Here is a 45951-nt window from a genome sequence, read left to right on the forward strand (position 1 = left end):
GTTTAATTGATTATATAATTTAAATATTATAATAACATCAGGAGGGTTAATAAAAAAGCAAAGCAGCTTCAGTTTTTAATGTTACATAACACTTGTTTCATGACTAAAAAACCCATCCTGCTGGAATGGGCTTCTTTTTACTTAGGCTGTTTTCGTAAACTTTGTTGCTATTAGAAAAGAGCCTTTACTTAGTTATTGATATATTTCTCGAAAATTTCTCCATAATCCTTGATATGATATTGTTCATGGACACTTGTCATCCAGGTAAAGCCAAAATCAGTCAGGTCTCTATATGTATCTGCCAATTTAAGATCCTCCGTTCTTGAGTTTTGAAGGATGTTCACAGCTTTGTCCAGGCTTTGGGAGGCCATATCAATAAATAGACTGTTTTCATATGATAATTCAGAAATACGGAGCAGTGATTTATAGAGATCCTTTAATTGTTCAATCTGGTCTTTGCGGACGTCTATGTCGAATTGTTCATTGCCGGCCATGAACTTAATTTCAACATCCATATCAATCTTGCCTGCAGTTTCAAGAAACACATTAGAAATTTTGTGCTGGAAATAAGGATACCGCTTCAGCACTCTTTTGGATGACACAGCGTTCGCACCATCTACATGGATGATTGCAAGATTGGTAAAACAGTATTCATCCGCCTTAGTTTTGATTAAGAAGTATATTTTCTCGTTGTCTTCATGCATAACATAATCGTCAGCATCTGTTTTATCGTAATCCGCAGGGGCAATGATTGTTCCTATATCCGATAATCCCAGTGCATCGGCAGCTAATTTCTTAAACATCGTATCATCCTCTCAACATTTAATTATCTAATTTTATCACATTACAATTCCATTTTTATACCAATTTTTACTTTTGCGGCATCTAATGATTGGTGAAAAACAAGCTCCTCTCCGGACTCTCCAGCGAATTTTATTCCTTTATCCTTAAATCCGCACTTTTTATATAAATTCCGGGCCGGCACATTCGTATGATGTACTGTCAGCAGAATTTCGTTTTTATAAGGAATAGCCCTTTTTATAAATTCAGGTAATAAATTCAGCGCCTGCACGGCCACTTTCCTTCCCTGATAGCGCTGATCAATGGAAAAGGATTTGAAAATTACCGCTTCTTCATTCCCTGTATAAATATTCGACTCTGATCCATAATCTAAAACAAAAAAACCAGCTGGCCTTTCATCCTCAGTAATAAGTACAGCCAGTTTATCTTCACCTTCCCTACAAGCTTCTACAGCAACAGCGGGCATAGTTGTGTATATAGCCTGTTCCTCCGGGAGGACATACTGAAGGAGCGCCGGAAAGTCACTCCGCTCATATACCTTTAATTTCACCATTCCGCTTCCATCCCCTTTCATCTAATCGCCTCCGTTTATTTTTTGTTTGGCCCGGCCACAAATTCTGGGCGGCACCCATTTACTAATCGGACAAAAAAAGGAATCAAGCCCTTTATTCGAGAACTATCTTAATGTCGCAAAATACAGAAGAGGTGATGTAATGGAGCAAAACACACTGGATAAAATCACAAAATGCATGCTCACAAAATCAGATATACAGAAAGTCCAGACAGAGCACCGTATTAAACTGGCTCAGTTTTGGGGAATAAAAGAAGGCAGCCGGTTGCTCGAAATTGGCTGCGGTCAGGGAGATACCACAGCAGTACTTGCCTATCTTGCCGGGGAAACAGGCTTTGTGCACGCAATTGACATCGCTTCCCCTGATTACGGGGCGCCGGCCACACTTGGGGCCTCTGCTGATTTTCTGAAAAAGTCATTTCTTGGGGACCGGATCGCATTCGACTTTGAAACAAATGTATTATCACCCGGCATCGATTTTCCGGATAACTATTTTGATTTTATCATCCTGTCACACTGCTCCTGGTATTTCAAGACATCCCGGGAGTTTTCGAGTGTACTTGAACGGACAAGAAAGTGGGGAAAACAACTATGCTTTGCAGAGTGGGATGCAAGAATTACCTCGATAGAGCAATACCCCCATCTTCTGGCGATTCTCATACAAGCACAGTATGAAAGCTTTAAGAATGATAGTGAATCTAATGTGCGGACACTATTTACACCTGAGGATATTAAGAATATTGCCGGGAAAGCCGGCTTTCGCATTCAAAAAGAAACCTCCATACTTTCAAGCCTGCTGCAGGATGCCAAATGGGAAATTGAGGGTCTCTTACAAACATATAACGAAGAGATATCCTTAATCGATGATATGCCGGACAAGCTTAAATCACTCATACATTCGGAAGTGAATCTGCTGAAAGAGTCCATTAAACACCAGCAAGTTAAACCGATGCCCATATATGCATGCACTGCTGAATAGCCTTCGTGATTATCACGAACGGCTTTTTTTGGTTAATAATAACCTCGCCATCCATATTTGGTTCAATAAAAATTATTCAAAATAAGAAAGAATGGCCGATACTACTAGATAAGTAATAAAGTGAACCAAAAATAGGAAAATAGTATGTCATACCACTTAAATTATGTAATTTATATATTCTTCATTTTATTGCTTTGTTAAACTTGCCCGCTGATGTCCGCTCCAGAAGGCTCAAGCGGCGTTAACCAAGCGTTCACGCCGCCCAAACGTCTTGCACTCCAAAAACCATCAACGTACGTTAACAAAGCCTATTTTATAGGACCCACTAACAACAAGCTTTCAATACCGGGTAAACACATTGAAATACTGTAAAGGATGCGACCACATGACTGCTAACGATTCAATGCCATCAGATCATTTATTTGATGTTTATCAATCTCTTTTTAATTATAATCCTGAAGCGGGCTACGTGCTCGATATGGAAGGGAAGTTTTTACTTGTTAATGATTCAGCTGTTAACCTCGTTGGTTATTCGAGGGAAGAAATACTTTCTATGTCCTTTGTTTCGATATTACCGAAAAATCAGATTGATCATACCCTTCAGTATTTTAAAAGTGCCTTAAAGGGAAATCAGGAAAGATTTTACACGTCCATTCAAACAAAAAACAAGCAATATAAAGAACTATGCGTGATTGCTTTACCTATTTTTAACAACTCCAGAATCACTGGAGTAATCGGAATAGCTAAGGATATTACAGAAATAAAAAAGACCAGGCTGGAATTAATAAAATCCCGCAGCCAAATGGAAAGCATATTTAATAGTGTGGATATTTGCTTATGGTCATTTGACCTCGGCATGAAAAGGCTATTAAATATTTCTCCTGCCTGCTTAAAAATATTCGGGCTCTCTCAAGAGAAATTCATAAAGAATCCTATTCTGTGGAGGGAATTCATTCATCCTGAGGATATGGGTATGGTTACCCGGAAACAAGCTGCGCTTTATGAGGGAACTTCACTTGAATACGAATATCGGATCATTCATCAGGATGGAACTGTCAAATGGATAAGTGAACATACTATTCCCATGCGTGATCACATTGGCCGAATTGTCCGTTTTGAAGGTGTGGTCATTGATATAACACAGCGTAAGATGGCTGAAGAACACCTGCATCATATGGCGTACCACGATACATTGACTGGACTTCCAAACAGGCGGCTGCTCAGCGAGCGAATCGAATCAAGCCTTGCAAAGGCGAAGCTGAAGCAGGAAAAAGTTGTTTTTATGTACCTTGACCTGGATCATTTTAAATTTATTAATGATTCGCTTGGCCATGACCTTGGTGATGAGCTGCTCCAAGTCATAGCCGGACGGGTAAAAGGCTGTTTACGGAAACAAGATACGCTATCACGCCAGGGCGGTGACGAGTTCGCTATAATTCTCGATGATATCGATTTAAAAGAAGCCTATGAAATTGCCGATATGTGCCTCAGTGTCATTTCAAAACCCGTTTTGCTTCGTGACCAGGAATTTTTGTTGACTGCCAGCATTGGAATCAGTCTTTTCCCTGATCACGGCCAGACGGCTGAACATCTTATCAAGCGGGCTGATCAGGCTATGTACCAGGCAAAGGGCAATGGCAGGAATAACTTCAAGCTATATACGGAGGAAATGGAAACTGGCCTGACAAGAAGAGTTTTAATCGGCCAGAGCTTTCATAGAGCTTTAACTAATCACGAATTCTCTTTGCACTATCAGCCAATCGTGAATGTTGAGGAACGCAGGATTGTAGGATTTGAAGCGCTGATCCGGTGGCAGCATCCTTCTCTTGGTTTCATTCCGCCATCTGAATTCATCGAATTATCAGAAGAAACGGGTATGATTCTCCACATTGGAGCATGGGTTCTCCAGACAGCATGCCGGCAAATCAAGGAATTGGAACTAAAAGGATACAGCAATCTATATGTCTCTGTTAATGTATCGGCACGGCAATTTGAAGAAGCCTCCTTCGTAAAGCAATTAATGGACTTGCTTCAGGAAAACCGTCTGAATCCGAGCCAGCTGAAAATAGAGATTACTGAAAGCACCGCCATGACAAATGTGCTGGATATCATTCATAAAATGAATGAACTGCGGTCAATCGGCGTCGAGATTTCCATTGATGATTTTGGCACCGGATATTCCTCCCTAAGTTATTTGAAGAGCTTTCATATCCATACACTGAAAATTGACCAATCGTTTATAGCGGATATCCTGCTTGATTCCAACCAGGAAGCCATTGTCAAGGCCATAACCGCGATGGCTGCCAGCTTGGGAATCAAAACCGTGGCAGAAGGCGTCGAACAACTCGATCAGCTAATATTCTTGTATTCTATAGGCTGTACCCAAATGCAGGGTTATTTTTTCAGCAAACCCCTTCCCTTTGCCCAGGCAGAAAAACTGCTCGCATCGGGCAGAGATTTATTTAATGGTTTTCCCGCTTAACTAATGTGCAAAGCAGGATACAAACTTAGTAAAAACGCAGCACGATTGAGATCCAGTGTACGGCAAAAATGGGCAGCATGAGGGAGCGGATTATTTCCGCTCCTTTTTAATTTGCTGGTTTGTCACTAAAAATGGAAAGGCAGTAAAATATATTGTCCATCAACAAAGCCCTTTAAATTTTTTTAAAAGTAACTCTTGCAGATCATTCATTTAAAATTGACTAAAGTTTGAGCTGCTAAATTTGATAAAAACACCTATGCCTTTTTAGCGAAAATGTATTGACAATCACCACTATTCGGTAATACTATATACTAGTAGTAAGTAATACAGAATATCAGTGTCACAAAATACCTGTGCTGCTTAGTACTAAAAAAATACTAAGTGAACTACAAATGGAGGAAGAAATTTGGAAAATATTACAGAAATGCTGAAAGGGGTGCTTGAGGGCTGTGTGCTTGAAATCATAAGCCGTGGTGAAACTTACGGCTACGAAATCACTCAGCAGCTGCGGGAACTTGGCTTCACTGACGTGGTTGAAGGTACAGTTTATACGATTACCATGCGGCTTGAGAAAAACAATCTGGTGAACATAGAGAAAAAGCCATCCCCCATGGGACCGCCCAGAAAATTTTACACACTCAACACAGCAGGTCGAGAGCAGCTTGAATTATTTTGGAAAAAATGGGATTTTGTATCGAGTAAAATAAACGAACTCAAAACTAAAATAAAATTAAAAGGAGAACTAAAATGAGTATTATTAAAAAAATTATCGGAAGTCTGGATGACAAGCGTGAATGGAAACAGCTAGAGGCTCGGGGGAAGGCACTTCCAAGTGAGTACCGCAACGCTTACAACGCTATCAAAAAATATATGTGGACCGCTGGAGGCCCAACCGACTGGAGTGACGTCACCCGTATCTTTGGAGGCATTCTCGATCTCTTCGAAGAAGGTGCAGCGGAAGGCAAGAAAGTCACTGACCTCACAGGTGAGGACGTGGCGGCATTCTGTGACGAACTAGTGAAGGACACGAAAACCTGGAAGGACAAATACCGCTCGAAGCTGAATGATACTATTGACCGCGGCTAACGGCGAGAAACTGGCGGATTTTCACCTGGCACCGGCACTAACGGAGCAAACCCTATATCCCCCCGAGTTTGCTCTGTATCAAAGGGCAGAAAGGAATATGATAAATGACTGAAAATATTATTGAAGTCAAAGGTCTTATCAAATCTTTCAAGGATAAAGAAGTCCTCAAAAGTTTGGACTTTGAAATAAAAAATGGAGAAATCTTCGCTCTCCTCGGTGAAAACGGAGCAGGAAAAACAACCACAATCAAAATTCTTGCCACTCTATCGGAAATGACAGCAGGGACAGCAATTGTAAATGGCTTTGATGTGCTAAAAAGTCCGAATAATGTGAGAAAATCAATCTCGCTCACAGGTCAATTTACTGCAATTGATGAAATATTGACCGGCCGTGAAAATCTCATCATGATGGCGAGGCTCCGTCATCTGTCACATCCTAAAGTTATTGCTCAAGAAATGTTAGAGAAGTTTGACTTGACAGAAGCTGCAGATCGTAAGGCTGCCACTTATTCTGGGGGTATGAAGCGCCGCTTGGATTTGGCCATGAGCTTTATCGGGGAACCAGCTGTGATATTCCTTGATGAGCCAACTACAGGCCTTGACCCGAAAGTCCGTCGCGAAGTCTGGGAATTGGTGAGTGCTCTTAATAAAAAGGGGGCAGCTATTTTCCTGACAACACAATATTTAGAAGAAGCAGAAGCACTGGCAGATCGCATTGCAGTTCTTCACAAAGGGAAACTTATCGCTAATGCTCCTCTTGCTGAGCTGAAAGCTATGCTGCCTGAGGCAGAAGTCGAATACGTCAGAAAAGAACCTACACTCGAAAAAATCTACCTGTACTTGACCGGTGAGAAAGGAGAAACAAACAATGACTAATTACTTTTTTCATGATATTGCAACCATGGCGAGTCGCTCGATGAAGCATATTTTCCGCAGTGCAGATACTATTATCACGATGGCTGTGACGCCGATTGCCTTAATGCTCATGTTTGTCTATGTTTTTGGCGGAGCTATGCATACAGGCACAAGTGCTTCCTACGTAAAATACCTGCTGCCAGGAATCTTGCTCCAGGCGATTGCGAGCGGGGTCGCCTACACATCATACCGTCTCTTCATTGATGTATCTAAAGGGATCTTTGAACGCTTCCACTCTATGCCGATTTCACAAAGTGCTGTACTTTGGGGGCATATTTTGACTTCGCTAGTGTCTAATGCTATCTCAATTGTTGTGATTGTACTGGTTGCCTGGGTGATGGGCTTCCGATCATCTGCTGATATCCTTGATTGGCTGGGAGTTGCTGGAATTCTCTTAGTCGTTGTTCTTGCATTGACTTGGCTTGCTGTCCTTGCAGGCCTATCTGCCAAGACGGTGGACGGAGCGTCAGCCTTCTCTTATCCTCTAATTTTCTTACCCTTTGTCAGCTCGGCTTTTGTCCCAACTTCCTCTATGCCTGCAGCTGTACGTATTTTCGCTGAAAATCAGCCCGTCACAGCTATTGTCAACACTATCCGTGCCCTGCTCAATAATCAATCTGCCGGAAACAATATCTGGATTGCCCTCGCATGGTGTTTAGGCATTACCATTGTTGCTTATCTCCTTGCCAAGCGGACATATAAAAAACGCATCTTGAATTAAACTAAATCACAAATAGGAGAGATAAAAAGGGATAGAATCTGCCAATCCAATAATGAGAAAAAATCAAGAAAAATAACTAACCCGTGGGTTCGTGGAATTAGCGTAGCGGCAGCGTCCGCCTTTGCGAACGTCTAAGGAAATAGTCTCCATAGGTGTCGATGACAGCAAGTCGGCGAGTTCCTTCTCCTCGGTGCGCCATAGTTTCTCGCCAAAAGCATTGAGGGTACGGGTGATGGTAAACTCCGATTGGGATGCGGCATGTTCCATTTTCCTCCCTTGTGTTCATGTCAAATATCTTTACAATAGAAATAAAAATCTGATTAACAATTCTTCTCCGTTTTGAACAACCTCTAAATAAAAGGCTGTTTTCGTAAACTTTGTTGCTATGGAACAAGGGGTTGATTTCCGCTCCAGGATGCTCGCTTTCCGCGGGGCGGGCGGTGAGCCCCTCAGCTGCGCTTGCGGGGTCTCACCTTCCCGCTAATCCCACAGGAGTCTCGCACCTTACACTCCAATCAACTCGGTTTAACAACGGGGTCGCTTCACAGAATAAAAAAAGAAATGCTCAGAGCCATAAAACTCTGAGCATTTTTGCATATCATTAAACATAAAATTGTCAAAGAGTTTTGAAGCACGAATATTCCGCAGTGCTGAAAATTATTTAAAACAAAAAACCACCAAATATGTATTTGGTGGAGACGGTGGGAGTCGAACCCACGTCCAGACATAACGGCACTTAAGCTTCTACGAGTGTAGTCGGCATATTGATGTTTCGCTGAATCTTATGCCTGCCAACAGGCGTCAGAGCAGCTAGTCTGGTTGTTCTCTTCCTTCATCCTCAGACGGTGGAATCCGGCGTAGCCCACTTAGAGTGAGTCCCTTACCCTACCACATGGGCAATGGAGGGAGGAACCGCTATCGACTGTTATTAAGCAGCGAAAGCGAAGTTGTTGTTTTGTTTGCCAGTTATAGGCGTTGACGTTTTAACGAGGCCGATCCCCTCGACTCGCAACCTAAGCTCGAACTATCCCTGTCGAATCCGTAACGTCCCCATAATAGAAATGGAGCGTACGAGAAAGTGAATAGTCAGCTGGTGTGCTGATATTCAGTTGTCATCGGTACATAACTTATTATAACAGATTCGCTGAGAAATTCAATTGTAAGGTCTTGCTAATCCCTACATCTTCTGCCTGTCGCGGAAAGCGCGTTCGATATCTCTTTTAGCTTCCTTCTTCTTCAGGTCCTCTCGCTTGTCATATTGCTTTTTACCTCTGCCCAGGCCAATTAAAACCTTCGCAAAGCCATTTTTTAAATAAATTTTTAATGGGACAATGGTATACCCGGTTTCCTTGGTATCCCCAATCAGCTTACTGATTTGCTTTTTGTGCAGCAGCAGCTTTCTTGTTCTTAACGGATCATGGTTAAACCTGTTTCCCTGCTCGTATGGGCTGATATGCATATTGTGGAGATAAATTTCTCCTCTTTCAATTTTAGCAAAAGAATCTTTCAGATTAACCTTCCCTGCACGGATGGACTTGATTTCAGTGCCCTGCAGGACAATCCCGGATTCAAACGTTTCTTCTATGAAATAATCATGATACGCTTTTTTGTTTTGTGCTAATTGCTTGCCAGTACCTTTTGGCATCTCTTGTCTCCCCCTCATCAAAAAACAGAAGCAGATAAATTGGTTTTAACAGAAGCAAGGCCCGCGCTTTGATCGCAAAAGCCTGACTGCCGTAAAAACCCATTTTGTTCACCAAGCCATCAATGAAGAAAGAACTCCATTGATGGCTGTTTCACTTTACCCGCTTTTTTATCTCTTTCTTGGTCTCTTCTTTTTGCGTTTTGCTGCAGGTGCATTTTCGTAAAACTTTCTCTTTTTCTTGGACTTTCTTTCTGAAGAAGAACTATCCCCGCTCTTTTCATTCCTTCCCCTGCTGCTTCCTCCGCTTTTCCGGTCATCATTACGCCCGTTTCTGCGTTTTCTGTCGCTTGGAGCAGCCTTGAAAATCCTTTTTTCACCTGTTGAACGCGGCCGGATATTTTTCATCCCGATGATTTCAAAATCAATGGCACGCTCATCTTTATTCACATTGGACACCCGGATGGAAATTTCATCGCCAATCCGGTATACCTTAGCAGTCCGCTCCCCGATCATGGCAAGCTGGCGCTCATCAAAACGGTAATAATCATCACTCATCGCGCTGACATGCACAAGGCCTTCTATCGTATTAGGAAGCTCGACGAACATTCCGAAATTAGTTACAGAACCGATGATTCCATCGTATTCCTCGCCAATCTTATCCAGCATGTATTCTGCTTTTTTCAGGTCATCCGTTTCGCGCTCAGCATCGACAGCACGGCGCTCGCGCTTGGAAGTATGGTCAGCAATGCCCGGCAACAGATCATTCCACTTTGCTTTTGTCGCTTCATTCATTTTTCCTTCTATTAGATAAGTCCTGATTAACCGGTGAACGATTAAATCCGGATACCTTCGGATAGGTGAAGTAAAATGAGTGTAATATTCCGTGGAAAGTCCAAAGTGACCCAAGCATTCAGGATCATATTTCGCCTGCTGCATCGAGCGGAGCATGACAGTGGATATTACCATTTCCTCCGGCTTTCCTGAAACAGCTTCTATGATATCCTGGAGCGCCCTTGGATGTACGGAGCTTGCAGAACCGCGGACAATGTAACCGAAGTTGGTGATGAACTCGAAGAAACGCTGAAGCTTCTCTTCTTTCGGGTCTTCATGTATCCGGTACAGAAACGGAACTTTGAGTTTCTGGAAATGTTCTGCAACCGTTTCGTTTGCGGCAAGCATGAACTCTTCAATCAAATGCTCCGCAACAGAACGCTCGCGAAGAACTACATCCTTTGGATGCCCATCTTCATCTACAACTACTCTCGCTTCCTTAAAGTCGAAGTCAATCGCTCCGCGTTCCATCCGTTTTTTCCGGAGAATCTGTGCAAGCTTCTCCATATCCTGGAACATTGGAACAAGGGGCTCATAGCGGTCCATCAGGTCCTGATCTTTATCGACAAGTATTTTATTCACATCTCCATATGTCATCCGTTCCTTAGTCTTAATGACACTCTCAAAGATATCATGGCTGACAACCTGCCCTGAAGACGTAATTTCCATTTCACAGGATAAGGTAAAACGGTCTACCTTTGGATTAAGGGAGCAAATGCCATTTGATAAACGATGAGGAATCATGGGAATAACACGGTCAACAAGGTATACACTTGTTCCTCTATCCAATGCTTCCTTATCAATCGGCGAGTTTTCCGTCACATAATGGCTCACATCGGCAATATGGACACCAAGCTTATAATTTCCGTTATCAAGCACGGTAACAGTGACGGCATCGTCCAGGTCCTTTGCATCTGCCCCGTCAATCGTAACAAGGGATTCATTCCGGAGATCCCGTCTGTTTCCGATTTCGCTTTCTTCAATGGTATCCGGCACTTCATTCGCCTGCTTCATGACATCTGCAGGGAACTCCAGAGGCAAGCCATGTTTATGGATAACTGAAAGTATGTCGACCCCTGGATCATTTTTATGGCCCAGGATTTGAATGACTTCACCCTCGGCACTTGTCCGGCCCTCGGGGTAGGAAGTCAGCTTCACCACAACCTTGTGTCCTTCAACAGCTCCGGCTGAAGCATTTTTCGGAATGAATATGTCATTGGCGATTTTCTTATCATCTGGAATGACGAACCCAAAATGCTTGCTTTCTGAATATGTACCCACGACTTCTTTAATTCCGCGCTCTACAATTTTTTCAACAGCGCCTTCTCTTCTTGATCCGGAACTCTCCGAGGAAACCCTCACAAGCACGATATCTCCATGCATGGCATTCTTTGTTTCTGTCGGCGGGATAAATATATCATCCGCTCCAGGCTGGTCTTCAGGGGTTACAAAGGCAAATCCCTTTGCATGCCCGGACAGCTTGCCGCGGACCAGGTTCATTTTTTGGGGAAGGCCGTATCGATTGCTTCGTGTTCTGATCACAAGGCCTTTTTCCTCCATTTTAACTAACGCTTTAACAAAATCCTTGAAATCGGCAGAATCCTCAATCCCAAGCGCCTCTTCAAGCTCCTGGACCGTCAAAGGCTTATACGCTTCCTCTTTCATGTAAGAGAGGAGCTTATCCATATGTTTACGGATGCTTTCTTCCATTGATTAAAACCTCCTTTGCTGAAAAAACAATCTATTCTATTATTTTTACCCATGTACATGTTTTATACGTCACTCAGACCAATCCAGTTCCTCAAGAAATCCGTAGATATCCTCATGCAGCATGTCCCGCTCCTTATCAAGGGTAATGACATGCCCTGACTCTTCATACCATTTAATGCGCTTTAAATCAGACTCTGCCCCATTATAGATAATGTTGGCGCTGTCTGTATTGATCATCTCGTCAAGCCTTGCCTGTGCCACAAAAACGGGAGCATATATATGATCCACATGACCGCGGACATCTGAGATCAATTCCTGAAGCGCCTTCAATGTTTTCATCGGTGTTCCGGCAAACCGCGCCATTTCTGTTTCGATTTCTTCAGCTGTTTTTCCTTCCCGCCTTTTAAATTCTCTGGCGTAAGCTAAAACTCCTTTATACATGGTCTCTTCACTTTTGATATACATAGGCGCACACATGGGTACGATACCCTTTATAGGTACAGTGTAACCTAATTTGAGGGAAAATACGCCTCCAAGCGATAAGCCTGCTACAGCAATTTCCTGATGTCCCTTTGCCTTCAGGAAATCATACGCCCTCATCACATCTTTCCACCAGTCGGCAGGTCCGGTTTCTACCAGCTCCTCTGCCGGTACACCGTGCCCCTTGTATTGAGGAGCATGGCAGGTATACCCCCTCTTTTCCAAAAAGCGTCCCAGCATGCGGACATCTGAAGAATTACCGGTAAAACCATGAAGCAAAAGGACAGCCCGTTTTCCTCCTTCAAAGGTAAACGGCTGAGGCAATTTAATTTTCATTATATAAAACCCCTTTATTCCGGAATCAGGATGAAATTTGTCAGCAAGGAAAAACCAAATTTAATCAAACGTTTGATTAAATCCCCTAAAGCCCTGCGGCAACGCGCTTCCCTCGTTTTTATGAAGCAGCCGGGTGCTTTCTGGATGTATACTTTTATGGTCTCCATGTATCCAGCCATTTAACATCTCATTTCCTATTAAACCAAAAAAACCGCATGCATGCTATTTGAAGGCATTAAAGAGAATGTCTTTCTCCATAATAGCTCATCACTCTTCCTTTACAGGTGCTATTTGTCGCTCCATTAACAACCATAGACCTGAGGCTGCATTTGATTTAATGAGGATTAGCGCGGGCAAGGAATGGGTAATGGAGACCACAGAGGCGTAAAGCGGACCCGAGAGCGGGAATCCTGCCGGGCAGCCAAAGACGGTAAGAAAAAAAGCCTGGCTGAACATCAGCCAGGCATCTTCACTACATTATACTCGGAAATAGGTCACTAACAATGCTAAAGCAAAGAACAATACAGCAAGAACGACTGTTGCTCTGTGAAGAACCAAGTCAAGTCCGCGGGCTTTTTGCTTGCCGAATAACTGTTCTGCGCCACCGGCTATTGCACCTGACAATCCCGCGCTTTTTCCGGATTGCAGAAGTACACAAATGATAAGGGCGATACTAACAATAACTAAAAGTGTTACTATTAATGCATGCATGCATGACACCTCCTGATAACCATTAAACATTACCTTTAATGTACCACAATATGTCACTTTCCACAATGCCGGCTGAACAACTAACTTTACTGACACTTAAATTATTAGAAGACATGCATTTTTCAAAAATTTCGGGGCCTAAGTACTTTCCATTTAATTCCCCGAAGATATATGATATAAAAGCATGTAACCTATTTTATCTAGTGTATAATTCATAAAGGACAAGCATTTTGTCCTTCAAAAAGTTTCAAGTGGGGGCTTATTTACATGTTTAGAAACGTATTAACCGCAACAGCATTATCCTCAGTCATCCTTTTTTCTGCAGGATGCTCTGCAAATGACAAAAACCAGGATGCCAAGGACACACCTAAGGAACATCAATCCCACAATTCAGGGAAAACAGCTTCCAATGACAGTACAAAACAAAATAACAGCAGCTCAGATGATCAGCACAAAGCCGTTACTGCTTCTGCACATCCCAGCAGCATTGAGGTCTTAGTGAATAAAAGCAATTTATTGCCTGACAATTATGAGCCAGCCGATCTCGTGTATCCTAATGTACCATTCATTTTTAAAGAAAAAATCGAAAAACGCATGATGCGCAAAGAAGCCGCCCAAGCCCTTGAAAAAATGTTTAAGGCTGCAAAAGCCGATGGCATGAATCTTGCAGGCGTTTCAGCTTATCGTTCTCATACCAGACAGGTTGCCGTATTTAACAGCTATGTAAAAAAAGACGGCATCGCGAAAGCTAAGACTTACAGTGCAGTGCCCGGAACAAGCGAGCACGAAACAGGGCTTGCTATTGATGTAGGAACTCTTGACGGCAAATGCGCTGCCCAGGACTGCTTCGGCCAGACGCCCGAATCCGCATGGCTTGCCAAACATGCCGGCGATTACGGATTCATCATCAGGTACCCTCAGGGGAAACAGAATATAACGGGCTACAAATACGAAGCCTGGCACATCCGATACGTTGGCGTGAAGATAAGCAAAGAAATCGCGGCCCGCGGAATTACACTGGAAGAATACTATAATGCTGCACCTGTATCCAAATAAGCCAGGCGCACCTTGGACATTTGGGATATGGCCCGCAGCTATATACAAAAAATCTGCTCCCCGCAAAAGGGAGCAGATTTTTTTAATAGTATTTGCCTAACTTTGATTAACTGAATCTCCAGGAATCATGGATACATAGATGCGTTCATTCTCCACTGTTTCTCCGGCTAGTAATTTAAGAAGGTGTTCAGCCGCTAAAGCCCCCCACTTTCGTTCTGAATAATCAATAGTCGCAAGCCGCGGCCTTATATACTGTGCAACTTCAATATTATCAAACCCAATAATGTGGATGTCTTTTCCTACATTGAGATCTGTTTTAGCTAAATAGTTATACATGCCTACTGCCATTTCATCATTAAGACAAAATACTGCTGCCGGTCCGGTATACTCCATAGCAATTTGTTCCGCAGCTTTTTCTCCGCTTAGTTTATTAAAATCACCTTCGAGTTCAGTGAATTGTATATGATCATAACGCTTTACCGCCTGTCTTGCAGCTTGAAGGCGCTGATTGGAATCATATGTGTAGTTCGGTCCTGTAACAGCATAAATTTTCCGATGGCCATTTTCTATCAAATAATCAATTGCAAGAGTAGCACCGGCTTTGTTATCTAGGAGCACTTGATTTATATTAGGGTGATTTAATTCCCGGTCCATCACAACTAACTTATGTCCCCGTTCGGCATAGGAAATCAGTTCTTCGCTTAAAAAGGTTGCATCCAGGATGATAGCCCCGTCAATCATCCTCTCCGGCAAAAAGCGGTGTGATTCTAAGCCGGTGCAGACAATCAGCTCGTACCCTTTTAAACTCAAGGCTTCCTGCATCCCCTGCAATAGCTCTCCATAGAAAGCGCCTCCATAATTTGTAAGGAAAACACCGATAATTTTCGTTTCCTGCTTTTTTAGGGATCGGGCGGCTGCGTTCGGAATATAGTTCAACTCATCCGCAATCGCTATAATTCTTGCCGCCGTTTCTTCTGTTACTTTGGGATTTCCATTTAGTGCATATGAAACAGTTGAGATCGATACACCAGCCTTTTTTGCGATATCCTTTATACTAACCAATTCCCTCTCTCCTATCAGCTCTTCATATAATTATTATACATGGTTGAAATTCAATATTTATAGCTATTATATATATCGTCGTCCTACAGATGAAATACATCAGTCCAGAGAATACGTATACGAAAATAAGAAAAGCCACGGTCAATAAGTGACCGCCGGCCTTTCTCACATATATATTTCAATTGTATTTTCTCTATCTGCCAACAACAGCTGCTGAAGCACTTGCTTTGCAATTTTGACTCCAGTTTGGCGGTAACGGTTCCCAATCACTTCAATTGCTGCATCACGGCCATTTATTACAACACGCCTCACAGGCTTCCCTTCGACATGATAGATGAACTTTACATGCTGATTAGCTATAGCAAAACAGAATGCAAGCCCGTCATGTTCTTGGGAAAGTACTGGATCAATTATTAAATCTTCTCCGGCCAGGCGTACACCTAAACAATGTGAAATCAGCTGATTCATGTAAATTCCTGGTCCGCTCGAATAAATGCGCCAGCCTCCCTTTACAGGAACACTTCCTTGACGAAGCTGTTCAAACTGCTCTTGTGCCTCATAGCGTGTATTAAACTTGCCATCAGAGCTGCTGAAGTAAGTGTTGCTTTGTCTCCGTTCTGCGTTCGGCACGGCCTCCTGGATTCCTACTGGGTTAATGATCTCCAGCCCCCTCCAGACCTCTTCGGGTTTCCCCAGCTTAGCCATTGCTTCAATAAATCTGATATGTGCGTGCACATACTGAAGACCGACTTCACGCCCAAAATTGGATGCCTGCTCTGCCCGTTTAAAATGCGTGCTGACTCCTCCTGCATAATTAGCAGGGCGGTCCATCAGGCGGACCCCATCGGGATGGTACAGTTTTTCCTTTATTATCCGATAATGAGCTTCTGCACTCTCCGGGGATAAAAGCTCAGAAATAATACCCCGATTCATAGGCAGGAGGCGATACTGAATGCCTGTCTTCTCATCACTTGGATGAAGCATCAGTTCGGCTTCTCCGGGCTTCTCCATATAAACAAAACCAGGAAGGACATCAGTACTTAGCATATATTTATTAAAATCAGCTTCAATGCCTTTAACTAACTCCTGCAGATTCAGTGCTTCAGACGCTTCTGTATCTGCCAGAAGCTGTGACAGCTGATTCAGTACCTGGTATGTAAGGGCAACGGTCCAGCCGCTCACCATATACTTTTTCAGGTTGGCATTCGCTGGCTGCAAGGTATCGTCCCAATCTCCGTCCCCATAGGAAGACAAGAACGTATCATGAATAAAATGGTCCTTGATATAGGCAATTTCCTTTTTCACATGTTCAAGGATGGAAACTGGTTCTTCGGTAAAGTCGAAACTCCCTTTCTTTGTATATGGAACCGTTTCGCCGAGAATGGAAAAATCTCTTGTAGTCTCGAGATAATCACTCAAAGCTTTTAACGGCCAGACGATAATATCCCCGTGGCTGTCTTCCTGCTGGATCCGGTAATATTGATCAAACATGAACCATTGCGGCCAATTCCCATCATCTTCATATTGATGAGAATAAACAGTCTTAATGATTTCACGCACAGATTCATATTTTTGCGTTGAAAGGAAATATTCAGATGGCCCCTGGCACACATCCCTTGTACCCCAGGCTGCTCCGCCATATTGCTCGAGTCCGTGCGGAACAGAGTAATGGACTAGCATATTATGTGTGTACCACCAGGCAAGATCATTGAATTTCTCCATTTTTTCATTGAGCGTTATCTGGAATCCATTCATTAAATCTCTGTAAAATTCCCGGTACTTTTTAATTTCCTCATCCATATCAATTAGTGTAGTAAAGAGCTGTTTTTCTCCATGCAGGTTTCCCTGGATCGACAGTGCCCATTCTGAAGCCGGTCCTAATTCGAGAATTAATAGGGATGCATCGTCCCGATAAGCTTGTTCAGCAGCTAGTGGCTGATCATTTATAACCTTGGCGTCAGCGCCCGTTATCTCCAAGTGGTAACATAGATTTTGATAAGTTTTCGAGCTATCAGAATGTTCGTCTGCGCGCAGTGTAATGACCTGGCCATCCGTTGTATAACTGAACCCAGTTTCATACTCGTTATTATTCATAGAAACCTGATTGGTTATCATAAACCGGTAAGACCTGCCGCTTGCAGAACGAACGGTTAATTTCAGCTCAGGTGAATCAAGTGCAGTCATGTTAGTGATTACAAACATGTCATCAGACGTTTTGTAATACCAGCGGGCATAGTTAAAGCCCAGCTCAAACATGGACGGCATGGCCAAAAGATGGAAAACTCCATCTATTTCTGCATAGATGCGCTGGCCGGAAGTTTTTACAACGTTTAAAGCATTCCTTGCATTCGTCAGCATTTTATTAAAGGAGGTATTTCCAATGACGACCTGAGAGTTAAAAATGCCATACATATAAGAGGTAGTGGTTAAGACATCTTCCTTCATCTGTGCATTATTCCCCGTCATAAGGATATGGCCATGCGGACGTTCCACCATCAATTCCTTTTCTTTTAGGACAACATGTTCATGAGTCTCCGTAAAGAAAGATAGCATTGTTTCGCCATCACGTTCCTCTTGATGGCGGTTTGGGAACAGCCCATCTATGTCCTCAGCGGTCATGGAGACAGTTTTTAATGGGGCACCAAAGGATGGTGCCAGATTTACCTGTTCAAAGGCTGTTATTTCTTCCTGTTTCTGTGCTTTAACAGCTTCCCAGGCCTCTTTGACCTCAGATTCGAATTCCAATTCAGTAATAGCCTGAGCATGATTTTCCTTAAACAAACCATAGAAAACAAACTGAGTTTCCCCGGCTAATGTAATAGGTTCTGACTGTAAGGCTGTATAAGCAAATTCATATTGATAGACCTCATTCGCAAGCTTTGGCTTTGTTAATGCCTCAGGCTCATTTGTTTCTTTGTAAGAAAGTCCGAAAAACTGAAAACCATCTGTGGAATAACCAGCTGACTTTGTTAAAGCTCCCTGCTGCAAATATGGAAAGATTCCATTCTGCGGCTGGTTCTGCCTTGAACAAACGATGAAGCCTTTGTCGGCATGATTGAATATCTTATGGTCTATATATTGGGATAAGAAGGCCTCATTTGCACGTACGGCACCCTTATCAGCTAAGCCCAGATCCTGTACGCAGATAACATCTGCTTGTACATCCTGTCCCTTCAGTGTTACGTCCCAGAACCAAATTCCCTTTGCTGTCAGCGAAAAGACAACTTTATACTCGATTTCCTTCACTTTCCCCTGGAAGATTGCCCCATAATCGGTGCAGCTCACTTTGCTGTTTGAGCGTACTCCAAGCAGCGGAAAGGCTTCAATCTTATGATCTGAGTGAATGCGCAAATAAAGATTATTCAGTGAACCATCGATAGGATTCGCCAGCAGCTGGTTGAGCATGATATTTTTATAGCCGGCTTCAAAAATATCCCCGGTATTTAAGAAGGTGAATCTATAATCTCCTGCTTTTATATGAAACTTTGAATCTTTCCTGGCTGTCATGTTATAACTCCTCACTATCTTTGACTAATTTAAAGGAAAAGGCAGTTACACGCGTGCTATCCTGGCCTATGAATGCTTCAAATCCTCCCGGATCACTAGTAAACTGCAGGTCTGAATGATAATACCTAAGCTGTTCTTCTCTTATTGTAAAGCTGACTTCCTTTGATTCACCCGGCATCAGCCTTACCTTTTCAAAAGCCTTTAACTCCTTGACCGGCCGGACCACTTCTCCTGAAAGATCGCGGATATATAATTGCACTAACTCTTCCCCGGCTGCTTCTCCGGTATTGGTCACTCTCACTGATAGAGTAAGCGGCTTCTCTTTTGTTACGGTATCAGAAGATATTTTATAATCGTCATATGCAAAACTGGTATAGCTTAAGCCGAAGCCAAACGGAAGAAGCGGTTCATTCGGTATGTCCAAGTACTGGGATAAATAGCGTTCCTTTATTTCCGGATCAAGCTTTGGCCGTCCGGTGTTATACGAATTATAGTAAACCGGGATTTGCCCGACCGCATATGGGAAGGACATTGTGAGCCTTCCGGACGGATTCGCATCGCCGTATAGTATTTCTGCAATCGCGGCACCGCCTTCTGTACCAGGGTACCATGCTTCAAGAACTGCATCAGATTGATCTAAAACACCGTGTAAATCCAGAGGACGGCCATTAAAGAGAATAGTCACCATTGGTTTGCCCAGCTTTTTAAGCCTTGATATAAGGACCAGCTGACTTTCCGGCAGGCGGATATCTGCACGGCAGCCTGCCTCACCGCTCATTTCAGAGTCCTCTCCCAAAGCAAGAATAAGAACATCTGCTTCCCGTGCTGCATTTACAGCTTCCTCCAGCTGGCTTTCGGTAACAGATTCAATATCGCATCCTTTTGCAAAAGTAATATTTGAGGTTTTATCAAGCAGTCCATCCCCTAGATTAATTGCCTCATCTTTAGAACCCATCCATGACCATGGCCCTAAAATATCTCCGCTTTGTCCAAATGGGCCAATCAGGGCAATTTTTTGTTCCTTTTTTAAAGGAAGTGTATTTTCATTTTTCAAAAGAACCATAGACTTTACTGCAAGCTCTCTTGAAGCTTCTCTATGAACCTTGCTCATGACTACTTCTTGTTCAAGCCTGTCATCTGCACCGCGATAAGGATTATCGAACAGACCTAATTTATCCTTAAGCTGTAAGATACGAAGAACAGCTTCATCAATAATGGCCTCATCTATTTTCTCGGTTTCAATAAGGTCCTTTAAATTCTCCACATAGCATTCCGTCATCATTTCAATATCGACACCAGCCAGTATTGCTTTTTCAGCTGCCTCGCTTCCATCCTCTGCAACTCCATGGGGAATTAGCTCTTTGACTGCTCCCCAGTCAGAAATGATGACGCCATCAAATTCCCATTCACCTCTTAACAAATCACGCATTAACCATTTGTTTCCGGTTGGAGGGATTCCATCTACAGTGTTGAAGGAGGTCATGACCATCTCACATCCTTCATCAAGCGCTGCCTTATAGGCTGGCAAGTAAGATTCCCTAAGCTGCCTTTCCGACATATTCACTGTATTGTAATCCCTTCCGCCTTCGGGTGCACCGTAAGCCGCAAAGTGTTTCACACAGGCAGCCACCCGGTGATGATCCTTTTGTAAATTATCCCCCTGGAAGCCCCTTACAAATGCCCTGGCAAATTCACTGTTCAAATAAGGATCTTCACCAGTGGTTTCCATCACCCTCCCCCAGCGAGGGTCACGGACTAGATCTGCCATTGGCGCAAAAGTGACATGAACACCGGATACTGCCGCTTCCTTCGCGGCAATTTCAGCGCTTTTTTGAGCCAGTTTCAAATCCCATGAGCAGCCTATCGCAAGCGGAACAGGAAAAATGGTTTTATATCCATGGACCACATCTGCCATGAATAATAAAGGAATTCCCAGGCGGCTGGTTTTCATATGTTCCTTTTGAATGCTGATAACATCCTTTGCACCGGAAACTCCCAATACAGATCCGCTGTTTTGGATTTGCTCATCGGTAATTCCCATTTCTGCCATTGGCCCAGTGATTTCCCCCTTATCCTTTGATCCTTTATAAAAGGGACCAGCTAATTGAAGAAGCTGTGCAGCCTTCTCATCCAGCGTCATCTGTTCAATAAGAGATTGTAATCGTTGTTCTGCCATTTTTATTCCTCCATCTATTAATAGATTAGTAAATGTATAGAAACGTTTCGATTGTTGATAAATTGGATTATAAGCGCTTTCTTTTCGTTAGTCAACGAAATCATAGAAACGTTTTCATTGGAGTGGAGACCCAGTAATATAAGTTTTACTTTAGGCTATAGTCTCACAGAAAAAAATAATAAAAATTTGTTGTAAACGATTACACTTTATTTTATAATTGCGTTATCGAAACGTTTCGCATCATTTTGCGGGTTTAATATCTTTATATTTTTTTATTCTTTCGAAACGTTTCTTCAAAAAAAGGTTATTATTTTTTTGACTGGAATCGAAACGTTTCTACATAAGGAGGTATCTTTTAGCCAAGGATCATATACTCAAAATTCCTGATAACAATTTTCAGAAGCAATTCTAGTTAAATGATAATTTTATCATTGCAATAAACTAGTACTCTTAGTTTTCTATTAATTGATCCAAACTAAAAAGCCTAAAAACATAGGAGGATATTAAAATGAAATTTTTAAACAAAAAGGTTGCAGCCGCAGCTCTGTTAGGTTCGATAGTGGTTTCCAGTGCGTTAACCGGGTGTTCATCAAATTCTTCTTCATCAAGTAAGGATGGAGAAACCATTACGGTTTGGGGAATGGGGGAAGAAGCAAAGTCACTTCCGAAAATTGCCAGTTCTTTTGAGAAAGAAAACCCTAAAATCCATGTACAAGTTCAAGCCCTTCCATGGGATAAAGCACATGACAAGCTATTGACAGCTGTAGCTTCCAAGCAAGGACCGGATGTTGTACAGATGGGAACCACATGGATTCCTGAATTCGCTTCAGCCGGATCTCTTATGGACTTATCATCAGAAGCTGATAAATATCCGGATCTTGCTGCCAATAACTTCTTTGATGGTTCAGTTGAGACGACTAAAGTTGATAATAAAGTATTCGGTGTTCCTTGGTATATCGATACCCGTGTTCTTTACTACCGCACAGATTTACTGAAGAAAGCAGGCTATGACCATGCGCCAAAGACATGGGAAGAACTAAGTGATGCAGCAAAGAAATTGAAAGAACGCGGCAAAGATCAATATGGAATCAGTATTGATGCTAACGAGCAAAGTCTTGCATTCATGCTTGCCCGCCAAAATGGCTCAAAATTAATTGATGGAACAAAGACATTATTCAATGAAAAAGAATTTGTCGATGCAGTTAAATATATGGATAGTTTCTTTAAAAATGGCTCTGCTCCTAAGAACGATCTTGGTCTTGACGCCGTTGCTGCCTTTAAAGGGGACGGTATTGTCCCAATGTTCATAAGCGGACCTTGGATGGTAAAGCTTATAAATGACCAGGCTCCTGAATTGAAAGGTAAATGGGCTACAGCAGTCCTGCCGGCTAAGGAAAATAACATTTCATCTCTTGGCGGTTCTGATCTATCTGTGTTCAAATATACAAAGCATAAAGATGCTGCCCTTAAGTTTGTTTCCTATATGAGTAAAAAAGAAACACAGCTTGATTGGTTCAAATCAGTAAATGCTATGCCTGCTAACAAAAAGGCTTGGGAAGACCCTTCACTGCAGAATGATCCAAACCTTAAGGTGTTTGGCGAGCAGATGAAAAACTCACAGCCGATGCCAGTTATTAAGCAATTTGAAAATATTGCGCAAACATTCCTGAAGAGCAATGAACAGATTTTCCGCGGCGGTGCTGATGTACAAAAAACAATGGATGACTTTAACAAGAAGGCCGAAGATATTCTAAACAAGTAATATAGATGAGGCTGTCTCATACACAGGTGCCAAAACTCCGCTTTCCTATATGCAGTCCAGATATAGCGGTTTCTGGCGGGGTCAGGCCCCTAATGAGTCAGTCTTGTTTTCTGAGATGTCCTATTTTGGGGATTTATGAAGGAAGGGACTGTTATGAAGAAAAGCAAAACGCCTTATTTTTTTATTGCTCCAACGATTATCCTTTTGACTGTATTTTCTATTATTCCCATATTTGTGGCACTGATTATCAGTTTTACAGACATCAATATTGCTGGACTAGCGGACTATTCACAGATTAATTTTATTGGGATGGATAATTATAAAGAAGTACTTAAGGATCCAATTTTTTTAAAGTCCATTTTTAATACGTTATTTTATGTCGTGATTGGTGTTCCCTTAGTCATTATTCTATCATTGGGAATCGCCCTCCTGATTAACTTTGGCAAGGCCCGTATATTTAAAGCATTCCGTGTGATATTTTACATGCCTTCCATTACAAACGTGGTAGCTGTTGCGGTGGTTTGGAGCTATCTTTACAATCCGCAAATCGGTTTATTCAACTATTTATTAAAGCTTCTTCATTTAGCGCCAGTTCCTTGGCTTCAAGATCCAATTATGGCGAAAATCTCTTTGATCGCTTTGGCATTATGGAGAGCAATCGGTGTTAATATGATTATCTTCCTGGCTGCGATTCAAGGTATTCCCAAGACGTACTATGAGGCTGCACAGCTCGATGGTGCAACGAGCTGGAAACAGATGACGAGGATTACCATCCCATTATTGCGGTATGCGATATTCTTCGTATCGATTACAACTATGATTGGATGGCTGCAGTTTTTTGAAGAGCCATTCGTTATGACAAATGGCGGACCGCTTGATAGTACGACATCAGTAGCACTGTTCATTTATCATAATGGCTTCCAGCTAAGTAATTTCGGCTATGCTGCGGCTGGTTCATTTATTTTATTTCTTGCCATTATCATCATTACATTGATTCAATTTAAATTTCAGAATAAAAACGTCGATTATTGAGGATTGATGAGGTGAAACGAATGAAAACAACAACAGACCGATATCAGCAATGGTTTGTCGGCATCATTTTGACTTCTGCAGGTATTGTGGTCGCCATTCCATTTATATGGATGATTTTCTCATCCTTTAAAACGGAGAGCGAAGTAAGTTCTTTAGTACCGACCCTGTTTCCAAAGGTGTTCACATTAGAAAATTTTCAAAACCTGTTTGAAAACATGAATTTCGGCCTTTATTTAAGAAATACCGTTATCATTGTAATCTGCTCTTTTGCGGGGTTATTTTTGAACGCAATGGCAGGCTATGCATTTGCGAAATATCAATTTAAAGGGAAAGAGAAGTTCTTTTACCTTATCCTTGCAACCATGATGATTCCTGGTCAGGTAACAATGATTCCAGTGTATCTTATATTAAATAAAATGCACCTGACCAATACAATGGCAGGCATCGTACTTCCTGGCCTCGTCGGCGCATTCAGCATCTTTTTATTCAGGCAGTTCATGTCCACAATCCCTGATGAATTATTGGAGGCAGCACGGCTGGATGGAGCAAGTGAAATAAGGCTATTCATGCAGATTGTGCTTCCGATATCAAAACCAATCCTGGCCGTCCAGGGAATCTTGACCTTCATCGCAGGGTGGAACAGCTTCCTATGGCCATTAATCGTCGCAAATGATGAGAGTTTGTATACATTATCTGTTGGGCTCTCACTGTTAAAAGGACAATATGGAGGCAACTTTGCACTGCAAATGGCAGGCTCCACTTTTATGGTATTACCCATCATCATCATTTTCACGATTTTCCAAAGACATATTATCGACGGATATACTATTTCTGGAATAAAGTAAAACAGTGCCCTATTCAATGAATAATTGGATAGGGCTTTTACTTGTCTGCAGATCGTAAAAAAACCTCTTGTCCAGTGTAATAATTACACATTAACAAGAGGTTTTAATTTCCGGCAAAGAGCCGTCTAAATTAAAGCGTATTTTTTGCGGACATTATTAGCGCTTAAGGTTGTAGAAGCTCTTAAGGCCTTCGTAAACAGCAAGTTCGCCAAGCTCATCTTCAATGCGAAGAAGCTGGTTGTATTTCGCGATACGGTCTGTACGTGAAAGTGAACCTGTTTTGATTTGTCCTGCGTTTGTTGCAACAGCGATGTCAGCGATTGTAGCGTCTTCTGTTTCGCCTGAACGGTGGGATACAACAGCTGTATAGCCAGCACGTTTTGCCATTTCGATTGCATCGAATGTTTCAGTCAATGTACCGATTTGGTTAACTTTGATTAAGATGGAGTTGGCAATGCCTTTTTCAATTCCTTCAGCAAGCTTCTTTGTGTTGGTAACAAACAAGTCATCGCCAACTAATTGAACTTTGCTGCCAAGGCGGTCAGTCAATAGCTTATGGCCTTCCCAGTCATTTTCGTCAAGTCCGTCTTCAATGCTAAGAATAGGGAATTCATTAACAAGCTCTTCATAGAAACTTACCAATTCTTCAGAAGTCACGCCTGTTTTTCCTTCGCCAGAAAGGTCGTATTTTCCAGTTTCTTTATTATAGAACTCAGAAGAAGCAACGTCCATTCCAAGGTATACATCTTCACCAGGCTTGTAGCCGGCTTTTTGGATCGCTTCGATGATTACTTCCAATGCTTCACGGTTAGAACCTAGGTTTGGAGCAAATCCGCCCTCATCGCCTACAGCTGTGTTCAATCCTTTAGCAGAAAGAACAGATTTCAATGCATGGAAAACTTCCGCACCCATACGAAGAGCTTCTTTAAATGTTGGTGCTCCAACAGGAAGAATCATGAATTCCTGGAAGTCAACATTATTGTCAGCATGTGATCCGCCATTGATGATGTTCATCATTGGAGTCGGAAGCTGCTTAGCGTTAAATCCGCCAAGGTAACGGTATAATGGAAGGCCAACTGATTCAGCAGCAGCATGGGCACAAGCCATAGATACGCCAAGAATAGCGTTAGCACCTAATTTACCTTTGTTTTCTGTTCCATCAAGCTCGATCATTGCGCGGTCAATGCCGATTTGGTCTGTTACATCAAATCCGATGATTGCTTCTGCAATGACATCATTTACATTTTCCACTGCTTTCAGGACACCTTTTCCAAGGTAGCGGGATTTGTCGCCATCGCGAAGCTCCACTGCTTCATGCTCGCCAGTAGATGCTCCTGAAGGAACTATAGCGCGGCCAAAGAAGCCTGACTCTGTCATAACTTCTACTTCTACAGTTGGGTTTCCTCGTGAATCTAATACTTCTCGTGCGTATACATGTTGAATAAATGGCATAATAATTTCTCTCCTTTTTTGTGTTCGCTTTTTATTTATTAATTAAAGATGATCCTGTCATTTCAACAGGCTTTTGAACTCCAAGCAAATCAAGCATTGTTGGAGCAAGGTCACCTAAAATACCATCTGTCCTTAATGTTACATCATTTTTTGTCACAATGACAGGAACAGGGTTTGTTGTATGGGCAGTCATTGGATTGCCTTCAAGCGTTACCACTTCATCAGCATTCCCATGATCAGCTGTTATTATGGCCGTGCCTCCTTTTGAAATCATAAGATCCACAATTTTGCCGAGACACTCATCGACAGTTTCAATGGCTTTGATTGTCGGCTCAAGCATTCCTGAGTGTCCAACCATATCCGGATTAGCAAAGTTCAGAAGGATTGCATCAAATTTATCATTTTCAATCTGCTCCATAAGTGCATCTGTAACTTCATAAGCACTCATTTCCGGCTTTAAGTCATAGGTCGCTACCTTCGGAGAATTGATCAGGATCCTTTCTTCGCCAGGAAACTTCTCTTCACGTCCCCCGCTCATAAAGAATGTCACATGCGGATACTTTTCAGTTTCTGCTATCCTCAGCTGTGTCAGATTATTTTGCGAAAGCACTTCTCCAAGCGTATTATCCAGGTTCGTCGGCTTGAATGCCACATAACCATCCACCGTCTCAGAAAAATGAGTCAGGCAGACAAAATGAAGATGCTTGGGATGTCCAGGACCACGGTCAAAAGCACGGAAATCTTCATTTGTGAATGTATTGGAAATCTGTATGGCCCGGTCAGGGCGGAAATTATAAAAGATAACAGAATCATCATTTTTAATTGTAGCCACTGGTTTTTTATCGTCAGCTGTGATTACTGAAGGAATGACGAACTCATCGAAAATCCCATGCTCGTACGAATCCTCCACACATTCCATCGCTGAAGCATAAGCAGGGCCGTCTCCGTATACCATTGCACGATACGATTTCTCTACGCGTTCCCATCTCTTATCACGGTCCATGGAATAATAACGTCCAGAAATGGTAGCAAATTGCCCAACACCAATTTCCTTCATTACTTTCTCGGCATCCTCAATGTATCCCTTTGCTGTTTTAGGGCCCACATCACGGCCATCTAAAAATGCATGAACATAAACATTCTTCACGCCTTCTTTCGCAGCAAGCCTCAAGAGTGCGTACAAATGATCGATATGGCTATGTACTCCCCCATCAGAAAGCAATCCGAATAAGTGAAGATTTGTTCCTTTTTCTTTCGCATGATTCATGGCATCAAGGAAGGTTTGATTTTTTGCAAACTCCCCTTCTCTAATAGCAAGATTCACACGTGTTAAGCTTTGGTAAACAATACGGCCAGCACCAATATTCAAGTGGCCGACTTCCGAATTCCCCATTTGCCCTTCTGGAAGGCCTACAGCTTCACCGCTTGCTGTCAGCTGTGCATGCGGATATTGCTCCCAAAAACGGTCGAAATTTGGTTTTTTTGCTTGATACACTGCATTTCCTTTATGTTCGCCGCGACATCCGAATCCATCTAGGATGATAATTGCCACAGGTGTTTTACTCATATTGTCCAGCCTCCAATAACTTCAGGAAAGATTGTGGTTCAAGACTTGCGCCACCCACTAAAGCTCCATCTATATCAGTCTCTGCCATATATTCATGAATATTCTCAGGCTTTACGCTTCCGCCGTACTGAATGCGGACTGCATCCGCGGCCTCTCTGGAAAACTGTGAAGCGACTACATCCCTGATATGGGCACAAACCTCATTTGCATCCGATGCATTAGAAGATTTGCCTGTCCCGATTGCCCAGATAGGCTCATAGGCAAGGACAATGTTCTTCACTTGTTCTTCACTTAAACCGGCAAGGCCTTTTTTGATCTGGTTTTCCACATGTTCATACGTCAGGCCGCTTTCCCGCTGTTCCAATGTCTCGCCGCAGCATAGAATTGGTGTCAGATGATACTTAAATGCCGCACGGACTTTTTTGTTCACCATCTCATCTGATTCATGAAACAGCTGGCGGCGTTCTGAGTGGCCCAAGATCACATAGTCAATGCCGATGTCTTCCAAAGATGCGGGACTGATCTCCCCTGTAAATGCACCGCTCTCTTCATAGTGCATATTTTGAGCCCCGATTTTTACATGTTTATTTTCTGCAGCCAGCACAAGCTGGCCAAGGAATAGACAAGGCGCGCATACAACGGCCTCCATTTTCTCGGGTGATGGAACTAAGCTGCTTACTTCTTCCAGAAAATGTTTAGCCTCAGCTAAAGTTTTGTTCATCTTCCAGTTTCCAGCAATAATAGGTTTACGCATAAAACGACCATCCTTTCCTGTTAGACGGTTTTTTGCTTATATTATATCATTTAATGCGGTTACACCTGGTAGTTCTTTTCCTTCCATAAATTCAAGGGATGCTCCTCCGCCGGTAGAAATATGTGACATTTTATCGGCAAGATTGAATTTCTCTACAGCCGCAGCTGAATCTCCGCCCCCGATGACACTGAATGTATCCTTTGATTCAGCCAGTGCTTCTGCCACTTTTTTCGTTCCATTGGCGAATTTATCGATTTCAAACACTCCCATTGGCCCGTTCCAGATGACAAGCTTTGAGCTTTTAATTACATCTGCATAAAGCTCGCGGGTTTTCGGTCCAATATCAAGGGCTTCCCAATCTGCAGGAATGGAATCTACATTAACTTCTTTTGTGTTTGCATCATTGGAAAAGTCGTCTGCTACAATTACATCAATCGGCATGTAAAGTTTAACGCCTTTTTCTTCCGCTTTTTTAATGAATGAAGCAGCAAGATCGATTTTATCTTCTTCAAGCAATGATTTGCCGATTTCATGGCCTTGGGATTTGATAAATGTGTATGCCAATCCGCCGCCAATGATCAGGTTGTCCACTTTTTCAAGGAGATTTTCGATGACGCCGATTTTATCCTTAACCTTCGCGCCGCCAATAATGGCAGTGAATGGGCGCTCTGGATTAGACAATGCTTTTCCAAGCACTTCTAATTCTTTTTGCATCAGCAGCCCTGCAGCTGCTGGCAGGTATTGTGCAATGCCTTCTGTTGAAGCATGTGCCCGGTGTGCCGCGCCAAATGCATCATTTACATAAACATCTGCAAGTTCAGCAAAGGATTTTGCCAGCTCAGGATCATTTTTCTCTTCTCCAGGGTAAAAACGGACATTTTCCAGAAGAAGAATGTCGCCTTCCTTCATTGAACTGATTTCAGCCTTAACAGAGTCTCCGAAGGCTTCATCCGTCTTCTGCACATCTTTTCCAGTCAGCTCGCTGAGTCTTTTTGCAACAGGTGTTAGGCGAAGCTCTTCTGATACCTGGCCTTTTGGACGTCCAAGGTGGCTTGCAAGAATAACCTTTGCTCCTTGTTCTGCCAAATATTCTATGGTTGGCAGCGCTGCTCTGATTCTAGTATCATCTGTAATCTTTCCGTTCTCCATAGGAACATTAAAATCAACGCGGCAAAATACGCGCTTGCCCTTTACATCGATATCCTTTAATGACTTTTTGTTCATGGCTGGTACCTCCTTGAATTGCTTCATAATTTTATTAATTGGCTCTGTTAAAGTTGCCTGTTGGTTTCCGCTCCAGACGCTTCCTTTCCGGGGGGGCGTCCGCCGAGCATCCTCGCCGCTAACGCTCCTGTGGGGTCTCGCCTGTAACGCAAATCCCAAGGAAGTCAAGCGTCTTCCACTTCAATCAACAATGGACAGAAATCAATATGTACTATAACAAAGCCAATTGATTAAAAAAGGGAGAGGGCAATATATCCCAACTCCCCTGTTATCTTTTTCATTATAGTCTGTTTTTGGGCACTTACCAATAAGGGCGCCATGCTGCAGAACTCTTTTTCTCTCCGGTATTACAGTCCTTTAGAAGCGATATAATCTACAAGGTCAACTACGCGGCTAGAGTAGCCAGTTTCGTTGTCATACCAAGAAAGTACTTTAACCATGTTGCCTTCCATAACCATTGTAGATAATGCATCGATTGTAGAAGATGCAGAGCTGCCGTTATAGTCAGTAGATACTAAAGGAAGTTCGCTGTAGTCAAGGATTCCTTTAAGTTCATTTTGTGATGCAGCTTTGAATGCTTCGTTCACTTCTTCAGCTGTTACATCTTTTTCAAGCTCTGCAACAAGGTCAACCACAGATACGTTAGGTGTAGGAACACGCATAGCCATACCGTTTAATTTTCCTTTTAATTCAGGCAATACAAGAGCAACCGCTTTTGCTGCACCAGTTGTTGTAGGAATGATGTTTTCTGCTGCTGCACGTGCACGGCGGTAGTCTTTGTGCGGAAGATCAAGAATTTGCTGATCATTTGTGTATGAGTGAACAGTTGTCATCATACCGCGCTTGATGCCGTATTTATCTTGAAGTACTTTTGCAAAAGGAGCCAGACAGTTTGTTGTGCATGATGCATTTGAAAGAACATGATGGTTTTTCGCATCGTATTTATCTTCATTAACACCCATTACAATAGTGATATCCTCTTCTGAAGCAGGAGCGGAAATGATGACTTTTTTAGCGCCAGCTTCAAGGTGCTTCGCTGCATCTGCACGTTTTGTGAAACGGCCAGTAGATTCAACGACTACCTCAACGCCAAGATCTCCCCAGCCTAGTTGAGCAGGATCGCGTTCTGCCAAAACTTTCACTTTATGTCCAGCTACAACAAGATAATCGCCGTCTACTTGTACTTGCTCAGGCAATTTACCGTGAACTGTGTCATATTGAAGCAAATGTGCAAGCATATTTGCATCAGTAAGGTCATTGATTGCTACGATTTCTACATTTTCGTTCTTTAATGCTGCGCGGAATACGTTACGTCCAATACGTCCAAATCCGTTAATACCAACTTTTACTGTCATGTTAAAGTTCCTCCTTTAAAGTTCGGAAAATAATAAGTTATATTTATTTTAAAGAGATAGTTATCCCTTTATTAACTCTTGTGCTGCTGCTTCATCTGTAATCAGTACAGTCGAAGCAGGGGCTCTTTTCATATAAGAGCGTATGGCTTTGGCTTTGGACTGCCCGCCTGCCACTGCTATGACATTCTTCAGGCCGTGAAGGTCATCCAGCTGGATTCCCACTGTTTTTACCTTGTGCACCACTTCGCCGTTTTCATTGAAGTAATATCCAAAGGCTTCGCCTACTGCCTCGCCATCTTTCAGGACCTCCATAATCTCTGGAGATGTTTTTCTCCGCTCCGCCATTCTCATGGCATCGCCAATACCGTGAAGGACAATATCAGCAGATTTGATAAGCGATAAAACGTCTTTAATGATTGGATCTTTCATGAATGACTGATAAGCCTCGTTGCTCACCTGATCAGGAATGTAAAGCACTCTGTGTGATGCCCGGGCTTTTTCTGCCATTCTCGAAACAATCGTATTTGCCTGATTTTGTACATCTTCCCCAAGGCCGCCCCTGGCAGGCACAAACACTAATTTTTCATTGGCCGGGTCAGGTGAAAGCATATTGGCAACCTCAGTCATTGTTGATCCGCCCGTAACTGCAATGATATTATTGCCAGTCCACAGACTTTTCATGTATGCTGCACAGGCTTTGCTTAATTCACTTTTAGCCCATGGAGACTGATCGCTGTTTCCAGCAACAATTATGACCTGTTTTACCTCTAATGCCTTTTTCAGCTCCTGTTCCATTATGTCTATACCCATAACTTCCCGCATTACACTTTCTAATTTTTCGAGGATATCTTTCCCCTCAACCGAAAGCTGCATGCCTGAACTATTCACTTCAATCAAGTGCTGGTCCTTCAGGAATTCAACCTCGCTCCTTAAGACACGTTCAGTTAGGTTAAGGGAGACAGCCAGACTTCTCCGGCCTACAGGCTGCATAAATCCGATATATCTAAGAATGTCATACCTTTTTTGCATAGCTGTAAGAAAATCAGGCAATAATTTTCTTTGTATATCCAGCAATGAGCGCATATATGTAAAACTCCTTGCAGTTTAAGTCTAGGACGTTTTTTGTCCCGCTTAGTCATTTAATGTCCCACTTGGTCCAAAAAAATATACCTGCTTGATTCATATCTTAACAGGAATATTTTTTTTCTTCAACTGATAAACACCTATTTTTTCTGAAAAAGCTGATTTAGCCTTTCCCTGTCTATATTGCCGTACTGGATGATTTCTGTTCCCCATTCCAGCACCGGAATCATTAAACCGTACTTTTCCACCAGATCATCAGCTGAATGAATGTCGATAATCTGAAAGCCAATGCCTGAATCTGCTTCAAATTCTTCCATAACCATCTTTGCTTTATCACACAGCGGGCACCTCTCCCTGCTGTACAGTGTAAATCTTTCCTGGGTCAATGTAATCAGCCTTTCATTCAAATCTTTTTCTTTTTGAAGATGAAGGAATGCCGAGCTGCTCACGATATTTCGCAACCGTCCTCCTTGATAAAAGAATTCCGCACTCATCCTTCAACAGCTCTGCCAGTTCAAGATCTGATAAAGGCTTCAGCTTGCTTTCATTTGCGATGATTCTCTTTAAGCCAATTTTAGCCTGCTGTCCTGACATATCCTCACTGTTTGCAGATTGCAGCGAAGACGTAAAAAATGTTTTCATTTCAAATGTTCCAAATGGCGTCTGGACATATTTATCCTTTACTGCCCTGCTTACTGTCGACTCATGGATGTGAAGCTCATCCGATATTTCCTTCATAGTCATCGGCCGGAGATGTCCAAGCCCGAAATGAAAGCAATCAGGCTGACATTCTGCAATTTTCGTCATCACTCTCAATATTGTATCCCTGCGCTGCTGAATTCCGCGTGAAATCCATTGGTATTCCTGCCATTTTTCACGAAGGAAATGATTCACGCTTTTATCATGATGTCCCTGCATTTTTTTCAGGTATAGCTCATTTACATGCAATTCCTGGAATCCATTTTCATAATGGCTGACATACAGCTCGCCATCCCGTGATTCTACGACGACATCTGGAGTAATATAGGATGGCTTATCCTGATAAAACCTTGAACCCGGACGGGGATTCAGCGACTGCACATAATCAAACACGTCCTGGATTTGTTTTAAAGTGATTCGCTCTTTTTTCGCGATTTCCTTCCACTTCTTCTCTGCAAACAGCAGAAAATGATGTTCAAGAATACGCTTGGCAAGAGAATCAGGATCTTCGTACTCAGCTTGTATGAGCAGGCACTCCTGCAGATTCCTTGCCCCGATGCCATGCGGCTCCAGGCGCTGAATGGCCTTCAGGCATCTCTCCGCTTCTTCAATGGGCACACAATGAGCTTCCGCAATATCTCCAGCCCCAATACGCATATAACCGTTTTCGTCAATGTTCCTGATAAATTCCAGCATTATGCTTTGCTGTTTTCGGGTGTATTCACCAATATTGATTTGTGACAGCAGATACTCTTCCAGTGAAGGTGCATCTCCAGAAAGCTGTTCAATAAAGTTCTGTTTATTGCCACTCATGCTCATCCGCTTGCTTTTTCTCCGGCCAGAAGCAGCATGATCAGGCAAAGAACTATTATGCTCAAGGGACAGTAAAGGATTTTCTAAAAGTTTATTTTCGAGAAACGATGACAGCTCCTGGGAAGAATATTGCAAAATGGCAATTGCCTGGCTTAATTCCTGTGTCATGGATAATTTTAGCGTCTGCTGCTGAAAAAGCCCCGCCTTCATATTCAAAATCATTCCCCCATTCGTCCTTAATCACTTGCACAGAAAATACTTTTATGCGGAAACGCTTACTTTTTAATTAATTTCGTGTTCATTTTTTTCGTTTCAGGCGCTTGCTTCTGCAGGCGGTTCAATGACCTCTTTCCCGCAGGAGTGCCACATTTCGCTCCGCTCAATCGGCATGAAGCTCTTTTACAGCGTCATATTTTAAAACCGTATGGCCGCTCCTATTTTTGATTATTCTCCTTCTATTATACTATGCAAACAGGCAAAGGGGGAATGACATTCGCATATCATTTTTCCATTAGCGGGAGCAACGCCGAAATACATGCGGGTTAACTGGCTGGTAACTTAAGCTGTGTAATAAAAAGGTGAAGGCCTATTTTTTTAAGCTTAGACTTGTGTACAAGCAGTTTCGCATGCCGCAGAATTATATATTTATATGAATGAATTAGGAGGTGAAATAATTTGTCTGATAATATTACTAATAATATTAATTTTTATATTAACGAATGCGGATGCACTGCTGGAGAAGAATGCATGTTTTCACCATCTTACGGAAACTTTTGGCATACAGGTTATGTAGTAATAAATCCAGGAGATCCTCTGCCTTTAAACAATTCTAGTACTGCAGTAACAGGAGGAATCTCCAGGAGCGGGAATGTCATTAATATTCCTCAAGCCGGGGATTATTTGATTTCTTATTCCGTGACAATCTTTCCAGAAAACCGGGTTGCAGTTGCCGGAATCAACTTAAATGGCAGTTTAGTTCCTAATGCTCAAACAAGAAGCCAATTTGCAGATAATAATAATAACTTGGGCGGCGATTGCCTGACAGTGTTAATTAATCAGTCCATTTTAACCATTCCAGCCAATTCTACACTTTTCCTTCAAAGCGACCCGGATGTAGGCAATCAAACTTTCGCCCTTTGCGACGGCAATGGGAATAACGTTAATATCAGCATTGTTAAATTAAGCCAATAAAACAATCTGATATAAACGGTTATAGATGAAATCAGGAAATTCCAATTAGGTTTAAGGCACTCAGGTATGGGTGCCTTATTTTCATTTTGGCATAAAAAATACCATCATGTTTAGGCGAATGTGATGTCGCAATTACTTGAAAATATCCATCGCCTGCTAAACTGTACAAAGTATCTTTGAACACTCTTGCCAAATGGGGATGCAAGTAGAGTTCGGGTTCTTCAAGGGCAACAATTAAAGGTCTTTTTTTCTACGTTTTCTATCTCAAAGCGTCTCTTGTATTTCCTAAAACCTTTGAAAACTGACAAAATAAATGTTCTTTGCACACCATTCCCTTGATGGATTAACTCTGTATCTAAACCATTATAATTAAAATTTGTATCAACGGATGTACTTACAATATCAGCTAATGGACTTACATTTCCTTTAAACTTTACATCTGTTTAAAGTTGCATCATTAAAAAAAGCTTTTACTTCACCTTCAAAGTATCTTATTTTCTCATCATTATGCTCATTGATTCTTTGTTGAAGTAATTGAGTTTTCTCATATGCTTCTTGATACTCTGCTAAACCTGCAACTACATTCTCAAATAGGATGAAAAGTGTTTTCATATGAGCCGAATTATTTTTTAGTTCATCGTTAGCATCTTTGACCGCAGGTATATATATGATTTCTGGAAAGACATTTAGGAAGTGCGTTCCATTTCTACCACCCCAAAGTCTTCCTTCCCAGCCTTCCTGTTCTAAGTCATGGGATTCTGCTCCAGATGTCTTGGAAGCACGTTCAACGTTTACACCCTCCTTATATACGGCTCGTACAATAAAATTACCTGTATCTCTGTGAATAGAATTTCTGATACCGTGCATCTCAATCTCTTCATCAGTCAAATCAATGAATGTCGCATGAAAACTATGAACAAACCTGCCACGTTCGTTGAATAAGAAAAAAGCATTACCGTTTTCCATTAATGCTTCCGATTATGGAAAATCTTATTGAAGGTTAGCTTAAGTATAATTCTACACAATGTCTGCGTTTTACGGTGTACCTCATATATTTTTACTTTTCTTTAATTAACTTAAGACTAAAGGATAAAATTACCAAAAGATTAAAACTGTTGATATATAGCCAACGTTTTTTTAGCTACTATTGTTTTGATCCTGCTTCTTTGCCTAATGCCTTCATCCTCAATTGGACATCTGAAATAAGAAACACACTGCCTAAAATGATAATTAGACCTAGTAGCATTCCGATTGTAAGTTTCTCGTGGAGAAAAATCATGCCCCAAATGATTCCGAATACAGGAATGAGAAAGGTAACACTTAATGTTTTGGTTGGTCCGACGCTTTCAATGAGATAAAAATATAAAAGGTATGCAATAGCTGTACAAAATAGTGCTAATCCAACAACAGATAAAATAGCAACTGTTGATATATGATCCGTTGAGTTAGGCAATTGCATAAGCGTAAAAGGCAATAAAATAACCGCAGCACCTGCCTGTTGTCCCGTAGCAAGTGCCAGGGGTGGAACTCCTGCAAAAGCTTTCTTTGCATAAACCCCTGCAAAACCATAAGAAATAGTTGATAGAACTGAAAGACCAATAGCGACGATAGTTTTAGACGTAAAAGGGAGGGAACTCCACCCTACTAGGATGCACACTCCTATTACCCCAACAACAATACCAAACCATTTCCGAATATTGAGTTCTTCTCTCATCCATCCCCATACAACCAAAGCTGTGAACAAAGGCGTTAAGGAATTGAGAATTGCTGACATAGAAGCAGGTAAGGTAAGTTCAGCTGTCGCAATTAGAGTAAAAGGAATTGCTGCATTTAAAGTCCCAATAATTAAATATTGTTTCCATCTCTGTTTAATGTGTGCTGAACGCCGAGTAATAATTAAAAATATTATCAAAGCAGCTGCTGCAATAGTGACTCTCCCCTGAATAGTTAGGAGGGGTCCGAATACTGGAGCAGCTATCCGAATAAATAAAAAGGAAGCTCCCCACAGTGCAGCAAGTCCGAAAAAAGCAATTGTATCCAGCAATTTCATAATTTACCTCCGATTTCTATATTCCGAAGGAGTGCACCCAATATGATGTCGGAATACACTCGAAAAATGAGCAGAACTATTATAACCAAGAACATGGGCTATTTCCGTGACAGTTTCTTGTGTGGTTCCCAGCCTGACCATGGCCTCATCCATTCTAAGCTTGGTAATGTACTCCAATGGAGAAGTCCCTGTCTTTAATTTAAACACCCTTTGGAGATGGTATTTACTTACACCTACTTGCAAAGCAAGTTGCTCCAATGTTATAAAATTTTGATATTCCTGTTCAATTACTTGTTTGATTGAAAGTACAATTTTTTCTTGATTAGAGCGAAGCAGGTGTGGACCACATCTTTTACAAGGACGGTATCCCTCCTGAACGGCTAAAGAGACAGAAGGATAGAACATAACATTTTCCTTCAAGGGAGTTTTCGATTTACAAGAAGGTTTGCAAAAAATTCCAGTAGACTTAACTGCATAATAGAAGAGACCATCATATCTTTCGTTGCAATTTATTACTGCGTCCCACATAACTTCTTCACTTAATAACTCCATATGTTCACCTCACATTTCACTGTTACATTGTAACAATAAAGGTATAGTTTCTTCTTTTGAAATATTGCTTTATAATTCTATTAATGTAACATTAAGAGTGGTGTATCTGGGGATAGACCTTTAATTCGGCAATTCTTAAAAAACTCCTCTGCTGCTTGATTAAAGTCTTTTATTGGCTGTTCCTGTTTTTGAATAAGATTTTGCAGTACTTACGCATTAACTTCTTTTCTTCTAGACATATCATGCCCTCCATTGCGTGTTATTCATTGCGTGGTATCCGCAATTTGAAAAGCACCCAACAAAAAAAGTCCCTACGCTTGTATAAATCTCATACAAACATAGGAACCCATTAACTTGGCAACGCCCTCGGCAGGAATCGAACCCACATCTCAAGAACCGGAATCTTACGTGCTATCCGTTGCACCACGAGGGCAAATTATTATTTTACGACGTTTTTTATTATATTCTACTTTTGACTATATTGCAAGAGATGGTTCCATGTTTAAATATATCCGTGTTGGGTATCATGGTTAATGCGGAAATTACTTCCTTATTTACTCACAGCATAGACAGCTTTTCGGGTCAATTCGGCTTAATGTTCCAAGGTATGAGCATTATCCGGAAATTGTCGAACAAATTTTTGTCTAATGAGTCCGTTTCGTTTGACCTTTATTGACCAAAAAGTGTATCATACATACATACCAGGTTCCTGTTGGAGCCCATTTCATTCACATACGACCAAGGAGGAAAAAAAGCATGAACTTAATTCCTACAGTTATTGAACAAACAAGCCGTGGGGAACGTGCCTACGATATTTATTCACGTCTATTAAAGGACCGCATCATCATGCTTGGCAGTGCGATTGATGATAATGTTTCCAATTCCATTGTAGCCCAGCTGCTGTTCCTGGAAGCTGAAAATCCGGAAAAGGATATAACTCTTTACATCAACAGCCCAGGCGGCAGCATTACGGCAGGCATGGCGATTTATGATACTATGCAATACATCAAGCCAAACGTTTCTACTGTATGCATCGGCATGGCCGCATCAATGGGAGCATTCCTGCTAGCAGCCGGCGAAAAAGGAAAGCGTTATGCCCTTCCAAACAGTGAAGTCATGATTCACCAGCCTCTTGGAGGAGCTCAAGGACAGGCAACTGAAATTGAAATCGCTGCCCGCCGCATCCTTTTCCTAAGAGAAAAGTTAAATACAATCCTTTCAGAACGCTCTGGACAGCCTCTTGATGTAATTGCGAAAGACACAGAACGCGATAACTTCATGACAGCTGACCGTGCAAAAGAATACGGCCTGATCGACCAGGTTATTTCACGCAATGTGCTTGAAAGCAAAAAAGAAGAAAAGTAACAGCAGATTGCACTGAATTACCCAGTAAAACGCAAAAAAGTTTCTCCGGAGATTACTCCGGAGAAACTTTTTTTATGATCATTATTCCTGCTCGACGAACTTTTGAAGTGCTTCCACTGCTTCCTCTTCGTCGCGGCCGTCCACGATAAGCTTTATGGAAGAACCTGAGCTTACAGCAAGACTCATTAAGCCCATGATGCTTTTGGCGTTCACTTTTTTTCCGTCCTTTTCTAAATAAACATCAGAGCTGAAGCTAGTTGCTTCCTGCACAAATAATGCTGCCGGACGCGCTTGCAGCCCCGTTTTCATGCGGACCATTACTTCCCTTTCAATCATTCCGTTCTCTCCCTTTTCTCTTAGATCTTTTGGGCAGAAAGACCTTCTCCCCCTCTTAACTTATCAGCAATTTCATCGATCTTGCGCAGACGGTGATTGATGCCCGACTTGCTGATGATGCCGCCTGATACCATTTCGCCAAGCTCTTTCAATGTAACATCCTGATAGGCCACTCTTAATTCCGCTATTTCGCGCAATTTATCCGGAAGTATACTTAAGCCTACTGTCTGATCGATAAGCCGGATATTTTCTACCTGCCTTAAAGAAGCGCCGATTGTTTTATTTAAATTTGCTGTTTCACAGTTTACCAGGCGATTTACAGAATTTCGCATATCCCGGACAATCCTTACATCCTCAAATCTCAGCAATGCTGAATGGGCGCCTGCAATACTCAGAAATTCAGCAATTTTTTCAGCTTCCTTTAAATAAGTAATAAAGCCTTTTTTCCGCTCCAGTGTTTTCGCCTTCAGCCCAAATTCATTCATTAACTCACAAAGGGCATCATTATGTTCTTTATATAATGAAAAGATCTCCAGGTGGTAGGAGGAGGTTTCAGGATTATTGACTGAGCCCCCCGCAAGGAATGCCCCTCTTAAATAGGCGCGCTTGCAGCATTTTTTCCCAACGACTTCCTTTGAAATACCATGCTGGATTTCGTAGCTCGCACCCATTATTTTCAGGTCCTGCAAAACGGCCTGGCCGCCCGAAGACATCCTGACAATATATACATTATTCTTTTTCAGCTTCATTTTCTTGCGGACAAGCAGTTCTACCTGGACAACATAGCTCTTTTTCAAAAGGGTATAGATCCTTCTGGCTATTGCAGCATTTTCCGTCTGTATATCGACAACAAGCTTGCGGTTTGAAAAAGATAGAGAGCCGTTCATTCTTATGAGCGAGCATAATTCAGCTTTTCCGCAGCAATCCTTGCTGTCAATGGTTGTCAGTTCTTTTTTCGTTTCTGAAGCAAACGACATGGATTTCCGCCCCCAACCGAATTTCATAGTATCTTACCCTATGGGCAACCGTATCTCACCGGGCCATCCGATTAGTTTGCATCTCGGCTTTCCTAAAATTCCTCAGCTGCTTTTCCCCCTGAAGGAAAAACTGCAGGACTTCCATCTATTCTACGGTTTCATCCCATGTTTAGTTTCATCTATTAGCATATTATATAATAATTCAGCCACTTTTTTGGTATTATGCCTGATTGCATTTCCTTCATAGCTGAATATCTGGTCCTGGACAATTTCCAGGCCGAGATTTTTTAGGCTTTCCACATCATAGACAACAGGCTTCGCAAACTCCTCCTGGTACCTCTGCTGCACTTCCTCTGGTATTTCTTCATTATTTACAAGGATCCGGTCGATAAACGGACCTTCCATATGATCATATATCGCTTTAATGTGGTCGCTCGCAGTATAATCAAGAGTTTCGCCTGCCTGTGTCATCAAGTTGCAGACATACACCTTTTTAGCATGCGACTTCATTACCTCCCTGCCGATTTCAGGCACAAGAAGATTCGGAAGGATGCTGGTATACAGGCTGCCTGGACCGATTACAATTAAGTCGGCTTGTTTAATTTCCTGAAGAGTTTCGCTAAGCGGCTGAATATCAACTGGAGTCAAAAATACCCTTTTGATTTTCTTGCCGGAAAAAGGTATTTTAGATTCCCCGGTTACAATGCTTCCATCCTCCATCTCAGCATTCAGGACCACACTCTGATTGGCGGCAGGCAGAACCTTTCCCCTGACATTCAGAACCTTGCACATTTCCTGTATGGCATGGACAAAGTCGCCTGTAATGGAGGTCATGGCTGCAAGAATCAGATTGCCGAGCGAGTGCCCGGCCAATTCATTGGCGCTTGCAAACCTATGCTGAAACATTTGCTCGACCAGGGGCTCAACGTCTGAAAGGGCCGCCAGCACATTTCTGATGTCGCCTGGTGCCGGTATGTCCATTTCATCCCTGAGCCTCCCAGAGCTTCCCCCATCATCAGCAACCGTGACAATGGATGTAATTTCAACAGGGTAGGTTTTTAAACCGCGCAATAGTACAGGGAGACCTGTGCCTCCCCCAATTATGACAACCTTAGGCTGCTTTGGTTTAACTTTGCTTGTTTGCATGATCTGTTCCCTTTCCCTTCTCAATATCGCGATGGGAAACCTGCGTTGTATAATCCTCTGCAAAGTGATTTGCTATATACTCCGCCAGCGCTACTGACCGGTGCTGGCCTCCTGTACATCCTATTGCAATGACAAGCTGCGACTTGCCCTCTCTCTTATATTGAGGAAGCATAAACGCAAGCAAATCTGTCACTTTTTCAAGAAATTTCTGCGTTTCATTCCACTTTAAAACATAGCTTGAAACCTCATCATCCAAGCCTGTCTTCGGGCGCATATGATCAATATAATGCGGATTAGGCAAAAACCTCACATCAAAAACCAGATCGGCATCAATCGGGAGGCCGTGCTTGAAGCCAAAAGACATGACATTTACGGTGAAAATGGGCTTCTTATCGGTGGAAAACTCTGTTAATATCTTTTCCCTCAGTTCCCTTGGCTTGATTTGAGAAGTGTTATATATAAGCTGAGCTCTCCCTTTCAGCTCCTCGAGAAGGCTTCTTTCCATTTGAATCCCTTCAAGCGGAAGCCCTGATGGAGCCAGAGGGTGAGTCCGTCTTGACTCTTTATATCTGCGGACAAGGGCCGGATCATCTGCATCCAGGAATAAGATCTGGGCGACCACCCATGAAACTTCCGCAAGATCGTCCAGCGCTTTAAATAGGTGGTCAAAAAATTCACGGCCCCTAAGATCCATGACAAGCGCTACTTTATTCATTTTATTGCCGGAATCCTTCATCAGTTCCAAAAATTTAGGAAGCAGGGTCGGCGGCAGATTATCCACACAGAAAAAACCCAGATCTTCAAAGCTCTGAATGGCCACTGTCTTTCCGGCCCCTGACATGCCTGTAATGATGACTAATTGTGTTTCATTAGATCCTGTACTCATTATTTAACCCCCGGTTCACAACTTATCTCGGGCATAATCAGCCCGGATCAAGCCGGTATGAAAGAAGCTTGAATTCAGGCGTATACGTAAATGTCCCGTAAATTATTCCGCTTCCATGAATCATATATTCAAGGATATGGCGGTCGCCTTCAGCCATCGGCAATGTTTTTACATCATCCAGAGGATGCCAGTACAGCTCCCCTTCTTCACATTCATCTAAGTTTACACCATCCGAATCTTCAGCAAAAAATGTAAACATCATCCATTCTGAAAGAACCTTTTCGTTTTCTGTCATAATGAAAGTAAAGATGCCTTTTAAAGAAGGATTTTTTAGATATACAGCTGTTTCTTCCCGATATTCACGGATACAGGCATCCCTGACTGATTCACCAGGTTCCATCTTTCCGCCTGGGGCTACCCACCAGCCGCGCCTCGGTTTTTTCAAAAGAAGGATTTTATCATCTTTTACCAGCACACAATTTGTAACACGCTGCATGTTTTTCACCTCAAATGCCTGACCATGTCTCTTCCAGGTTCCGCTTTCCTAAGATGTATATATTAAATCACTTTGTTTCATAACGATGGAGTAAATTGAATTCCTTTTATTATACTATTTTTAAAATGCTCCCACAACGAACAACCATTGCTAGAGGAAATGGAAATTAATGTATAGAGAAAACCCAGGCCGATTTCTGGAAAAGGAGAAAATCAGTGACAATGCAAAAAAATAGGCACAGATTATATCTGTGCCATCCAGGATTTATAGTTATTAAAGGGGGTCAATTTCTACTCTAACTATACCCTCGGAATGTTTCATCTATGTTACAGTGCAGTTAAAACACGATGACGTTTTTTGAATCTGTATAAGCTTAAGCCTTAAGTTTAAGCTTATCCTTCAGCTCTTCAATGTAGTGCTGGGCCGCTTGGGCAGCTATGCTTCCATCACCGGTAGCAGTGACGATTTGGCGAAGCGTTTTTTCGCGGATATCGCCTGCAGCATAAATTCCCGGCACACGGGTTTCCATGCGTTCATTTGTTTCGATATAACCTGTCGCATTAGTAATGCCAAGGCTTTCGAAAGGCTTAGACAACGGAAGCATTCCGATATAAATGAAAACTCCATTTGCAGGAAGCTCAGTTTCTTCTCCATTTTCGGTTGAAATCAGAGTGACACTTCCGACTTTTCCGCTGTTTTCATTAATGGACTTCAATGTATGGTTCCAGATGAAGTTCACTTTTTCATTGGCAAAAGCGCGATCCTGAAGAATTTTTTGCGCACGCAGTTCACCGCGGCGATGCACGATTGTCACCTTAGAAGCGAATCGGGTAAGGTAGACGCCTTCTTCCACAGCTGAATCTCCCCCGCCAATGACAAATAGCTCTTTCTGTTTAAAGAATGCTCCGTCACAAACGGCACAGTAAGAGACTCCGCGTCCGCCAAGCTCTTTTTCTCCCGGCACCCCTATTTTTTTGTATTCCGCGCCAGCAGTTACAATAATCGTACGGGCTTTATATTCCTTTGAGCCTGCAATGATGGTTTTATATTCATCACCATCGATAACTTCTTTAACATCTCCGTAAGCATATTCAGCTCCGAATTTTTTCGCATGGTCAAACATCTTCGTAGAAAGCTCTGGCCCTAATATTGTTTCAAAACCAGGGTAGTTTTCCACTTCTTCCGTGTTGGCCATTTGCCCGCCTGGCACACCGCGCTCCAGCATTAATGTTGATAGGTTTGCACGGGATGTATATACGGCAGCGGTCATTCCGGCTGGGCCGGCACCGATGATGATTACGTCATAAATGGTTTCCTCAGACACTTTATTTCACTCCTTCAGAATTCCTGGCATTTTGTTCACCGGTAAAACTCACCCCGATGAACCTGGCACCAAGCAATAATCCTGTATAAAAAGTTGCTTGCGCTTTTGTATTGCCTTTAGTATTTCCTATCTATTATCCTATATAACAAATAAATTTACGTCCAAGTTTTTGCTCATTGCAAAAGATCATTCACCAATTTTACATACTTGGAAAGAGTAGCTGAAGAAATGAAGTGTTTATCCGCTATTTCCTGCCGGCTTTTCTTTTCACCTCTAAGCTTGTTCCATGCATATTCAACCGCTGCAGCCCAGCCTGCCGGATTCGTCAGCTTCTGTCCTGTATCGACTGCTTCAAGAAATACGGAAAACCACATTAAATATAACCCTGCCTCTGCAAGCTGGATCGGCTGGAAATGCTGATACAAAAGCTCTGCTGTCCTGTCTGCAAAGTCAACGGTAAGCGGCCGGCCCGCAGCCGGCCCTTTAATGTAATCCCTGTACTCTTTTTCAGTCTCTGTAAGCATTGTGTTTTTCACAAATGCAGGATGCTTCATTATGATGTTTTTTTGGGAAGAATGTTTAGCAAGAAAAATGGCAAACAGCCTTTCTTCTGTAAAATCGCTTTCCAGACGCTTTATGATGGATGGCAGATGGTGCTCAAAGCCATTTACGCTTGCATTCATGTCGCCCCATGGTTCAAGTCCTTCTTTTTCAGGATTGATTTCAACCACGCGCTTCCAGGCCTGGTGAGCCGTGTTTTCATGTCCTAAATGAAAGGCAGAGGCCGCGAGCCAATAATAAAAAGTGCCGTCTCCTTCAAACCCCTGCTTTTGCAGCTGTCTTAGCCACTTAAATGCCAGCGAGTACTTCCCGATTAAAGCGAAGGTAGTACCGAGCTTAAATCGCTGCTCGAGAAGCATAGGCCTGATTTTGTCCAGTGCCTCAACCAATTCCTCGACCTTTTCCTCATTATGCTGATAATGATTGAAAACAACCAAGTTGCATAATGCATGCAGGTTCCCCGGACTTTTTTCGAGCACATCTTCAAGTGTTACGAATGCTTCATCGATTTTGCCCAGATAAAAATAAGCAAGTGCCAGGTTGTTATACGCAGACCAATAATCCTCATACTCCTCGATCGTTTCCTTAAGCACATCAATGGCTTTCGGGAAATTGCCTGCCTCAAGATATTCCTTAGCCTGCTCCTGCTTAAAAATCAGGCCGTCCTGCAGGTTCAGGCTTTCTTCGGTTTCATCTGATTCAAAAGTAATCAAATCAAGAAGATCCTCGGCATCTTCGCTGAACTCTCCGTCTTCCTCTTTATTAAGATATGAGCTGGCATGCCGGTATGCTTCCTTGAACATGCCAAGATGTGCATAGTTATTTGCCAGAAAATAGTGGCATTCTGTCATGAAAGGATCCAGAACATCCAGTATATTTTCCAGCAGATTATTGGAATAGGCATATTCGCCAATTTCCGTACACGTTATGGCGAGCTGGCAGGCAATCATCGGTTCTGATGGCTCCAGCTCCATTGCCCGTTCCAGGTATTTTTTCGCATTATATAAATCACGTCTGTGATAGGCTTTTAATCCCTTTGTAAAATAATATTCCCCAGTCGGATGAAAGGAAAATATTTTAGCAGTTTTGCTAAGTTTAGAGTCTTTGCTCATGAAATCCTCCACATTCAAGTTGTTTAGATATAGTAGTATACCATATATATGAGGATATAAGGAACCGCCGCATAGGATAATCGTTTCAGTAAAAAAAACCGCCAAACACACTATTCACCCCGCTCCCTGAAACAAAAAACCCTCCTTTATCCAGTTCTTCCTCAAAAAAATTAAAAAATAAGCCTTTCTATCCATTACACTTGTGGATAGGATTAATAAGATGGGATAATGGATATGTATAAATAAAGCGGAAGCGCCTGTTCAGAGGAGCAAAGACTAATAACGCCGCGTCCTGCGGCAA

The 45951-nt window shown here is 42.3% G+C and carries 40 protein-coding genes, 1 tRNA gene and 1 other RNA gene; 12 read left to right on the plus strand and 30 right to left on the minus strand.

From position 1 onward, the window contains the following. Positions 1 to 188: 188 nt before the first annotated feature. A complete protein-coding gene (locus BIV59_RS17795) occupies positions 189 to 803 on the minus strand; it encodes a PH domain-containing protein (RefSeq protein WP_071352801.1) in 615 nt (204 codons plus the stop codon). Between the two features lie 41 nt (positions 804 to 844). Continuing rightward, complete coding sequence (locus BIV59_RS17800; protein WP_083392245.1) at positions 845 to 1375, minus strand: GNAT family N-acetyltransferase; 531 nt, start codon at positions 1373 to 1375, stop codon at positions 845 to 847. Between the two features lie 139 nt (positions 1376 to 1514). Between BIV59_RS17800 and BIV59_RS17805 the strand changes: the two genes are divergently transcribed. The 6 genes from BIV59_RS17805 (at position 1515) to BIV59_RS17830 (ending at position 7554) form a co-directional block, all read left to right on the plus strand. Next, on the plus strand, positions 1515 to 2351 hold the full coding sequence (locus BIV59_RS17805; RefSeq protein ID WP_071352802.1) for a class I SAM-dependent methyltransferase: 837 nt from the start codon (positions 1515 to 1517) through the stop codon (positions 2349 to 2351). A 385-nt stretch (positions 2352 to 2736) separates the two neighbouring features. After that, positions 2737 to 4833: a sensor domain-containing protein gene (locus BIV59_RS17810; protein WP_071352803.1), complete on the plus strand. Its 2097-nt coding sequence runs from the start codon at positions 2737 to 2739 to the stop codon at positions 4831 to 4833. Positions 4834 to 5239: 406 nt separating this feature from the next. Then, entirely contained in the window at positions 5240 to 5584 is a 345-nt protein-coding gene (locus BIV59_RS17815) for a PadR family transcriptional regulator (protein ID WP_071352804.1), read from the plus strand. After that, on the plus strand, positions 5581 to 5919 hold the full coding sequence (locus tag BIV59_RS17820) for a DUF1048 domain-containing protein (RefSeq protein ID WP_071352805.1): 339 nt from the start codon (positions 5581 to 5583) through the stop codon (positions 5917 to 5919). Before BIV59_RS17815 ends, BIV59_RS17820 begins: the two co-directional genes overlap by 4 nt. Before the next feature lie 104 nt (positions 5920 to 6023). Beyond that, a complete protein-coding gene (locus tag BIV59_RS17825) occupies positions 6024 to 6794 on the plus strand; it encodes an ABC transporter ATP-binding protein (protein WP_071352806.1) in 771 nt (256 codons plus the stop codon). Further along, on the plus strand, positions 6787 to 7554 hold the full coding sequence (locus tag BIV59_RS17830; protein WP_071352807.1) for an ABC transporter permease: 768 nt from the start codon (positions 6787 to 6789) through the stop codon (positions 7552 to 7554). The genes BIV59_RS17825 and BIV59_RS17830 overlap by 8 nt, the downstream gene beginning before the upstream one ends. Before the next feature lie 690 nt (positions 7555 to 8244). Here the strand turns inward: BIV59_RS17830 and ssrA are convergent. From ssrA to secG, 5 genes are all read right to left on the minus strand, one after another. Further along, positions 8245 to 8606: a transfer-messenger RNA gene (gene ssrA, locus BIV59_RS17835) on the minus strand. A 125-nt stretch (positions 8607 to 8731) separates the two neighbouring features. Further along, positions 8732 to 9199, minus strand: a complete 468-nt coding sequence (smpB, locus tag BIV59_RS17840; RefSeq protein ID WP_071352808.1) for an SsrA-binding protein SmpB — start codon at positions 9197 to 9199, stop codon at positions 8732 to 8734. Between the two features lie 168 nt (positions 9200 to 9367). Next, entirely contained in the window at positions 9368 to 11740 is a 2373-nt protein-coding gene (gene rnr / locus BIV59_RS17845; RefSeq protein WP_071352809.1) for a ribonuclease R, read from the minus strand. Between the two features lie 69 nt (positions 11741 to 11809). Then, on the minus strand, positions 11810 to 12556 hold the full coding sequence (locus BIV59_RS17850; RefSeq protein ID WP_071352810.1) for an alpha/beta hydrolase: 747 nt from the start codon (positions 12554 to 12556) through the stop codon (positions 11810 to 11812). 477 nt (positions 12557 to 13033) lie between these two features. Then, positions 13034 to 13267 carry a preprotein translocase subunit SecG gene (gene secG / locus BIV59_RS17855; RefSeq protein WP_071352811.1) on the minus strand — a complete coding sequence of 78 codons (234 nt, stop codon included), beginning with the start codon at positions 13265 to 13267 and terminating at the stop codon, positions 13034 to 13036. Positions 13268 to 13534: 267 nt separating this feature from the next. Here secG and BIV59_RS17860 point away from each other — a divergent pair, with 267 nt between their 5' ends. Beyond that, entirely contained in the window at positions 13535 to 14323 is a 789-nt protein-coding gene (locus tag BIV59_RS17860; protein ID WP_071352812.1) for a M15 family metallopeptidase, read from the plus strand. A gap of 96 nt (positions 14324 to 14419) precedes the next feature. Here BIV59_RS17860 and BIV59_RS17865 read toward each other — a convergent pair whose 3' ends face one another. The 3 genes from BIV59_RS17865 to bglX all read right to left on the minus strand — a co-directional run bounded on the left by BIV59_RS17865 (position 14420) and on the right by bglX (position 21068). Further along, positions 14420 to 15385 (minus strand): LacI family DNA-binding transcriptional regulator, encoded by a 966-nt coding sequence (locus BIV59_RS17865; protein ID WP_071352813.1) that lies wholly within the window; start codon positions 15383 to 15385, stop codon positions 14420 to 14422. 165 nt (positions 15386 to 15550) lie between these two features. After that, positions 15551 to 18892: a GH36-type glycosyl hydrolase domain-containing protein gene (locus BIV59_RS17870; protein WP_071352814.1), complete on the minus strand. Its 3342-nt coding sequence runs from the start codon at positions 18890 to 18892 to the stop codon at positions 15551 to 15553. Position 18893: 1 nt separating this feature from the next. Then, the gene (bglX, locus tag BIV59_RS17875; protein WP_071352815.1) at positions 18894 to 21068 is read right to left on the minus strand and encodes a beta-glucosidase BglX; all 2175 of its coding nucleotides are present in this window, start codon (positions 21066 to 21068) and stop codon (positions 18894 to 18896) included. 508 nt (positions 21069 to 21576) lie between these two features. Between bglX and BIV59_RS17880 the strand changes: the two genes are divergently transcribed. From BIV59_RS17880 to BIV59_RS17890, 3 genes are all read left to right on the plus strand, one after another. Further along, the gene (locus tag BIV59_RS17880; RefSeq protein WP_071352816.1) at positions 21577 to 22830 is read left to right on the plus strand and encodes a sugar ABC transporter substrate-binding protein; all 1254 of its coding nucleotides are present in this window, start codon (positions 21577 to 21579) and stop codon (positions 22828 to 22830) included. Positions 22831 to 22983: 153 nt separating this feature from the next. Further along, complete coding sequence (locus BIV59_RS17885) at positions 22984 to 23862, plus strand: carbohydrate ABC transporter permease (RefSeq protein ID WP_071352817.1); 879 nt, start codon at positions 22984 to 22986, stop codon at positions 23860 to 23862. A gap of 20 nt (positions 23863 to 23882) precedes the next feature. Then, positions 23883 to 24707 carry a carbohydrate ABC transporter permease gene (locus tag BIV59_RS17890; RefSeq protein ID WP_071352818.1) on the plus strand — a complete coding sequence of 275 codons (825 nt, stop codon included), beginning with the start codon at positions 23883 to 23885 and terminating at the stop codon, positions 24705 to 24707. Positions 24708 to 24863: 156 nt separating this feature from the next. On the opposite strand, the gene eno is transcribed toward BIV59_RS17890, so the two are convergent. The 8 genes from eno to rpoN all read right to left on the minus strand — a co-directional run bounded on the left by eno (position 24864) and on the right by rpoN (position 33864). Continuing rightward, the gene (gene eno, locus BIV59_RS17895; protein ID WP_071352819.1) at positions 24864 to 26159 is read right to left on the minus strand and encodes a phosphopyruvate hydratase; all 1296 of its coding nucleotides are present in this window, start codon (positions 26157 to 26159) and stop codon (positions 24864 to 24866) included. Positions 26160 to 26190: 31 nt separating this feature from the next. Then, positions 26191 to 27726 (minus strand): 2,3-bisphosphoglycerate-independent phosphoglycerate mutase, encoded by a 1536-nt coding sequence (gene gpmI, locus BIV59_RS17900; protein WP_071352820.1) that lies wholly within the window; start codon positions 27724 to 27726, stop codon positions 26191 to 26193. After that, positions 27719 to 28480: a triose-phosphate isomerase gene (gene tpiA / locus BIV59_RS17905; RefSeq protein ID WP_071352821.1), complete on the minus strand. Its 762-nt coding sequence runs from the start codon at positions 28478 to 28480 to the stop codon at positions 27719 to 27721. Before tpiA ends, gpmI begins: the two co-directional genes overlap by 8 nt. Positions 28481 to 28516: 36 nt before the next feature. Continuing rightward, complete coding sequence (locus BIV59_RS17910) at positions 28517 to 29704, minus strand: phosphoglycerate kinase (RefSeq protein ID WP_071352822.1); 1188 nt, start codon at positions 29702 to 29704, stop codon at positions 28517 to 28519. A 347-nt stretch (positions 29705 to 30051) separates the two neighbouring features. Continuing rightward, positions 30052 to 31059 (minus strand): type I glyceraldehyde-3-phosphate dehydrogenase, encoded by a 1008-nt coding sequence (gene gap / locus BIV59_RS17915; RefSeq protein WP_071352823.1) that lies wholly within the window; start codon positions 31057 to 31059, stop codon positions 30052 to 30054. 60 nt (positions 31060 to 31119) lie between these two features. Then, positions 31120 to 32142, minus strand: a complete 1023-nt coding sequence (locus BIV59_RS17920; protein ID WP_071352824.1) for a sugar-binding transcriptional regulator — start codon at positions 32140 to 32142, stop codon at positions 31120 to 31122. A gap of 140 nt (positions 32143 to 32282) precedes the next feature. Continuing rightward, positions 32283 to 32603: a glutaredoxin family protein gene (locus tag BIV59_RS22965; protein WP_240501943.1), complete on the minus strand. Its 321-nt coding sequence runs from the start codon at positions 32601 to 32603 to the stop codon at positions 32283 to 32285. After that, complete coding sequence (rpoN, locus tag BIV59_RS17930) at positions 32542 to 33864, minus strand: RNA polymerase factor sigma-54 (RefSeq protein ID WP_346417419.1); 1323 nt, start codon at positions 33862 to 33864, stop codon at positions 32542 to 32544. The genes BIV59_RS22965 and rpoN overlap by 62 nt, the downstream gene beginning before the upstream one ends. Before the next feature lie 465 nt (positions 33865 to 34329). On the opposite strand from rpoN, the gene BIV59_RS17935 reads away from it, so the two are divergent. Beyond that, positions 34330 to 34845, plus strand: coding sequence for a hypothetical protein (locus tag BIV59_RS17935; protein ID WP_071352826.1), 516 nt, complete (start codon positions 34330 to 34332; stop codon positions 34843 to 34845). A gap of 31 nt (positions 34846 to 34876) precedes the next feature. On the opposite strand, the gene BIV59_RS24120 is transcribed toward BIV59_RS17935, so the two are convergent. From BIV59_RS24120 to BIV59_RS17955, 5 genes are all read right to left on the minus strand, one after another. After that, positions 34877 to 35029 carry an ATP-binding protein gene (locus BIV59_RS24120; RefSeq protein ID WP_240501944.1) on the minus strand — a complete coding sequence of 51 codons (153 nt, stop codon included), beginning with the start codon at positions 35027 to 35029 and terminating at the stop codon, positions 34877 to 34879. Between the two features lie 242 nt (positions 35030 to 35271). Next, complete coding sequence (locus BIV59_RS24125) at positions 35272 to 35811, minus strand: hypothetical protein (RefSeq protein WP_071352827.1); 540 nt, start codon at positions 35809 to 35811, stop codon at positions 35272 to 35274. Positions 35812 to 35989: 178 nt separating this feature from the next. After that, positions 35990 to 36895 (minus strand): DMT family transporter, encoded by a 906-nt coding sequence (locus tag BIV59_RS17945; protein WP_071352828.1) that lies wholly within the window; start codon positions 36893 to 36895, stop codon positions 35990 to 35992. 3 nt (positions 36896 to 36898) lie between these two features. After that, entirely contained in the window at positions 36899 to 37447 is a 549-nt protein-coding gene (locus BIV59_RS17950) for a bifunctional transcriptional activator/DNA repair enzyme AdaA (RefSeq protein WP_071352829.1), read from the minus strand. A 361-nt stretch (positions 37448 to 37808) separates the two neighbouring features. Beyond that, a tRNA-Arg gene (locus tag BIV59_RS17955) sits at positions 37809 to 37880 on the minus strand. 323 nt (positions 37881 to 38203) lie between these two features. Between BIV59_RS17955 and clpP the strand changes: the two genes are divergently transcribed. Next, positions 38204 to 38812 (plus strand): ATP-dependent Clp endopeptidase proteolytic subunit ClpP, encoded by a 609-nt coding sequence (gene clpP / locus BIV59_RS17960; RefSeq protein ID WP_071352830.1) that lies wholly within the window; start codon positions 38204 to 38206, stop codon positions 38810 to 38812. A gap of 81 nt (positions 38813 to 38893) precedes the next feature. On the opposite strand, the gene BIV59_RS17965 is transcribed toward clpP, so the two are convergent. From BIV59_RS17965 to BIV59_RS17995, 7 genes are all read right to left on the minus strand, one after another. Then, positions 38894 to 39148 carry an HPr family phosphocarrier protein gene (locus BIV59_RS17965; protein ID WP_071352831.1) on the minus strand — a complete coding sequence of 85 codons (255 nt, stop codon included), beginning with the start codon at positions 39146 to 39148 and terminating at the stop codon, positions 38894 to 38896. A gap of 20 nt (positions 39149 to 39168) precedes the next feature. After that, positions 39169 to 40125 carry a DNA-binding protein WhiA gene (gene whiA / locus BIV59_RS17970; RefSeq protein ID WP_071352832.1) on the minus strand — a complete coding sequence of 319 codons (957 nt, stop codon included), beginning with the start codon at positions 40123 to 40125 and terminating at the stop codon, positions 39169 to 39171. Positions 40126 to 40275: 150 nt separating this feature from the next. Next, positions 40276 to 41271, minus strand: a complete 996-nt coding sequence (locus tag BIV59_RS17975) for a gluconeogenesis factor YvcK family protein (RefSeq protein WP_071352833.1) — start codon at positions 41269 to 41271, stop codon at positions 40276 to 40278. Then, on the minus strand, positions 41252 to 42157 hold the full coding sequence (rapZ, locus tag BIV59_RS17980; RefSeq protein WP_071352834.1) for an RNase adapter RapZ: 906 nt from the start codon (positions 42155 to 42157) through the stop codon (positions 41252 to 41254). The genes BIV59_RS17975 and rapZ overlap by 20 nt, the downstream gene beginning before the upstream one ends. A gap of 37 nt (positions 42158 to 42194) precedes the next feature. Next, positions 42195 to 42653 carry an 8-oxo-dGTP diphosphatase gene (locus BIV59_RS17985; protein WP_071352835.1) on the minus strand — a complete coding sequence of 153 codons (459 nt, stop codon included), beginning with the start codon at positions 42651 to 42653 and terminating at the stop codon, positions 42195 to 42197. Between the two features lie 373 nt (positions 42654 to 43026). Beyond that, positions 43027 to 43977: a thioredoxin-disulfide reductase gene (gene trxB / locus BIV59_RS17990; RefSeq protein WP_071352836.1), complete on the minus strand. Its 951-nt coding sequence runs from the start codon at positions 43975 to 43977 to the stop codon at positions 43027 to 43029. 173 nt (positions 43978 to 44150) lie between these two features. Beyond that, positions 44151 to 45650: a tetratricopeptide repeat protein gene (locus BIV59_RS17995; RefSeq protein WP_071352837.1), complete on the minus strand. Its 1500-nt coding sequence runs from the start codon at positions 45648 to 45650 to the stop codon at positions 44151 to 44153. Positions 45651 to 45951: the final 301 nt, after the last annotated feature.

Source organism: Bacillus sp. MUM 13 (genome assembly GCF_001866725.1).
Lineage (GTDB): Bacteria > Bacillota > Bacilli > Bacillales > DSM-1321 > Peribacillus.

What these genes read in the sequence shown, in the direction of transcription:
- BIV59_RS17890 (WP_071352818.1), top strand. Translation starts at nt 23,883, where the DNA reads ATGAAAACAACAACAGACCGATATCAGCAATGGTTTGTCGGCATCATT.
- smpB (WP_071352808.1), bottom strand. Translation starts at nt 9,199, where the DNA reads ATGCCAAAAGGTACTGGCAAGCAATTAGCACAAAACAAAAAAGCGTAT.
- gpmI (WP_071352820.1), bottom strand. Translation starts at nt 27,726, where the DNA reads ATGAGTAAAACACCTGTGGCAATTATCATCCTAGATGGATTCGGATGT.
- BIV59_RS24125 (WP_071352827.1), bottom strand. Translation starts at nt 35,811, where the DNA reads ATGGAAAACGGTAATGCTTTTTTCTTATTCAACGAACGTGGCAGGTTT.
- BIV59_RS17810 (WP_071352803.1), top strand. Translation starts at nt 2,737, where the DNA reads ATGACTGCTAACGATTCAATGCCATCAGATCATTTATTTGATGTTTAT.
- BIV59_RS17820 (WP_071352805.1), top strand. Translation starts at nt 5,581, where the DNA reads ATGAGTATTATTAAAAAAATTATCGGAAGTCTGGATGACAAGCGTGAA.
- BIV59_RS17795 (WP_071352801.1), bottom strand. Translation starts at nt 803, where the DNA reads ATGTTTAAGAAATTAGCTGCCGATGCACTGGGATTATCGGATATAGGA.
- eno (WP_071352819.1), bottom strand. Translation starts at nt 26,159, where the DNA reads ATGCCATTTATTCAACATGTATACGCACGAGAAGTATTAGATTCACGA.
- rapZ (WP_071352834.1), bottom strand. Translation starts at nt 42,157, where the DNA reads ATGAGTACAGGATCTAATGAAACACAATTAGTCATCATTACAGGCATG.
- BIV59_RS17995 (WP_071352837.1), bottom strand. Translation starts at nt 45,650, where the DNA reads ATGAGCAAAGACTCTAAACTTAGCAAAACTGCTAAAATATTTTCCTTT.
- bglX (WP_071352815.1), bottom strand. Translation starts at nt 21,068, where the DNA reads ATGGCAGAACAACGATTACAATCTCTTATTGAACAGATGACGCTGGAT.
- clpP (WP_071352830.1), top strand. Translation starts at nt 38,204, where the DNA reads ATGAACTTAATTCCTACAGTTATTGAACAAACAAGCCGTGGGGAACGT.
- tpiA (WP_071352821.1), bottom strand. Translation starts at nt 28,480, where the DNA reads ATGCGTAAACCTATTATTGCTGGAAACTGGAAGATGAACAAAACTTTA.
- BIV59_RS17920 (WP_071352824.1), bottom strand. Translation starts at nt 32,142, where the DNA reads ATGCGCTCATTGCTGGATATACAAAGAAAATTATTGCCTGATTTTCTT.
- secG (WP_071352811.1), bottom strand. Translation starts at nt 13,267, where the DNA reads ATGCATGCATTAATAGTAACACTTTTAGTTATTGTTAGTATCGCCCTT.
- BIV59_RS17870 (WP_071352814.1), bottom strand. Translation starts at nt 18,892, where the DNA reads ATGACAGCCAGGAAAGATTCAAAGTTTCATATAAAAGCAGGAGATTAT.
- BIV59_RS17950 (WP_071352829.1), bottom strand. Translation starts at nt 37,447, where the DNA reads ATGGAGTTATTAAGTGAAGAAGTTATGTGGGACGCAGTAATAAATTGC.
- BIV59_RS17880 (WP_071352816.1), top strand. Translation starts at nt 21,577, where the DNA reads ATGAAATTTTTAAACAAAAAGGTTGCAGCCGCAGCTCTGTTAGGTTCG.
- BIV59_RS17800 (WP_083392245.1), bottom strand. Translation starts at nt 1,375, where the DNA reads ATGAAAGGGGATGGAAGCGGAATGGTGAAATTAAAGGTATATGAGCGG.
- BIV59_RS17985 (WP_071352835.1), bottom strand. Translation starts at nt 42,653, where the DNA reads ATGCAGCGTGTTACAAATTGTGTGCTGGTAAAAGATGATAAAATCCTT.
- rnr (WP_071352809.1), bottom strand. Translation starts at nt 11,740, where the DNA reads ATGGAAGAAAGCATCCGTAAACATATGGATAAGCTCCTCTCTTACATG.
- BIV59_RS17910 (WP_071352822.1), bottom strand. Translation starts at nt 29,704, where the DNA reads ATGAACAAAAAGTCATTAAAGGATATCGATGTAAAGGGCAAGCGCGTA.
- BIV59_RS17850 (WP_071352810.1), bottom strand. Translation starts at nt 12,556, where the DNA reads ATGAAAATTAAATTGCCTCAGCCGTTTACCTTTGAAGGAGGAAAACGG.
- BIV59_RS17825 (WP_071352806.1), top strand. Translation starts at nt 6,024, where the DNA reads ATGACTGAAAATATTATTGAAGTCAAAGGTCTTATCAAATCTTTCAAG.
- BIV59_RS17945 (WP_071352828.1), bottom strand. Translation starts at nt 36,895, where the DNA reads ATGAAATTGCTGGATACAATTGCTTTTTTCGGACTTGCTGCACTGTGG.
- BIV59_RS17830 (WP_071352807.1), top strand. Translation starts at nt 6,787, where the DNA reads ATGACTAATTACTTTTTTCATGATATTGCAACCATGGCGAGTCGCTCG.
- BIV59_RS17885 (WP_071352817.1), top strand. Translation starts at nt 22,984, where the DNA reads ATGAAGAAAAGCAAAACGCCTTATTTTTTTATTGCTCCAACGATTATC.
- BIV59_RS17975 (WP_071352833.1), bottom strand. Translation starts at nt 41,271, where the DNA reads ATGCAAACAAGCAAAGTTAAACCAAAGCAGCCTAAGGTTGTCATAATT.
- BIV59_RS17805 (WP_071352802.1), top strand. Translation starts at nt 1,515, where the DNA reads ATGGAGCAAAACACACTGGATAAAATCACAAAATGCATGCTCACAAAA.
- gap (WP_071352823.1), bottom strand. Translation starts at nt 31,059, where the DNA reads ATGACAGTAAAAGTTGGTATTAACGGATTTGGACGTATTGGACGTAAC.
- BIV59_RS17860 (WP_071352812.1), top strand. Translation starts at nt 13,535, where the DNA reads ATGTTTAGAAACGTATTAACCGCAACAGCATTATCCTCAGTCATCCTT.
- rpoN (WP_346417419.1), bottom strand. Translation starts at nt 33,864, where the DNA reads ATGAAGGCGGGGCTTTTTCAGCAGCAGACGCTAAAATTATCCATGACA.
- BIV59_RS17965 (WP_071352831.1), bottom strand. Translation starts at nt 39,148, where the DNA reads ATGATTGAAAGGGAAGTAATGGTCCGCATGAAAACGGGGCTGCAAGCG.
- whiA (WP_071352832.1), bottom strand. Translation starts at nt 40,125, where the DNA reads ATGTCGTTTGCTTCAGAAACGAAAAAAGAACTGACAACCATTGACAGC.